The sequence below is a fragment of the Gardnerella vaginalis genome, from assembly GCF_001546485.1.
Lineage (GTDB): Bacteria > Actinomycetota > Actinomycetes > Actinomycetales > Bifidobacteriaceae > Bifidobacterium > Bifidobacterium vaginale_D.
The window spans coordinates 111,440-163,161 of sequence record NZ_KQ956850.1; the positions used below are offsets into that span (position 1 = coordinate 111,440).

The window sequence follows — 51,722 nt, forward strand, 5'->3', positions numbered from 1 at the left end:
TCTAAACTTGGTACTGAAGCTGAGTTTAAGAACATGATTACTACTTGCAAGGCAAAAGGTGTGGGAATTATTGCAGATGCTGTAATTAATCACACAACAGGAGCTGATAATAAGGATAAAATCGGTGTTGGTGGAAGCAAATATGATGCGACTGCGCAGACTTTTGAAGACGCTGGATACACTAAGGATGATTTCCATCAGAGCACAGAAAACATTAAAGACTACACTAAAGCTGAGGATGTGTGGAATAACAGGCTTGTAGGCTTACTTGATTTGGATACTTCTAAGCCTCATGTTCAGCAAGTTTTAGGCAAGTATTTTGCAGATTTGTTGAAACTCGGTGTTGCAGGTTTCCGTGTGGATGCTGTAAAGCATATTTCGCCAGCGGATATGAAAGCAATTAAAGCTGAAGCTGCGAAGCAAGCAAACACTACTCCTGACAAGATCTGGTGGATGCAGGAAACTATTGGCAACCCTTCAGAAGCTCAAGAAATTCAGCCGGCTGCACATTTAGGCGAAGGTGAAGTCAACGAGTTTGGCTACTCTTATCAACTTAAGCAGAACTTCAAAGGTTCGCTGATGAAGGCAAGCAAGTCGCTGAACAAAATTCAAGACGGCATGATTGCAAGCGATAAAGCTGCTATTTTCGTTACAAACTGGGATACTGAGCGTGGTAACAGTGTACTTACGTATAAAGATGGTCGTCGTTATGCTTTAGCAAACGCGTTCATGCTTGCATGGCCATACGGTACGCCAAACGTGTATTCTGGATACAAGTTTGATACTCATGATGAGGGTGCGCCTGGTGCGACTGATACTTCTGTACCGGACGCAACTTGTGGCAAGGATTCAAAGTGGCAGTGCGCTCAACGTTGGACATCAATCCGCGGCATGGTTGGATTCTACAATGCTGTTCAAGGTGCGAAAGTTACCGATTGGCAGGATGATGGCGACAACAACATTGCATTTAGTCGCGAAAAGAAGGGCTTCTTAGCGATCAACAATTCACTTGATGCAAAAGAAGTTTCTTATAAGACTGATTTGCCTGATGGCGAGTATTGCAATGTGTATGCTGCGGGAGACTGCTCTAAGACTGTTAAAGTTGAAAAAGGCGAAGTTAAAACCAAGATTGGCGCTCGCGAAGCAGTAGCATTGCATGTTAATGCCACAAAAGCTGCACATCCGGCTGGTACTGCTACAGACCCATCTGATCCTCAATATGGTGAAGAGAAGCCTGATGCTTCAATGCCAGGAGACTCTACTACAACTGTTTACTTTAAGCCAGACGAAAAGTTTAAGACTAAGAAAGTATACGTTCACTATGGCGTAGGCTCAAGCTGGACAAAAGTTCCTGGCGAAGAGATGCAGAAGGCTTGCGACGGTTGGTATAAGAAGACAATTAAGACCAATGGCAAAGATTATGAAGCAGTGTTTAACGATGGTAAAGATTACTGGTATCACGAAGGAGATAAGGATAACTTTAAGATTCCAGCAAATACTGATTCATATGTAGTACAAGATCACAAGGGTGGTGTTGGCGCTAATCCTTGCCCAGTAAAATATGAGCCAAAGACTACTGTTCGCATCCACTACGCACAAAAAGCGGGTGATACTCGCGATATTGGCATTTGGTTGTGGGGCAAAGACAAGGATGGTAAAGATTTACCTGGAGCTTGGTATAAGTTTACTGGCACGGATAAATTCGGCAAAGTTTTTGAAACTACAGTTGACGGTGCTTTTGAAAACAAGTCACTTTCCTTTATTACTACTACAAAAGATTGGAATAAAGACGGTGGCGATCGTGTTATTGAAAACTGTGCAAGTGGTCTTGCTGAAGCTTGGGTAACAGGCGGAACGGGTACTACGCAGTTTACTGCTCCAGACAATCTTAAGAAGAAGCCAAAAGAATTAAAGGTAACAGTTCACTACCATAGGAATAAAGGTGATTACCAAGGCTGGAATATGTGGACTTGGGATGACGGAACCGGTGGTACTGCTCGTTACTTTACTTCGCATGACGATTATGGAAAAGTTGCAACCTTTACTGCTAAGAATGATGCTGGTATAGAAAATCCAGGATTTATAGTAAGGCATTCAACTCCTACTAATGAATGGGATGCTAAAGATTATGCGCAGAATCGTATAATTCCTAATAACATTATCAAGCTCGATAAGACTGATCCTACTAAAGGAACTGCGGAAATCTGGCTTTTGCAAGGAGATTCTAACGTATATGTAAATGCCACTATGCCACAGCTTGCAGCTCACGTGATGTCTGCTGATATTGCTGGCTTAAAGAAGTTAGCTGTAAAAGTGTCTGGTGACGTGTCTTCCTTGAAAAAATCTGATGTAACACTTTTGGATAAGAGTGAGAAGTCTCAAAAGGAAATTGAAATTGTTTCGGTTGAGACAAAAGGATCAGATGTTACCATTGTAACTAAGGATGACCTTAATATTAAACACAAGTATGAGTTGAGTATTAAGGGATTAGCTAAAGATATTAAGCTTTCTGCTTCCTCAAAAACTGGTGCTAGCGTAATTCGTACCGATGAATTTGATAAGAAATACGCGTACAATGGCGATGATTTAGGTGCTGTGTATTCTGCTTCTTCAACTACTTTCAAGCTTTGGGCTCCAACAGCAACTGAAGTAAAGCTGATTACTTATAAGTCGACTGCTGAAAAAGCTGAAAAAGACAAAGAAACAGCTATGAAAGCAGAAGATCATGGTGTATGGTCTGCAAAGCTTGATGGCGACAAAGCTAATACAGCTTACGCATATGAAGTTCATTTTGCTGATGGCACAGTGAATGTTTCTGCTGATCCTTATGCTAAAGCTGCAGTAGTAAACGGCGAACGTTCTGTTGTATTAGCAGATAAAGACGCTGGTAATGCTGGAAAGCGTATGCCAAAGTTTGCGCACCCAACTGACGCAACAATTGCAGAAATGGATGTTCGTGATTTCTCAATCAATCCAAACTCTGGTATTAGTGCTGCTCATCGCGGTAAGTATCTTGGTGTAGTGGAAGCAGGTACGAAGACTACAGATAAGCATAATGTTTCTGGCTTTGATTATTTGAAGTCGCTTGGTGTCACTCACGTACAAATCATGCCTATGTATGATTTTGCTTCAGTGAATGAAACTGGTAACTTGGGTTATGGTCAGAAAGGTGCTCAAAACTGGGGTTATGATCCGCAAAACTACAATGTTCCTGAGGGATCTTACTCTACGGATCCTGCCAATCCAACAGCAAGAGTTAAGGAAGCTAAGCAAATGATTGCTGGCCTTCATAAGGCTGGTTTACGTGTGATTATGGACGTGGTTTACAACCATGTTTATAGTGTACAAAATCAAGCGTTTAACAAGACTGTTCCTGGATACTACTTCCGCTATAAGGATGGTGCTCTGAATGGTAACTCTGGATGCGGAAACGATACTGCTTCTGAGCGTCAAATGATGCGCAAGTATATTTTGGATTCTGTGAAGTATTGGGCTACGCATTACAACCTTGACGGCTTCCGATTTGATTTGATGGGCTTAATTGACCTGAAGACTATGCAGGAAGTGCGTGCCGAGCTTAATAAGATTGATCCATCAATTATTGTGCTTGGTGAAGGCTGGGATATGAATACTATGCTTCCTAAGAGCGATAGTACTATTCAACCTAATGGTTCTAAGATTCCAGGTGTAGCGTTCTTTAACGATTCATTCCGTGATGCTATGAAGGGTTCTGTATTTGATGCTAAGGGTACTGGCTTTGTCAATGGCAATACGAGTAAAGATACTAAGGCTTTGCTTGAGCATAATTTGCTCGGTTGCCAATTTGGCACAGGTGGTAAGACTGCAGATGGTAAGAATACAATCAAGTGCTGGAATGGTAATGCTGAAATGCACTTTGCTGATGCGGGTCAAGTAGTTCAGTATGTGGAAGCTCATGATAACTTGTCATTGTATGATAAGTTAAAGGTGTCTGCTCCTAAAGATACTGAAGCAATGCGCATGAAGCGAGTAAAGCTTGCAAACTCCATGATTTTGCTTGCTCACGGTGTGCCATTTATTCAGCTTGGTCAGGAATTCTTGCGAACTAAGAATGGTAACGAGAATAGTTACAATGCTGGAGATAAAGACAACGCTCTTGATTGGAATCGTGCAACAGAAAAGTCTGATTCTGTAAACTATTTCAAGGGATTGTTGAAGCTCCGTAAGAGCATTGCTTCTCTTCATGATTTTGATTATGCAACAATTAATAAGAACATGAAGATGATTGCTGGCACTCCTGATGGTGTAATTGCTTATACGCTTAAAGATGCAGATAAGCAATACGTTGTAGTATTCAATGCTAATAATGCTGAAACTCAAGTAAAGATTCCGGCTGGAAAGTATGCTGCATTGGTTGCTCATGGTGAAGTGAATAGTAAGCCACAGGCTGTGACTGTTGCTGCTGATGGAATATACAAGGTTGCTGCTCTTTCTACAGCTGTGTTGCTTAATGCAGAAAAGAAGCCGCAGCCATCTCCAGCTCCATCTCCATCTCCGGCACCGTCCCCATCTCCGGCACCGTCCCCATCTCCTCAGTCTGGTTCTACTTCAAGCTCAGATCATCAATCCCATGCTGTGAATTCTTCAAATTCAAAGAATGGGTCTGCAAGTACGAATACAGCAACAACGCAAGAGCAGTCTTCTCGTGAAAAGTCAATTTCAGATCAGAAGTTAACTTCAAACCGACGATCCAAGACAACTCTTGCAAAGCAGGCTCGCACGTTAAGTGCAACTGGCAGTAGCATAGCGCAAGTTGTTGTTATGTGTGGCGTACTTGTAGCTGCGGCTGTCTTATGCTTGATGCGTAATAAACATGTTAAGCATATTGCTTAATACGTGTGTTACATATTTGAGTAAGTTCTCGAATAGTAAGTTACGCTAGAAAGCATATACAATAAAACGAGGGCAATAGCATCGATGATGTTATTGCCCTCAACTTTGTGTTGGAAGCAAGGTATAGAATGAACGCGTTGAGGTATGCATAGCATAGCATAGGTATTTTGCAGAGTAATAATGAGCGAAAGAAGAAATGATGTATTGTACCAACTGTGGATCTCCCGTTAAAAATAACGCACGATTTTGTTCGCAATGTGGAACTGCAGTTGATCATTCGACAGTAGACGGCGCAGCAGCTAACACTACTGTAGTTGACAGTGCGTCAACAAACAATGTGCCAACTGATAGTCCAAAAATTCCAAATATTGGTATAACAACAGCTGCTGCTTATGCACCTGCAGCAACTTCCGTGCGTCAGCATATGGATGCATCTATTTCCCCAAATACTGCTGCTGCGGCAGCAGTCACTGCCACTACCGCTGCTTACGCAACTAATTCGTGGACAGATAACAATAACAATCGCAGAAATCTTATTATAGCTATTATTGTCGTTGTTTCTTTTATTCTTTCATGCATTTTGGGATGCCTAATTTGGGACTATATTCACCCAAGTCAAATACCTTATTCAAGATTGCGTACAGAACTCACGAAATCGCACAAATATTCAGATTATACGTTGAAAATTGTCAATTCTGATGTGTCACAATATCCACACGTGAAGTTGTATTTTTCGTTAACCGATAGCAGTGGTAAAGCATTGGAAATTGATTCCCCAACTGCTGCTATACGTGAGAAAATTGGTGGCGGCGAGGAAGTGGAACGACTTATCCATAAGGTTGAACGCATTAAAGATAATCAAGGAGTTAATTACGAGATACTGCTTGATAAATCTGGTTCTATGGAAGATTCTATTGATACTATGAAGCGCACTATGAGTGATTTTGTGCGTAGCCTTAACTATAAAGTCGGTGATAAAGGTGAGTTAATATCTTTCGATAGTTATCTCATGTATATGGCAACGTATACAAGTGATAAAGATCGTTTACTGAACGGCATTAATAACATGACGCCTTATGGTATGACAGCTTTATATGATGCGTTATACACTGGCGTTACTAATGCTTCAAATCATCCTGGTTTTAACTGTGTTATTGCTTTTACAGACGGACAAGATAACGAAAGTACGCATACTGCTGATGATGTTATTAGTTTAGCAAAACAAAAAGGCATTCCAGTATACTTAATTGGTACGAGTGAAGCAGATTCCAGTGTATTGCAAAATATTGCGAATGAAACAAATGGTTACTTTTGGGATATGAATTCAATCTCTGATATGCAAGAAGTAATGAATCGCATTAAAGTCAATGAGGATAACGTATATTGCCTTGAATACGATTCTGACTCATCCACAAGTCCATATGTTGACCGTGTAGTTTCCGCATTGCTGGCAGATTCTAAAAACTATCAATCAGGCGGTATTGGAGATGGTTTGGCGTTTAAGCCAGTAAAGAAGAAGACATATAAGAAGGGTAGCTCTCGTTTTGTTTTGCATAAAGGTGATGTGACGTGGACTGAAGCAAATAGCGCCTGTATGCAAGATGGTGGTTATTTAGTCACTCTTACTAATAAACGTAAAGAGAACAAAGTAATCAATATGGCTAAAAAAGAAGGAGTTAAGTATGTGTGGATTGGCGGCTATACATCTCAACGCGAAAATGGTGATGTGTTTGCACACTGGGTTACTGGCGAAAAAGTAGGTTACCAAAACTGGTTACCTGGTGAGCCAAGTCGTAATGATAAAGATGGTGAACCTGAGTTCTATCTCATGTTGTGGAGATTAAACGATGAATGGTCATGGAATGATCAGCGTGATAATCTCTTCACTACTCCTACATTGCGTAAAACATTCAGCGGTAAAACCGGCTATGTGTGTGAAGTAAATAAATAAGTAAAATACTGAAGGCAACGGTCTCTTAATATTTTAGAGGAAGATGTGATGCGAAAGCAACGAACACGTAAGTTACAAAGCAAACCTCACGCAGTTAATGGACGTATACTAACTTATTGCAACGCGTCACACAGTCAACGTGTCATAAAGTTAATAGCCCGTAATCGTTTTACTACACTTGCTGTAAGAGTTGCTGTCGTGTTACTTGTTGTGATGATATGTGTGGCTTTATTTGTTATGCGCTCGCAATTCTTCAATGATTCAGCAACGCATAACATTTCGCATGCTCATCAATCTGTACAAAAAGTTGAAAAACCGGAATTTGTAGTTCGCAAGCATAAAAATCATGCTTGGCAAGGATTTGATCCTAACAGTGCTGCAGTGAAAAATGTGCTGTCAAAAATGTCTCTTGAAGATAAAGTTGCACAAATGTTCATGGTAAAGCCTGAAGAATTGGTAGGATCCTATAATGCTGTGACTATTTCTGGTTCACCAATGCAGCAAGCTTTTACTACATTACCTGTTGGTGGCGTAATGTTGAGCAGGGAGAATATTCAAAATCCTGAACAAACTCAGCGTATGATTTCAGGTTTGCAAGCAATGAGTCAATCTCGTGTAGCATTGCCAGCATTAGTTTCTGTTGATGAGGAAGGCGGAACTGTTGCACGTGTAAGTTCTAATCCTGCTATGGGTGTGAAAGCTTCGCCTAATATGAGTGATATTGGAGCTACGCATAAACCGCTCAAAGCTTATAAAATTGGCAAATATATTGGAAACTATCTTTTCCAGTTAGGTTTTAATGTTGATTTTGCTCCTGTTGCTGATGTGCTTACGAATCCGAATAACACGTTGATGCAAAAACGTGCGTTTGGTTCTCGCGCATTGACAGTAGCCAGCATGGCTAGTGCTTTTGCAGATGGTTTACAAAATTCTCACGTGTTTGCTACATATAAGCATTTTCCTGGACATGGTTCGACTTTTGCTGATTCACATCAAGGACTGACTGTTTCAAATCAAACTCCTTTAGCATTGAGAAAAGTAGATTTGGTTCCATTTAGAGATGCTATAGCTCATGGTGTGGAATTTATTATGGTCAGTCATGTTTCGTACCCAAAAATTACGGGAGATGATACTCCTGCCAGTATGTCAGAAAAGATAGTTACTGGCATAGCGCGTAACAAACTTGGTTACAAAGGTATTCTTATTTCCGATTCATTAGGGATGGGCGCTGTATCCCTGCGTTATACTCCTGGCAATGCTGCAATTACCGGTATTAAGGCTGGTCTTGATATATTACTTGGCTCGCCAAACTCACGCCAAGCGTATTATGCAGTTGTGAATGCTGTTCGTCAAGGTATTATTACGTCAAATCGCATTGATGAATCTGTAAAACGAATTATTGCTGTGAAATTGCAAATTGCGCATCAACAAAATTCGCATAGAAAATAGAATTATTCTTCTCATTTCATGCGTGTCGCATAATTTTTACAATTTTTTTTTGATGCATAATTTCGTGCGTATTTTGTATTAACAGCATCATTTTTCTATATGCAACAAGGGTTTTGAGCATTATGTAAGCGAATTGCTTCTGCTTGTAATCCTGTACGAATGAACGTAATTGACGAGTATGCGTTTGCATTTGTACATTTTCAGTGTTAACATCGTTGGCAACACAAACGAATATCGAATGATTCGGTTGAGGTTTGTGCGTACACTACAGTAAGCGTCTATGAGTTAAGGAGGCAAGTATCATGCGTGGTATGAACATGAACGTTGTATCTCGTAATGCTTTTGGCGCTGCACGTATGTGGTGGTGGCAGTCTTCTCTTTGGCGTGAGTTTACTCTGAAGTTTTATTAGAAGCTGCACATGAAAAGCTTGTAGAAGACCTCCGGGGTAAGCCCGGAGGTCTTTTTGTATATAAGCTTTTAACTTTCAACAAATCAATATACAAATCAAAACAAAATCATTCGATAATTTTATGCCAAATGGTATGAAACTCAAACAAGGAGAGAAATGATGACTCAAGAGATGAACGAAAAGATTGCAGAAACTGCTACCAACGTCACAAGCGCAACTCATAATGCTGCAACAATGATGATGCGAGATGTAAAAGTTAAGCACCATGCATTAGATATAACATCTTTAGTATTGGTTGCTGTGCTGTTTGCAGCTGGATGCATTCTTGATTTTACTGTTGCAAAATCGCTTTCTATCGGCAATATTCAGCCTGAGTTTGTTATTGCTTCCTTCTGCTTATCAATTTTGCTGTTGCGTCCAAAGATTTATCAAGGTGCCATTATTGGTGCTCTTGCAGCAACGTTAATTCAATTTAATACTTCCATCCCATTCTTGGAGTACGCATGTGATATTCCAGCAGCAATTATTATGACTGCGCTTTTGCTTGGCTATGTACGCGTGTTTCCTAAGGATGCAGCTCGTAAAGTAAGTGTGTTTCCTCTTATTGCCACCTTTATTACTACGGTAATTTCGGGGTGCATTTTTGCTCTCATTGCTGCATTCTTTATTCTTCATTCCCCGAACATGGTAATGGTAATGTTGCCAATTATTCTTGGCACTGCAGCATTTAATGCTGTTGTTGTTGAAGTGTTGTACACGCCAATCAGATTAGTATTACATAAGTAAAATGCGCGGTGGCACATGTGCGTATCTATGTGCTGCAATATAAGGTATGTATAACGTAAAAGTATAAAGGTATAACAGCAAGTTGGCATCAATCAAGAATATGGTTGGTGTCAACTTGTGTGTTATGAATACTTGGAGAAGTACCTGTGAGGGTTGCATAGTAGTTACGATTGCGTTTGCTCAGTGTGTTACAGTTAGGAATGTTATGCCTCAACACGAAGAATATATTGCAGATAATCATTTAGTTGATTCTGCCGACCCAAGTAAAGAGTCTATGGAAAAAAGTAATAGCTCCCGTAAAGAAACACCTTTGCTCGCATTAAGTAACGTATCTTTTCAGTATACGACTCATAAGAGTGAAAATGCTGATAGTGAAGAAAATGACACTTTTGCTCTTCGAGATGTAAACCTTAGTATTTATTCTGGTGAATTTGTTGGTATTATCGGTCCTTCAGGTGCTGGTAAAACTACGCTTGCTTCGCTTTTTTCTGGTGCTATTCCTCACCATTATGCTGGTAATCTTTGTGGAACAGTAAGTATTGCTGGTCATGATACTACTTCACTTGAGCTCACTAACATTGCTTGCTTAATTGGTTCGGTTATCCAAGATATTGATGCGCAGATGGTTGCTGCAAATGTAGAGGACGAGCTGCTTTTTGGTTTAGAAAACTTTGGTATTTCGCATGATGATATTCCAGATCGCATTGCGAATGCGCTTGAAACTGTTGGCATTACTGATTTGCGTAATCGTGATTTAGATACGTTGTCAGGTGGTCAGAAACAGAAGGTTGCGATTGCTGCGATTCTGGCATTACAACCCAAAGTTATGGTTTTAGATGAACCAACTTGTGCATTAGATCCAGTATCTTCGCGCATGATTTTTGACATTCTCAGTGAATTAAATAAGAACTTTGGTATTACTATTGTAGTCATTGAGCAGAAGGTAGCTTTATTAAGCGAATATTGCAAGCGTCTCATGGTGCTTTCAAAAGGTGAGCTTGCGCTCGATGCTCCTGTTTCCGTTGCACTTAAAGATATTGATTTGTTAAGTGAAGTTGGTATCAATTATCCTCGAACTACGCATTTAGTGAAACAGTTGCAAGATGAAGAAATTTGTAAACCTTCGCCACTTACAGTCGGAGTTAATGAAACTGTAGATACTATTGTTGCAACATTACGCACTGATGATTCTGCGCTTTCTCATCAGCGCGATGCAAATATTGCAGAATGTACTCAAAAATCTATTGCAAAATCAAATAATCATAATGATGTTACTGATAAGCCATGTCTTTCGCTTACTCATGTAAGTTTTGCTTATAAAAGTAATGTACAAGCATTGTGCGATGTTTCTTTTTCTGTGCATTCTGGCGAGTTAGTGGCATTGGTTGGTAGAAATGGTGCTGGTAAAACAACGATTACAAAGATTATTAATGGATTATTAAGACCTACGGAAGGCACTATTACCATTGATGGCACTGATACTAAGCATCTTCGTATTAGTCAAATAGCTAAGTATGTATCTACGTTATTCCAAAATCCTGATCGTCAGTTATGTAAAGAGACTGTTCTTGAAGAAGTAGCATTAAGTTGCATGTTAATTGGTGAAGATAATCATCAAGCTCAGGCACATGCGATGGAAATTATTGAGGAATTAGAGCTTGAGCCTCAAGCTAGTCCATTTATGCTTTCTCGCGGGCAACGTCAAATGGTTGCTTTGGCTGCAACAGTGGTAACGAATCCTAAAATTTTGGTTCTTGACGAACCGACTTGTGGTCTTGATTATCATGAATGCATGCGAATTATGCAAGTCGTAGAACGATTACGCAATCAAGGTTGCTGCATAATTATGGTTTGTCACGATATGGAAGTAGTGCTTGATTATGCTACTCGACTTATCGTTATCAATGATGGAAAGATTGTTATTGATGGTTCAGCATATGACGTGTTTGAAAAACCAGTAGTGTGTGAAGCAGCTGCATTGTGTCCTCCGTTACTGTGCGCAGTTTCACAAGGTTTAGTAAAACATGGTTTTCAGCAGTGTAAAGGCTTGTATGTGCGAGCTGAAATAGTATCAGCATTATCATGCGAGATAAATTACAAGAAACAGCAATTGTAAGAATTAAAGGTAGTTGTATTTATGAAAACGAGATTATTGACTTACCAACCAGGAAAGACGCTGTTTCATCGGGCGGATCCTATTGCCAAACTGATACTTGCAGCAAGCACTGTAATAAGTGTGTTTATTGCTCAGCAATATACCGCGTTAATCGCACTTGTAGTACTTATATTGTTTGCAATGGCTTGTGCTCGTATTCTTAGAACACTGTTTCCTCTTATGAAAGCTATGTTTGTAATTACTTGTGTGATGTTTCTTTTGCAAACAGTTATTGCTCAAAAAGGTCATTATTTGTTCTTGTGGTTTACTCACAATGGTATAGATGTTGGAGCAAAGGCTGCTTTGCGGTTATTCTGCTTTGCGTTACCTTTGGTAAGTGTGCTTACTGTTACAAAATTAAATGATTTAGCAAATGCTGTAGTTCAACATTTGCGCGTACCATATTGCTATGCATTCACTATTACAACAGCAGTACGTTTTGTGCCAATTTTTGCTTACGAAATGTCACAAATTACAGAAGCGCAAATGGCTCGCGGTGTGGAGTATGATACTAAAAATCCATTTAAGAAATTGCGATTGATGATGCCGCTTATTGTACCTCTTTTGGTTACTTCTGTGCGGAAAGCAGATAGTTGTGCTCTTGCTGCTGAGGAACGCGGTTTTTATTTACGGACACGCAATTCATCATACTACAAGTACCCATTTGGTTGGCGTGGGCTCTTGCTTATAACTATTGCTGTGTTTATTATTGCTTTGCCAATATGTACTTCAATGTTATTGCCACAGCTTATATAAGAGCGTATATGAGTGTGCGTAATTTGCGAGGTGAGTGATGCAAAGCGCAAAAATTTGGATTAAGGGTGCTAGAATTTACACATTGCCAATAGGTTTAGTCCCAGTTGTTATGGCATTTGCTATTGCTTGTAGAATGATTCGTTTCTCATATTTTGAGAAAACTGGCATGCATTTGTGGCAATGTATTCTTCAATTTTTCTTATGTGCTGCAGTTGCTGCATGTATGCAAATATCAGTTAATTATGCTAATGATTATTGTGATGGGCTGAATGGTTTAGATGAAAATCGTAGTCTGCGCGCTTCAAATAATAGCAATGATTCCAAGCCGTTGTGCGACGTATCTTGGCGGCTTGCAGATGCTGACATTAAGCCTAAAGCAGTACTAAAAGCTGTAATAATCTCTGCAATAACTGCATGCATTTTTGGTTTGATCATTGTTGTGCGCACAGGAATATGGTGGTTTATTCTGCTGGGAATCTTATGCGTTGCTGCGGCATGGTTTTATGCTGGAGGAAAACATCCCTATGGTTATAAAGGTTGGGGGGAAGTAAGCGCGTTCGTGTTCTTTGGACCTGTGCCTTTTGTTGGTTCATTATGCGCAATCACATACGGTATGGGTATGCCAGCTAACAGTATCTTAATGAGTGAGCCTTTGAGAATTTTAGCTTGCGTACTTATGTCGTGTATTCCAGGAGCTTATTCAGGATGCTTAATGATGGTGAATAATCTTCGAGATATTGCAAGTGATAAAAAGCATGGAAAAATAACTGCAATGATGAGAATTGGTGAGCGTAGCGGTAGGCGTTTATGCGTTGCGATGAGTATTATAGCGACACTGCTATTGCTGGCATATTCAGTTTCAATTATTGCTTTTCCTGCAGCGGTTCCCTCAATGTGGCATTTTTATAAGATTGAAGTTTTTAGTGACTTGTATGGAATGCGTTGCGGAAGCATGGGGCATCTATTATTTGCTGGTATACAATGGCTTGTGCTGCTTGCTGTTGTTATCAAAGCGTATAAATTCGCTAAAAGCGTGCTTCATGGTGATTATAAGAACGCTTTTCCTCTATGTGTTTGCCAAGCCATACTTGGTGCTGTAGCTGTATTATTGTCGACAATTATATAAAATAGGCAAAATGGCGCGAATTGTGCATATTCGTACGCGAGTCTTATGAAGTTTATGCTATCATAGAGAGTCACAAACATGGTGCTCGTGCGGTTTTGAAAGACATGCTGGATTCATGCTATGAGGCGTGATATTTATTGGTGTTTGAACGTGCTGTAGCGTGCACGCCGTGTTGATTATGCATGGCGATGTTGCCCTGTGAGTATGTGGCAAAGAAATGAGGTTGTTAATATGCCAGTTGTAGAAAATAACGAAGGGGCAGAGCAAACAATGCCTGAGGTACTTACTGATGATGAACTTCGTGAAGCAGCTAATGAAGAAGCCGCTCAACGTGAGATGCAAGATAAAAAAGTTCATCACGCGCGCACCGTTGTTGTCGCTGAAGATGAGTCAGTCAACCGCATGGACTTGGTAGCAATGTTGGAAGATAACGGTTATCAGGTTGTCGGTCAAGCTGCTAATGGTCAGGAAGCTGTTGAGTTAACTCGTGAGCATCATCCAGATGTAGTGTGCATGGATGTGAAAATGCCGGTAGTTGATGGTATCACAGCTGCTGCAACGATTTGTGACGAAAATATTGCTCCTGTAGTCATGCTTACAGCTTTTTCTCAAGCAGATTTAGTCAAACAGGCAACGGGTGCAGGTGCAATGGCATACGTAACAAAACCATATGAAGAGTCTAAACTGCTTCCTGCTTTAGAAGTTGCTATGGGACGTTTTAGCGAAATTAATGATTTACTAGATAGTGTTGAGCGTACTGAAAATAAGTTGCGCGACACTGAAGATCAGCTCAAGAAAACAGAAGAAAAACTAAAGAAAGCTGAGGATACTTTAGAAGAACGTAAGCTTGTTGATCGTGCTAAAGGCTTACTTATGGATAAGGCTGGTTTCTCAGAGCAAGGTGCTTTCCGTTGGATTCAAAAAACTTCTATGGATCAGCGTATTCCTAAAAAGCGTCTTGCTTTGGCTATTATTGCCAAATATGGTGATGATAAACCAGCAGCTAACGCTGAAAATTAATACAGTTGAGAAATTACTATAATTAAACTCGATTACATTTGGATGCTCGCAAGTTGAATAATAAGTATGCTAGTGGGCAGTAGTTACGGAACGTGGGTGAGTAGTCAACAGTGAACGCCAACATCGTTGAAGAACATTCTTCGCAACTTGAGAATGAGAAAGGAACGTTGTTGGTCGTTGATGGCCATTCTCTTGCGTTCCGTGCTTTTTTTGCAATTTCTGCAGATAATTTTTCTACATCCTCTGGGCAAGCAACGAATTCTGTTTGGGGCTTTATCACTATGCTTTCGCAAGTGGTAAAAAAAGAGCATCCTGATCGTTTAGCTATTGCTTTTGATGTTAAAGGCGGTACTTTTAGAAATACTATGTTGCCGCAATATAAGGGTACGCGTGATGCTGCTCCTCAAGAGTTGCTTTCGCAGCTTCCACTTATTCAGCAAATGCTTCGTGCTCTTGGCGTTACGTATATTGAGAAGCCTGGTTATGAGGGAGATGATGTTATCGGCACTTTAGCAACTATGGGTGCTAATGCTGGGTACCGCACTTTGGTGCTTTCAGGTGATCGTGACGCATTTCAACTTATCGATGAGCATATTACAGTGTTGTATCCAGGGCAGCATTTTAAAGATTTAAAAGCAATGGATGCAGCAGCAGTTTTTGAAAAGTATCGTGTTACACCACAACAGTATCCTGATTTAGCTGCATTGAGAGGGGAAACAGCTGATAACATCCCGGGTGTCCCAGGCGTCGGTGACGGGTATGCTGCTAAGTGGATTAATCAATTTGGTAGTTTAGAAGATATTATTGCTCATGCTGACGAAATTACTGGTAAAAAAGGTGAGGCGTTACGTGAACATATTGATCAAGTTCGTTTGAATCGAAAAGTTAATGCTTTAGTTCGTGATTTAGATCTTGGCGTAAACATTGACGATTTAAGCTTTGGTGAAGTTAATGCTCAGCAACTAGGTGTCTTGCTATCTCAACTTGAATTTGGTGAATTAAAAAAGCGTAAAATTCTTAAAACGTTTAGTCGTGGAACGCGGCAGTCTATTGAAAATGCTATGCGTATTATGCTTTCTGCTGCTCATGAGAATGCTGAAAATTATGATGCTGTACAACAAAATAACCAATTGAGTAATGATGCTGAAGATTTTCAAGCAACTCTAGAAAGTATACACATGCATCATGTGCGAACAGTAGAAGATTGGCTTGAATGGAGACGTTGCGTAAGTTCTTATTTACTAGAAACAACGCAACATGATGTAAAAGATTCTAAGAAAGCATCAAGCAATGTTGACTCTGAGAATTATATAAATAATTCACGTCAATGTGCTGATTGCATAGAAAAAAATAATGAGTTAGTGTTATATGCGCATGAGTCTGGGCATCAATCTAAACATCATTTTGGTTTGCAAGCTGATTGCGTAATAATGCTTGTTAATAATCATGCTGCATTAGTATATGCGGTAGATTTACTGTCTGAAGAATCAATCTTACAGAATTTATTGCGTGAGTTTTTGCAGCAATATGCTTCTAACATAGTTTTGCATGATTATAAGAAACATTTGGGTTTATTAGAGTCTCTGAAATTGCTTGATGCAAAGAGTGAACGTAATGTCATGCCGCTACTTGATACGCGTTTAGCATCCTACTTGTTAGAGCCTGATTTTCGCGCAGAAACACTTGAAATGATGGCAGAACACTATTTAGATATTCCAAGTAGTGAAGAAAATGCGAGTAATGAAGAAGCTAAGCAAGGTGAGCTTGAACTCCTGCTCGACGATCTTGTAACTTCTTCTGAAAAGCAAGTGGCTGTAGAAGAAACGCAACGCAATGAAACAAGAATGTTAAGGAACGTGGCGATTACGCGTCTTTTAGCTCAACAATTTGCTCCAATTTTGGATGCGAGAAAGCAAACAGGCTTAATGGTTGATTTGGAAATGCCTATTTCTCGCGTTTTGCGTGCATTAGAAGATGTTGGCGCTGCGGTTGATATGCAACGTTTAAATGGTATGCTATGCCAATTCTCTTCAGACGCTGAGTTTGCACAAAATATGGCTTGGCAAGTGGCAGGTAAGCATATTAATTTGCAAAGCCCTAAGCAGCTGCAGGAAATAATTTTTGAACATTTTGGTCTTAAGCCAACGCGTCGCACGAAAAATGGCTCATATACTACTAATGCTGAAGCTTTACAAGCAATGTATGCCAAATTGGATCCTGAAGAACCTGCAAGTCAGTTTTTAGGTGCATTGTTGAAGCATCGTGAAACAAATAAGTTAAAACAGATTGTACAAAGTTTGATTGATGCAGCTCATTATGATGATCAGCGTATCCATACTACTTTTGAACAAACAATCGCAGCAACAGGTCGTTTAAGTTCCGCAGATCCAAATTTGCAAAACATTCCTAACCGCAATGCTGCAGGTCGTGAAATTCGTGCCGCTTTTATTCCAGGAGCAGGCTTTGAATCTTTAATGAGCTGCGATTATTCGCAAGTTGAACTGCGTATTATGGCTCATGCTTCGCATGATAAGACACTTATTAAAGCATTTTGTTCGGGTGCTGATTTTCATAAATATGTAGCTAGTTTGGTGTATCAAATTCCTGTAGAGCAAGTCAGTAATGATCAGCGATCACACGTAAAAGCAATGAGCTACGGTTTAGCATATGGTTTAAGTACTTATGGTTTAGCTAAGCAGCTTTCGATTTCTCCGGCTGCAGCTGAAGTGTTAAAACGAAAATATTTTGATACGTTTGGTAACGTGCACGATTATTTGGAGTCTTTGGTTTTTGAAGCTAAAAAGCTTGGCTATACGGAAACTATGTTTGGTCGGCGTCGATATTTTCCACAACTTGCTTCAAATAATCGTGTTGCGCGTGAAGCTGCAGAGCGTGGTGCTTTAAACGCTCCAATTCAAGGAACTGCAGCAGATATTATGAAACTTGCTATGCTTCGTGTTGATCATGGGTTGCGTGAAGCTCGATTGACGAGTCGTGTAATTTTACAAATTCATGATGAATTGATTTTAGAAATTGCGCATGGTGAACAGGAAGAAGTGGAAAATATAGTACGTCAAGCCATGGAGCATGCTGTTCATTTAGATGTTCCACTTAATGTGTCAACTGGTGTTGGCGCTGATTGGCAACTGGCTGCCCATTAATCTACGAGCAAGGAATCATATGACAAGATTATATGAAGCAGTACAAGCTTTAGAAAAGCTGTATCCTCTTGAATATGCTGAAGATTGGGATGCTCCAGGTCTTATTGTGGGTGATTTATTAGCACCTGTTCGACGTATTGTGTGTGTTTGTGATCCTAAGCTAAGTACAGTGACTCATGCAATAGACATGGGTGCTGATTTATTGGTTACGCATCACCCATTGTTCTTCAAGGCAGTGCATGATGTATCCGGTAGAGGAGTGCGTGGTGAAATTGTGCAGCGTTTGATGACTCATCACTGTGGTTTGTGGGTTGGACATACTAATGCTGATGTTGCGTGGCGCGGTGTTGCCCATGCTGCTGCGGATGCTTTTGGTTTGCGTAATCTTCGTCCTCTAGTTTCAACTGGTCAAAGTGATAGTGCTCAGCATCCTGTTGGATTGGGTCGTGTTGGAGCATTAGATGTATCAATGTCTTTACGTGATTTTTCACAACGTGTATTCGATGTTCTTCCTCGAACACAACTTGGAATACAAGTCGCTGGTAATCTGGACGCTTTAGTGAAAACTGTAGCAGTTTTACCTGGATCTGGAGATAGCTTATTTGATGCTGTTCGAGAGTCTCAAGCGGATGTATATGTTACAAGTGATTTACGTCATCATCCCGCTACAGACGCTTTTGAGCAAGCATTATATGAATCGCAATTGCGCAGCAAGATTAATCCTGATTGTGAGAAAAAAGTTTATCCAATGCTTATTAACACTCCTCACAGTGCTATTGAATCATTATGGTTTAACTATGCTATAAGTGATATTGCACATGCAGTTGCTCAAATTTCTGGTGAATGTCCTGAAGTTACTTGGCTACCTGATTCCTGTGATCCATGGAATTATGTGATTAATTAAATTGTCAAAGAAACTATAAATTTTAAGCTTTTTTCAAATATCAGCAACATAGCGTGAAAACTGAGCAAATATATGAGATACTTATAAGTATGCATATAAGACCAGGTTCCATGTATCCGCTTGGTGCCAATTATGATGGTGCCGGCGTGAATTTTGCGCTGTTTTCCGAAGTTGCAAGGCGCGTTGAATTATGCTTGTTTGATGAAAACGATCATGAAACACGTATTGACATGACTGAACAGAACTCATACGTTTGGCATAACTATGTGTCAGGAATTCAGCCTGGTCAGCGTTATGGTTACCGTGTTCATGGCCCTTATGATCCATCTCATGGCTTGTGGTGTAACCCACACAAATTGTTGCTAGACCCGTATGCAAAAGCAATAGAAGGCAATATTGACGGTGATGAAAGCTTATTCTCGTATTGGTTTGCTAATCCGGATGATATTTCTGCAATGAATACTTTAGATTCTGCAGCTCACACAATGAAAGCTGCTGTTATTAACCCATATTTTGATTGGGGTAATGATCAGCATCCTATGATTCCATACCATGATTCTGTTATCTACGAAGCTCATGTTCGTGGCATGACTAATCTCGACAAACGTGTTCCTGCAGATATTCGCGGTACTTACGCTGGTCTTGCGCATCCAAGCGTTATCTCCTATTTAAGAAAGCTTGGTGTTACAGCAATTGAGCTTATGCCAATTCATCAGTTTGTGAACGATTCATTCTTGCAAAATAAGGGATTGAGTAATTATTGGGGCTACAATACCATCGGTTTCTTCGCTCCACAAAATTCTTACTCAAGTTCTGGTCAGCGTGGTGAGCAAGTTAATGAGTTTAAGTCAATGGTGAAGGCGTACCATGCAGCTGGTATGGAAGTTATTCTTGATGTAGTTTATAACCACACGGCCGAAGGTAACGATAGGGGACCAACGTTAAGTTTCCGTGGTATTGACAATCGTGCCTACTATCGTCTTGTAGACAATGATCAGCGTCATTATTTTGACACTACTGGCACTGGTAATTCACTTCTTATGCGCTCGCCAAAGGCTTTGCGTTTAATTACTGATAGTTTGCGTTATTGGGTGACTGAAATGCACGTTGATGGCTTCCGCTTTGACTTAGCTGCAACGCTTGCTCGTCAATTCCAAGAAGTAGATAAGCTCTCTGCATTCTTTGACATTATTGAGCAAGACCCTATTATCTCTAGCGTAAAGCTTATTGCTGAACCTTGGGATATCGGTGTTGGTGGCTATCAAGTAGGTGGATTCCCTCCAAGCTGGTCTGAATGGAATGGGCGTTATCGTGATTGTGTACGTGATTTTTGGCGTTCACAGCCGTCGACTTTGCCTGAATTTGCAAGTAGGCTTATGGGAAGTTCTGATTTGTATGAGCAGAATGGTCGTAAGCCTGTTGCATCTGTGAATTTCATTACAGCTCATGACGGCTTTACTATGAATGATTTAGTAAGCTATAACGAAAAACATAATGAAGCAAATAAAGAAGGAAATAACGACGGTGCAAATGACAACCGTTCTTGGAATTGTGGCGTAGAAGGTCCTACCAGTATTCACGATGTGAATGAACTGCGAGAGAGGCAAATACGTAACCTGTTCTCAACATTGCTTATGAGTCAGGGTATTCCTATGATTTGCGCAGGCGACGAAGTAATGCGTACGCAGCATGGCAATAATAATGCTTACTGTCAAGATAATCCTATTTCTTGGATGAGCTGGGATTATAACGAAACTCAACGTGATATGTTTGATTTCGTTTCTAAACTTATTCATTTGCGTCTTCATCACCCTGTTTTGCATCGTCGTCGCTTCTTTACTGGACGTTCAAACAATGATGATGTTTGTGATATTCCACAAGTAGAATGGCTTGATCATAACGGAACTGTTATGGACATGGAAGACTGGTCAAATACTCACGCGCTTTCTGTGATGATTTATTTGAATGGTTCTGACATTCCAGAAACAGACTGGTATGGAACAAGAATGATCGATAATGACTTTATTCTTATATTTAACGCTCATTATGAACCAATTACTTTTACATTGCCAGACAAGCGTTATGGTGAAAAGTGGAAGCTGATTGTAGACACCTATAATCCAAAAGGTCCTGAGCTTTTATATGAGGCTGGATTTAATATTGTGGCTCAATCTCGCAGCTTCTTGCTACTTATGAGCGAGCATAAGCCAGAACATTAAATAAGAGTCGAATAAAAATAATTTAATCGCAAATAATTTTATAATTTTATACGATTAAAGCAGCGTAGGAATTTAGTTTCCTGCGCTGCTATTTGCTATAATAGCTTGATTAATTTTTGATTGCATACGATCTGTTTGCATAGCTGCAACCTGTCTTGAAAAAACAATAATCCATCCTAGAAATAGCAGGCAAGATAATGCTTCAACATTAGTAAGAGTATTGTGACCGTGCATCCACTGATTTCCAGCCCAAGCTGTAAGAACAACAGCTAAATCAGAAGCTACATAGAATGTGCGAGAAAGGCGAGGAGCTAACCAAGGCAAACATATAAGCATGGTGCAAATTAATCCAGTTACGCCTCTAGCACACAAGTCATGAAGAAAAGGATGAGGAGTATAACGGAAAGTTCCTATGCCAATAAAAGCAATACCGCCTAAAATAAGCAAAGTAGCCATAATGGTTGTGCGAGTTTTGAAATGATGCGTGCGCTCCTCATTGTTATGTTGTAATATTTCACGCTGAGTTGCAACAAATTCTGTAACAGCAAAGTAGCTCGTTATAATAATGCAAATTCCAGATAGTACAAGCGTTGCGTTAAACATGCTGGCTGCGAATGTGGTGCGATCACCGAGCTGAGAAAAATTATTGTTATACCAATAGGGGTCGTCGGTAGTAAGACCTGCAGTAGCGGCGCCTGAAATAACGAAAAGTGGAAGTAAGGAAGCTACTGTTTTAGCCTCAAGAAGTTCAGCTTGAATGAGTGTTGCGTAACCAACAATTCCGGATAATGCCGAGCATAATACTGGCAAATAATTGTTCATTGCGGCTCTGCCGATAATGCTGTTAATAATAGAAAGTAATGCAAAAGACATAAGAAACATTGTTGCGCCATAAATGGTAGAAAGCGCAGTAAGTTCAAATGTATGTTTTGCTATACGAATGAGATGGTGTCCAGTAAATTTTTTATTAGTGCGCAGGTAACCAATAATAAAAGCGCCAATACTGCACAACGCCACAATTCCTGAGGATGTAAGAAAAAGTCTTTGACTAATTTGCCAAAATGCTGGCATAACCAACATGTATGTAGACATAATAACCATTCCGAATGCTGCGCATATAAGAAATGCTATTAACCCCATTGCCTCAGTTCGCTGGAAACGTCCCATAATATTAATTCCTTTATGAATAGAATACTTTCTATTGTAACTGGTGGTGCTCAAGTCAATCATGTTTTGAAAATTGGACACGCTAGGTGTGTCGTAAATTTGCTTTTGTCGGCAAAGTGCGCTATTGTATTTGATTGTGCTTGGAGCTACTAAGTAGTTTGAAAGCCTCGGGGTGTAGCGCAGTTTGGTAGCGCGCCTGCTTTGGGAGCAGGATGTCGCAGGTTCGAATCCTGTCACCCCGACTTTTGAAACCCGGATTGTTTTCCGGGTTTTATTTTTTTAGCTCGCTTGTGAGACGTTCTGTTGCTCGTTTTCAACGCACTTTTTAATAAAATTGTACAATTGTATTTAAATATTTACTATACAAAAAAGCAGTCTATGTGTACTCTTATAAGCGTAAGTTTGTGCTGCAGCATTGCATTACATTCTTATACTGTGATTATAAATATTTTGACTCGGGAGCCGTTTGGCTGAGAGGAAGCGAAAGCTTCGACCGATTGAACGTGTGCTAAGTAATATTAGCAACGGATGTCGCTCTTTTCCCGTGCCCAAATCTTTCAATATTGAAGAAAGGCACTTTACTATGACTAATGTTTCAATTGAACATTCTAATCGCTGGCGTATTCTAGATATCGTAATTGCTGCTATTATTGCTGTTGCATCTGGCGTATTATTCTGGGCTTGGGATATTGTGTGTGCAGCTCCTACTAATCTTTTTGCAAGCCTGTTGCCTGGTGCTGAAGGTTTATCTAATGGTTTTTGGCTTTTTGCTGGACCTTTAGCTGCAATAATCGTACGTAAGCCTGGTGCTGCATTATTTGCTGAAACGCTTGGTGCGTTTGTAGAACTTATGTTAGGAAATCAGTGGGGCGTTGGCGGATCCTTGATTGTTGGTATCATTCAAGGCATTGGTGCAGAACTTGCCTTCATCTTGTTTATGTACAAGTCATGGAATTTGCTTTCCACTGTAATATCTGGCTCATTGGCAGGCGTAGCTTGCTTTATCTACAATTGGACTAGTGGCGGCCAAGGCTGGAATACTCAGTATATTGTTGCAAATCTCATTACTTCTATTATCTCTGGTTTCATTGTTGCAGGCGTTGTCGTGTGGCTTGTTCAAAAGGCGTTAGCTGCAACGGGTGTGCTTGATCGTTTTGAGTCAGGCCGCCCTCAGGCATTAGTGTGAGTTATATCTGGAATATTTATTGCAATTTATAAACTATCGTGTTTCATGTCAAAATGACAAAAACACGATAGTTTACTCATATGATGCTCTTATTATTGTATTTATTTCATATTTTGATTTTTTTAAATTATGCTATGCAATGAAAGTTTGTTGGTATGCAATTTGTGGATAAAACTGAGTGGACTCCAGCGAGTGTAGTTGCTCAAAACTGGGGTTGGAGGCACGCAACACGCAAAGATTTTGTGTTAAGGAATGTGAATATTGATATTAAGCCTGGTGAGCATGTGCTGCTTTTAGGCGCTTCTGGCGCTGGGAAAAGCACATTTATGGCAGGTTTAGCAGGTGTATTAGGCGATGAAACAGAAGGCATGGAAGAAGGTAGTCTTCTCATCGGTGGTGTTCATGCTAGGGATGCTCGCGGGCAAGTTGGACTTGTTATGCAAGATCCAGATTCTCAAATTATTCTTGAGAGAATAGGTGATGATGTAGCTTTTGGAAGTGAGAATCTTGGAATTGCTACTGAAGAGACTTGGAATCGTGTGCAGCTTTCATTAAAAGCTGTTGGATTAGACGATATTACTCAAGGAAGTCAGGGTCTTAGACGTTCAACACAATCTTTATCGGGAGGTCAAAGGCAACGTCTTGCTTTAGCAGGAGTGCTTGCAATGCACCCTGGATTACTACTTTTAGATGAGCCTACAGCTAATCTCGATCCTGAAGGTGTTCAGCAAGTGCATGATGCAGTAGCGAATATTCTTAAAAAAACAGGTTCTACGATGATTGTAGTTGAACATCATATTGATGTTTGGCTGGATTTGATTGATAGAGTTATTGTTGTTGGGAAAAATGAAGATAATAATAGTGCAAATGCGGGTTGTGTTATCGCAGATGGTAAACCTGAGGAGGTTTTTGCAAAATATGGTGATATGCTTGCAGAAAGTGGTGCTTGGGTTCCAGGAAGAACAGTGAAATCTTTTGCTCCTCAACATTGTGATAGCGTAATGAAGGATATGGAAAAATCTGTTGCACTTTATACCAATGATTGCTCTTTTGGAAGAACTCTACCACTAGCTGAACATGTTAATGTAGCTTTTCGTTTTGGCGAAGTAGCAGCTTTAATGGGGCCTAATGGTGCTGGTAAAACTACGTTAGCGTTAACACTTGCAGGCTTATTAAAACCGATTGACGGCTGCGTATGCATGATGAACAAGTACGTGCCGAAGCGACGAAAGAATAATCTTTTTACGTGGAAAAGTCAAGAATTATTAGGTCGAGTTGGCATGGTGTTTCAAGAGCCAGAACACCAATTTATAACATCATCTGTGAGAGACGAAGTTGCTGTAGGACCTAAAAAGCAAGGAAAAAGCGAAAAGGAATCTTACGATATTGCCGATAACATGCTTGAACGTATGAATTTAAAGCGTTTTGCTCTTGCTAATCCTTATACCTTATCTGGAGGAGAAAAACGTAGACTTTCTGTAGCTACGCTTTTAGCTGCTGCTCCACGTGTTGTCATTATGGATGAGCCTACTTTTGGACAAGATTTTAAAACTTGGACAGCGATGGTGGAACTTATTGCACAAATACGAGATAGTGGCTCAGCAGTGATCGTGGTTACTCATGATGATGAGCTTGTAAAGTCTTTAGATGCCAGAGTAATACGAGTTGAGTATGAAAAAGTCACAGACTCTGCTCATAACTACAATGAAAGGAATGAGTAGAAGTGAATAAAACTAGTAGTGCAGAGGTATCATATAGCAGTATGCAAATTGAGAACTTTGAAAATTTATTAAAAGTTTCACACATTGATGTAACTCCATCTTCTCAACGTTTAGAAAGTGAGCGTCTAGTTTCACCGTCTTGGTTGATTCGTAAGCTCAATCCAATAAGCCGTTTTATTGGAGCGTTATTACTTTGCTTGCCTATGTTTGTTACATTAGATATTGTTTCTGCTTCTATTGCATTCGGTTTAGATATGCTGTTATTGGCAATTGCTGGAGTAACTCCTTGGTATGTTTTACGCCATACGTGGCCAGTTTGGATTGCTGCTTCTGGTAGTTTTATATCGGTGCTTTTATATGGTAAAAGTTCTGGAAGTGAGATATTTCAGTTTGGTTGGATGCATATAAGTCAAGGTTCGTTATATTTGGCAATCTGTACATTTGTTCGCGTTGCTGCTGTAGCGGTTCCAGGTGTGATATTGGCCATTGGATTAGATCCAACTGATTTAGCAGACGGTTTAGTGCAGATTCTGCATTTTTCTCCACGTTTTGTGTACGGAGCATTAGCTGGGTTGAGAATGTTTAGTCTATTACAGAATGATTGGCGTGCTTTTGGTTTAGCTCGTAGGTCTCGTGGTATATCGGATGGTAAAGCGTTACAACGCATGCTTTCGCAGTCTTTTGGTTTGCTTGTGTTATCTATTCGCAGGGGCACTAAACTTGCTACCGCTATGGAAGCTAGAGCTTTTGGAAGTAGTATTAAACGTGTTCCAGCAAGAAAATCGAAGTTAACAGCATACGATTGGATATTTTATGTAATTTGCATTGCTGTTCCTACTATTGCTTTATATGCTTCAATACGAACAGGATATTGGCATAATGCGTTCATTCATATGTAAATTTACTGTAATGAATGGTAATAAAATATCATGTAAAGCGTCTTGAAAATTATGATGCGTACATATTCATAGATAATATTCATAATATGAGTGGAATAATGAATTCTTATAGTTGTGCTGACCCTTGGCAAGCTCCGTTATGCAATACGCCTCTGAATGCAACAGTGAATATTCCAGGAAGTAAATCATTATCTAATCGGTATTTGATTCTTGCAGCACTGTCGAAAAAACCTGTTGTGTTGCAAGGCTTGTTACGTTCTAGGGATACGGAACTAATGATAGAGGCGCTCAAGGTTTTTGGTGTTACCTGCGTATCTCTTCATAATGACGGCACAGTAGTTCGAGTTGAACCAAATGAAGATGGTGTATTTTATGTGACCTCTGATGCAGTTATAAATTGCGGTTTAGCTGGAACTGTAATGCGTTTTGTGGCCGCTTTGACCTTGTTTGCAGATAAGCCAGTACTTTTTGATGGAGATGAGCAAGCGTATGCTCGTCCGATGAAGCCAATTCTTGATGCCTTAGAGCAGCTTGGTGCAAAAGTTACGTACCATGGTGAGGTTGGATTTTTGCCGTATACGATTACTCCGCCTCATTTAGTAGAACTTAAAAATCGCAATGTAGAAAATATTATTCGCATTGATTCTTCTGCTTCTTCACAATTCATTTCAGCATTATTGCTCATTGCTTCACGAATACCTGGAGGATTAAATCTTAATCATGTTGGCAAAACTTTACCGAGTATGCCACATATTTTAATGACAATTGATGATGTGCAAAAAGCTGGTGGCATTGTACAAATGCACAAGCCTAGTAGTTGGACTGTTAGGGAATCGCAATTGGTTTTACCAAATGCTGTAGTTGTTGAGCCGGATTTGTCGAATGCAGCGCCATTTTTAGGTGCAGCTTTGATTTCTGGTGGCACAGTTAGGATTCCAAACTGGCCTAAGAGCACAACGCAGCCTGGTGGATTATTGCCAGGAATACTTGAGCAGATGGGTGCTGTTGTTACTTTTAAAGAAAATACTGCAAATAGTGGTTCTGGTACGCTTTCTGTTAGTGCGAATGGTAGTATTCGTGCAATTCCTTCGCTTGATTTAAGTAAAGCAGGTGAGATTGCCCCGAGTATTGCTGCTATTCTCGCGTTTGCAGATGGAATAAGTGAATTGCATGGTATAGCTCATTTAAGGGGTCATGAAACTAATCGTTTGGAAGCGTTAGTTGCTCAATTGCAGCGCGTTGGTATTGGTGCGCAAGAACTTGAGGATGGTATTCGTATTGAACCTCATAGGAATATGCATGGGGAAGTGATGGAAAGTTATGCGGATCACCGCATGGCGACGTTTGCTGCAATGCTTGGATTGCGTATAGAAAATATACGCGTCAAAAACATTGCTACAACTCGCAAAACGATTCCTGATTTTCCAGGTATGTGGGTTAATATGATTTCTCAATGATTTCAATGATTATAAGAAATTCCCGGACAGGTAACCTGCCCGGGAATTTCTTATTTAGATTTGTTTAGCAGCACGGAATAAAATATTTAGTGCTCAAACTTGTTGCCGTAGGTATCCTCTCCAGCTTCAGCAATAGCTGCAGCCTTGCGTGCAATTGCCAACTCTTCATTCGTTGGAATCACAGCAATAATCACAGAGCTGTCTGGAGTGGAAATAATGCGTGGTTCCTTAGAACGAACCAAATTCTTTTCCTTATCGAGCTTAACGCCGAATGGCTCAAGTTTTTCGCATACACGAGCGCGCACGATTTCGTCGTTTTCGCCAACGCCTGCTGTGAAGGTGATTACGTCAACGCCACCCATTTGAGCAGTGTAGTTGCCAATGTAGCTAACAATACGATGTACGTATACGCCGAGAGCAAGCTCAGCGTTCTTGTCACCTTCAGCAATAAGCTTATGAATATCACGCAAATCGCCGTGACCAGTCATACCCATCATGCCAGAACGCTTGTTGAAGAGTGTATCAAGTTCATCCACATTCATATGAGCGTTACGGATCAAGTGGAATACTACCGCTGGGTCAATGTCGCCAGTACGACCGCCCATCATCAAGCCTTCGAGTGGAGTTAAGCCCATGGAAGTTTCAACAGGCTTACCAGAAATCTGAGCAGAAGCAGAAGCGCCATTACCAATGTGCAAAACAATCTGCTTCAAACCTTCTGCAGGCTTACCGACAACTTGTGGAACTACGGAACCAATGTATTCGTGAGAAGTACCATGAGCGCCATAGCGACGAATATGGTAGCGGTCTGCGATTTCCTTATTCAAAGCATAAGTTGCTGCGACCTGTGGCAAATCATGGAAGAACGAAGAATCGAATACCATAATTTGTGGAACGTCTGGCAAAAGTTCGGTCATGACTTCAGCGCCAACAGCTTCTGGACCATTGTGAAGTGGAGCCAAAACTGCCAAATCTTTCACCTTATTAATTGTTTTCGCGTTGACTAGTGCAGGCTTAGGGAAAGTCAAGCCACCCTGCACAACGCGGTGACCAACGGCCACAATGCCGGATTCAGAAAGCTTTGGACCATATTCCTCAAAGAATCCGAGTACACGCTTCAAACCTTGCTCGTGATCGTGAACTGGCTCATCAAACTCATGCTTTTCGCCATTGAATACGTGCTTGTAGTGACCATCAACTGGTTCACCAATCTTCTCAACGATGCCAGAAGCGATACCTTCACCGCTTTCCAAGTCAACGAGCTGATACTTAATCGAACTGGAACCAGAATTGATAACAAGAACGGTCTTTGCCATGTGGGCATCCTCCATAAAGTACTGATAAGGCCTATAAATTGCCGTATCTCAGTCTACCTTTAAGTTCCTACAATACGGAGAGTTATTTCGTATTGTAGGAACTACTAACAATATGAAGGATGCTTAAACGCTTATTTTGCAATAATTTTCTTAATTTTTTGCATGTTGTAATGTTACTCCTATTGAGCTTCTAATGCAGTTAAAGCAACAGTATTAATAATGTCTTGTACTAATGCACCGCGAGACAAATCATTAACAGGCTTATTAAGCCCTTGGAGAATAGGGCCAACTGCTAATGCTCCGCTGGAACGTTGAACAGCTTTATATGCAATATTTCCAGCGCATAGGTCAGGAAACACAAATACGTTTACATGACCAGCTATTGAGTTGTTTTTTGCCTTTGCTGCAGCGACTGTAGGTGACCATGCTGCATCAAATTGAATAGAACCAACAATTGCTAAATTAGGGGCTTTTTCTTTTACAATGCGAGTTGCTTCTTCTACCATATCGACATCTGGCCCCTTGCCTGATCCAAGTGTAGAGTAGGAGAGCATTCCAACTTTTGGCTCAATACCGAAAGCTTTTGCAGTGTCTGCAGATTGAATAGCAATGTCAGCTAATTGTTCAGCGTTTGGATTTGGATTAATAGCACAATCTGCAAACACGGCTACATGGTCTTTGAAACACATGAGGAAAGCGCCAGAAACCAATTTAGAACCGGGCTTCGTTTTAATTACTTGTAATGCTGGGCGTACAGTATTTGCTGTTGAATTTATAGAACCAGAAACAAGACCATCAGCCTGTCCAAGTACAACAAGCATGGTGCCAAAATAGCTGGCGTCCGCAAGTTGCTCGCGTGCCTGTTTTTCTGTCATGCCTTTTTTGGCTCTTAATTCGCATAATTTGCTAACCATATGGTTAAGCATTGCCTCATCGTGCATAGATTGGAAATTAGCTTTGGTAAGAGAGTTAAGATTTAATTCTTCTGCTCGTGCAAGAATAGTGTCACGTTCTCCAACAATAATAATATTTACAATGTCTCGTTCAAGCAGATAGTCTGCTGCTTTCAAAATACGATCTTCTTCGCCTTCTGGAAGTACGATGGTTTTTTTATTTGCTTTTGCTTTTCCTAGCAGGCTGTATTGGAAAGCGTAGGGAGTTACCGGTTTTTTATGAGGCTGACGAAGAGCGTTTAATATGTCATCTTCACGAACATATTTTTCAAATATTTCTGAAGTATATTCTTCGCTTTCTCCTGAAAATGGAGGTAACACCCATAATGGAGTTTGACTTACTCTTGATTCTTGCTCAATCGAATTTGCATAATTTCTAGATGTATAATCGCGTACTAATTGAGCTCCAAGCATTTCATCACAATTCGTAACAAATACTCCTAGAACTTGCGTGCAAGCTTTCATAATGCATGCGTTTGCAGCATCAATAGTTTGTAATATTTGTTGCGAATTTCTATCTTCTGCGGAAACAACAAGTAGTACAGGCGAAGCTAAATCTGCGGCAATAGTTGCGTCAAAAGTAAATAAGTCTGGGTCATAAATTGGTGTTGCGTCGCTTGCAATTATAACTGAAGCCTGAGCGTTAGTGGTTGCTAATACTTCATGGTATCTTGCAACAATATCTCCTCGGGCTGTTTCTTTATGCGATAAAATTGTTGTAGGAGTTTTTGATATAACTTGTTCTACTGTGGTTGGCGTGTTAGTAATGTGCAGAAGATCGTTAGTAAAATCGTCATTGAGTTGCGCTGAAGGTCGAAAAATAGTAGTGCGGTAATGATTAACTAATGCTTTTGTTACGCCAAGAGCTACAACATTGCGCCCAGCCATATCCTCATTGCCAATAATCGTTACATTGATGTGTGACACGATTGCTCTCCTTTGATACTTTTCGTGTTCCGTTATGCGGTTCATATTATATGCGCAAACAGTGTTGACTCTACGATATGAACAAACTTGTTCCATTGTACGGCTTTTTAGTGGTATACACGCACGCAAGAGGAATTTATAGTGGATTAATTTTGTTACTTAGCATACAAAAAGGGAGCCAACCTTTCGATTGACTCCCGAAATTTAGCTAACCAGTTTTAGCTTTAAGAGCTTAAAACTACTCGTTATCGCCAGCGGTTGCAGCGGTAGCGGTGACAGCGCCTGGCTTGTCGGTCTTAACGCCTGGCCATACCCAATCGGTGTAGTCTGGGTGATCAAGACCCTTGTCGACTGCATACTGGAAGGCTTCGAGGCGGAAGTCCTCGAGCTTCTTGATTTCGTCGGCATACTTAGCGGCATCAACCATGCGCAAAGCTTCAGCGGTAAGCTCGTAACGATCCATGTCGTTCACGCGAACCATGTCGTATGGCGTGGTGGTGGAGCCCTGCTCCTTGTAGCCATGGACGTTGAAGTTGTCGTGGTTTGGACGATCGTAAATCAAGCCGCGAACGTCATGTGCATAGGAGTGGTAAGCGAAGAGGACTGGCTTGTCAGCAGTGAAGAGATCAGTGAACTCTTCGTCAGTCAAAGCTTCGTTGTTTTCCTTAGCGGACTGCAACTTGAGCAAGTCAACAACGTTAACAACCTTGAACTTAACGCCAAGCTTGTTCAACTTGTCGGCAGCAGCCATCAATTCCTGCTGTGGAACATCGCCAACACCAGCGAGAACAACCTGAACTTCGTCATTGTTCTTAGCGTTGGAAGCCCACTTCCACTCAGCAGCACCCTTCTCGAGCTCTTCGCGAGCTTCGTCAAGAGTCAACCAAGTAGCAGCTGGCTGCTTACCAGCGAAGATAGCGTTAATCATGTTGGTGGACTTGTAAGCCTTTTCAGCAACAGCAAGCAACATGTTGGAATCTACTGGGAAGTAGATGCCGATTACGTGATCGTTGTTGAAGGTCTTGTTCAAGAGCACGGAGGTTACGCCTGGATCCTGGTGCGAGAAGCCGTTGTGATCCTGACGCCATACGTGAGAGGAAACCAACAAGTTCACAGAGGAGATTGGCTTACGCCATGGGATCTCACGAACGGTAGCCTCAAGCCACTTTGCGTGCTGGTTCAACATGGAGTCGATAACGTGTACGAAGGACTCGTAGGAGCTCCAGATGCCGTGACGACCGGTGAGCAAGTAACCCTCAATGAAGCCTTCCATCTGATGCTCGGAAAGCTGCTCGGTGACCTGGCCGGTAACAGCCATGTGCTCATCGACTAAGCCAGAAAGGTAGCCAGCATCCCACTGCTTGTTGGTTACTTCATAAGCAGCCTGCAAACGGTTGGAAGCAGTCTCATCTGGTCCGAAGATACGGAAGGAATCTGGGTTGTTCTTGATGATGTCACGAGTGTAGACACCAAGACGACGGGTAGCTTCGAGCTGACCCCAGCCGTGACCGAATTCCTTAACTTCCTTGACTTCGTAATCCTCAAGCTTTGGAAGCTTCAAGTCTTCACGAATACGACCGCCGTTGGCGTTTGGATTCTCACCAATACGGAGTTCGCCCTTTGGCATGAAGGAAAGAACGTCTTCCTTCACAGCGCCCTTTTCATCGAAGAGCTCTTCAGGCTTGTAGGACTTCATCCAGTTCTTCAAAACCTCGAAGTGAGCTTCGGTGTCGCGAGCAGATGCCAGTGGCACCTGGTGTGCACGCCAAGAACCTTCGGTCTTCTTGCCGTCGATGAACTTCGGGCAGGTCCAACCCTTTGGAGTGCGGAAGATAATCATTGGGTAGTAAGGGCGAGTTACATCGTTAGTCTGAGCCTCAGCCTTAATATCGCAAATCTCATCGAAGATAGTTTCGAACATGTCGGCGAAGCGACGGTGGATGGACATGTGATCCTCATCGTCGAAGCCAGCAACGAACTCGTATGGCTCGTAGCCCATGCCGTGGAAGAACTCATGAAGCTCTTCGTCAGAAATACGGGAAAGGATAGTTGGGTTAGCAATCTTATAGCCATTCAAGTGCAAGATTGGAAGAACGATACCGTCGGTACGTGGGTTCACAAGCTTGTTGGACTGCCAACCGGTGGCCAAAGGACCAGTTTCAGCTTCACCATCGCCGACGATTGCTGGAACGAACAAGCTTGGGTTGTTCATAACAGCGCCGTAAGCGTGGGAAAGTGCATAACCAAGCTCGCCACCTTCGTGGATGGAACCTGGTGTCTCAGGAGCGAAGTGAGAAGGAATGCCGCCTGGATAAGAGAACTGACGGAAGAACTTCTGCAAACCAGCTTCGTCCTTTGTAATCTTTGGATAGTACTCAGTGTAAGTACCGTCGAGGTAGGACTGAGCAGTACCAGCTGGGCCGCCGTGGCCTGGACCCATGATAATCACGGTGTTCTGCTGGTGATCAGCGATGAAGCGGTTGATGTGGCCGATAAGGAAGTTCAGGCCTGGGGTGGTGCCCCAGTGGCCCACCAGACGATGCTTAACATCTTCGCGAGTGAACGGCTCCTTCATTAGAGGGTTGCTACGAAGATAAATTTGGCCAATTGCAAGATAGTTGGCAACGCGCCAGTACTTGTCTACGCCTTCGATAGCCGCCTCGGAAACTGGAGCGTTAAGCTTCTTCCAAGGTGTGCCAATAACAGGACTCGTCATGTGTACTCCTGTACTCAAGCACTTTTCAGTGCAACTTGATCATTACCATTTGGTTATAGAGTCTGGAAAACAAATGTATTACAGCTCTTTTTCCATCCGTTTCATTATAGTGCCAGCGTCTGACTTTTGTTCGTTTGGTTACTTCTTCGTGCATTTATGTTGAAAAAATGTGTGATTATGTGCGTAAAAAATGAGCCATTTGTATAGATTATGTTATATTTATTGTTCATTTTTGCTTCGCTGCTTTATTTTTGTGCAAAAAATATATCAACATTCTGTACTGCAATAAAAATATCAATGTAACTTTTATGCCCAATTTCGGCGTTTTGTAGCTATGTAACGTCTCAAAGCTTCACTATTATGAGTTGAATCGTATTAGAACCTATATATAAGGAGAATCATGGCAAAAGGACCAGTGCTTGTCGTTGATTTTGGCGCTCAATACGCTCAGCTTATTGCTCGTCGAGTGCGAGAAGCTAACGTGTATTCAGAACTTGTTCCTCACTCTATGCCAGTTGATGAAATGCTTGCTAAGGATCCTCAAGCCATCATTCTTTCAGGAGGACCAGCTTCTGTATATGAACCAGGTGCTCCTGATATTGATCCAAAGATTTTTGAAGCAGGTGTACCAGTTCTCGGTATTTGCTACGGATTCCAAGTAATGGCTCATGAACTCGGTGGGGATGTAGATAAAGCTGCCCTTGGTGAGTATGGTAAGACTGCTGCCACTATTGACGATGCCGAGGGCTTACTTGCTAATTCTCCTGTTGAGCAAAATACTTGGATGAGCCATGGTGTTGCTGTTAAGCGCGCTCCAGAGGGTTTTACAGTTCTGGCTCATACCGAAGGTGCTCCAGTTGCTGCAATGCAAGACGAAAGTCGCAAACTTTATGGTGTGCAATGGCATCCTGAAGTGAAGCACACTCCGTTAGGACAGGAACTTATTTCTACTTTCTTGCACGAATGTGCAGGTCTTGGAAATAATTGGAATCCTTCAAATATTATTGAAGATCAAGTTGCGAAGATTCGCGCCGAAGTTGGGGATGCGCAAGTTATTTGTGGTCTTTCTGGTGGTGTCGATTCCGCTGTTGCTGCAGCGTTGGTACATAAGGCAATTGGAGATCAGCTTACTTGCGTATTTGTTGATCATGGTCTTCTTCGTAAAGGCGAAGTTGAGCAGGTTAAGCATGATTTTGTTGAAGCTACTGGCATTAAGCTAATCGCAGTTGATGCTGAAAATGATTTTCTTGATGCGCTGAAAGGTGTAAGCGAACCAGAGCGTAAGCGCAAGATTATTGGTGAAAAGTTCATTCGCACTTTTGAAAAAGCTCAGCGTCAGGTTATTGAAGAAGCTGGTAAAACTGGAGCAGAAGTTAAATTCCTAGTACAGGGCACTCTCTACCCGGATGTCGTGGAATCTGGCGGCGGTGACGGTGCTGCAAATATTAAGTCGCATCACAATGTTGGTGGTTTGCCAAAGGATTTGAAGTTTAAGCTTATTGAACCTTTGCGCACGCTGTTTAAGGATGAAGTTCGCGCTATTGGTACTGAGCTTGGTCTTCCAGACGAAATTGTGTGGCGTCAGCCTTTCCCAGGTCCTGGCTTAGGTATTCGCATTGTTGGCGAAATTACTCGTGAACGTTTAGCTGTGCTTCGCGAAGCAGACGCCATTGCGCGCGAAGAGCTTTCTAAAGCTGGATTGGATCGTGACATTTGGCAATGCCCAGTTGTATTGCTTGCTGACGTTCATTCTGTTGGTGTTCAGGGTGATGAGCGTACGTATGGTTCGCCGATTGTACTTCGTCCAGTAAGCTCTGAGGATGCTATGACTGCTGATTGGTCTCGCGTTCCTTACGATGTGTTGGCAAAGATTTCTACTCGAATCACAAACGAATGCCGTCAAATTAATCGCGTTGTGCTCGACGTAACTTCTAAGCCACCTGCCACGATTGAGTGGGAGTGACAGTTTTTGATGAGAATTATCGACTAAAATATAAGCATATGTTTATACAGTAAAACATATGCTTATTTTCATTAAAAACTGTAATAATTACTGTTTTTTATAAAGCACTTCGTGAAAATGGAGTGCTTTTTTCTGTATATCGGTGTGTCGAATTTTCTAAAAACAGGTAAATTTTCGAATTTTATCGATATTTAATGAATATTTTAGTAATAAATAAGGTTATTTTAATTATTTATAATGCTTAAAAGATATAATGAATCTGACATGAAACAACAGTATGAGCTGTAACAGTAGTTGTTGGCTGGGTGTAAAAACTACTGCTCGTAGTAGCTCTTACTACTTTGCTTCATTGCGGAACCGTGAATTTTGTAAGTGTAGTTTTACTGTGCTACGAAACTAATCGTGTATCTCGAATAGTTTCGCCTACGGTATCGTTTGCGAAGTTTGTAAGATATTTTGCCGCCAATAATTGCGTAATCCGCTCAAACTATATCGATTAATATGGTAAGGAGAGTTACGTGGACGGCATTCTGTCTGTACTGCTCGATATTTTCAGACAGCCATCTGTTATAGTTGCGCTTATTTCTTTTATTGGGCTTGCAGTGCAAAGAAAGAGATTCTCGGATATTTTGCAAGGATCAATCCGTACTCTTGTCGGTTTTCTTGTTTTAGCAGCTGGTTCTGGAGTTATTACTGAAGCTTTGAACCCATTTGGCAAAATGTTCCAATACGCATTTCATGTGCAAGGCGTAGTTCCGAATAATGAAGCAATTATTGGAACTGTTTTATTGAAGTATGGCTCTGAATCTGCGCTTATTTTCTTCTTTGGAATGATTGTTAATATTATTCTTTCTATTACTTCTCGTTTTAAATTTATATATTTAACGGGTCACGTAGCTTTCTATATGGCAAGTATGCTTGCAGTTATATTTAATGTTGCAGGATTTAGCATGTGGGAAGTTCTTTTATGGGGCGCAATTGCTCAAGGATTGTTTACAACAATTTCTCCAGCACTGGTGCAGCCGTTTATGAAAAAAGCTTCAGGCAAAGATGATGTTGCTTTAGGCCATCCTGCTGGTACTGGTGTTGCTTTAGGTGCGTTAATTGCAAAAATTACTGCTTCAAAAAAGCGTCCTTCTAAGTCAACTGAGGATATTAAATTCCCAGCAGCATTGGGATTCTTGCGTGATACAACAGTTCTTATCACGCTTTCTATGACTGTTATTTATATAGTAGTGGCACTTTTTGCTGGATCTTCGTATGTCGAAACACATTTATCTAATGGTCAAAACTCCATTGTTTTCGTTATGTTGAAGGCTGCAACTTTTGCTGCAGGTGTTTATATTATTCTTGCAGGCGTGCAGATTGTTCTTGACGAAATTGTTCCAGCTTTTAAGGGAATATCGGAAAAGCTTGTTAAAAATGCTCGTCCTGCTTTAGATGCACCAATGACTTTTGGCTTTGCTCCTAATGCTGTTCTTATTGGTTTCTTAGCTAGTTTCTTTGGCGGTTTGCTTGGAATGACGCTTATGGCGATTTTGGGAACGACAATTATTATTCCTGGAATTGTTGCGCATTTCATGGCTGGTGGTGCTGCAGGAGTATTCGGTAATGGTCAAGGTGGAATACGTGGTTGCTTGACTGCATCATTTATTAATGGTCTTTTTATTACTTTCCTTCCGTTGTTCCTTTTGCCAGTGCTTGGCGATTTGGGAAGCGCAAATTCTACATATTCTGATGCGGATTATGGCGTATTTGGCGTAATACTTGGTTACGTAAATATTGTTGGCGGCCGTACTGTTCTAATTTCTGTAGTACTTATTGCGCTAATATTGTTCTACTCTGTCTCAATATTTATGAATAAACGCGATTCTAATAATTTTGAAAAAGTTGAAGAAATAAAATAAGTAAGGAAAATAAAAACACAACTAAATAATTGTGTAGACATATAAAAATTAAAAATTTTTTACTCATTTCTTATTTATTTGTACATTTTATTGTATGACTGGTAGGATAACAGAGTTATTAGTTTTGCATGAGCCGTTGTTACTACGCTGTGTTTTACACAAACTAGTATCAACGGCTTTTCATGTTATCGTTTAGCTAGGGGAGAGTGATAATGGTCGAAGGTGTTCCTAAATACATTGCTGTGCGAGATAATCTTCGCGCTCGCATTGATTCTATGGAAGCAAACGAACAATTGCCTCCCGAAATTGAATTGTGCAAGCAGTACAACGTTAGTCGCATTACGTTGAGGCATGCTGTAGACACACTTATTGCAGAAGGCTTGTTAGTGCGTGAGCAGGGTAGAGGAACATTCCGTGCGCCTGAAATTATTAATAGTCGTAATAAAGTGTTTATTTCGGATCGTGCGCAAGGTTTTTACGAGCAAAGGTATTCAAGCGACTCTGTTATTACAATAAAAGTTTTAGAAAATGATGTTGTTCATGATGAAGATGCTGCTGCGCAATTAGGCTTAAAGCCAACGGATGAGCTTATTTGCCTAAAGCGTTTACGATATGTAGACGGTGTGCTTTCACGCTACAGCGTTCTGTATTTACCTGCTTCGCGTTTTCCAAAGGTGTTGACTCATGATTTTTCAGAGGAATCTTTATCTGATTTCTTGAATAAAGCATATGCTGTTGAGCTTGTTGAAAGCGAAGTGTCAGTTTATGTTGAAAAACTGTGTGGCAGACTTGCTATAATACTTAATCTTGAAGATGGCACTCCTGCAATTGCAGCTAAATCAACAGTAAAAGATAAGTTTGGTGCGATTATTGCTTTTGGTGCTGCTATATATACGCCAAATTCTGGTGAGATTACTTTCCATTTGCACGGTAACGATTAATGAATAATTATTAATATTTAGCAAGTAATAATAATTAATTTACAATCTGCGCAAGTTGTGCATGATTTGTAGTACTTATTTGTAATATAGCGTAGCTTCTTGCTGCGCTATTTTTTCTTACGCTATATTTTGCGGGTTTGCGTTTTGTTTTCTTGCAAATTTGGTTTTACAAAACAAAAAAGTCTTGCTGATTTCTCAGCAAGACTTGTTCGTGTCCGGAGCGGGACTTGAACCCGCACGCCTGTACAAATAGGCACTAGCACCTCAAGCTAGCGCGTCTACCATTCCGCCACCCGGACAGGTGCTTTAGGCAACAGATAAGACTATAACACCTTTTCGCGCTCTTTGCTTCGGCGTGTTGAAAAAATTATCGTTTTTTGGCGATATTTATGTGCTAATGGTTCGTTTCTTCATATTACGTTGTTGTGAACTTTAAAATTTCCTTTGCTATCCGGTTGAAAATCAACGATATGTACTGTTTTTTGCTCTATATTGCCTTCAATATCAGCAAAAGAATGTTGTGGTAATTGTGTAGTGTCATGATTTGGATAATCTTGTCTGAAGAACGATCCCCGTGATTCATGGCGAGATAATGAAGCTTGTAATACAACTTGTGCTAGTGTCACCATATGTTGAATTTCCCATATTGCGATAAGTTCTTGATTAAAAACTAAGTTTTTGCTGTGAGGATGTAGTACATGCATACGGGGAATAATTGAAGTTTGTATACTGCGTAGTGCATTAACAATCGATTGTTTATTACAGGATATTGCGACTGCATCTTCCATAATTTGCCCTAACAATGTAAATAAGGCATATGGATTATCATCGTCTTTGAGTGGTGTTGCAGTATGACTGTTGCTAGTATCAGTCGTACCATTATTCACCTGTGCTAACATGTTCGGTTCTATAAATTGATGTATTTCACTCTTGCGTTGTTGATACAAATGCTCTAGCACAGCATTGTTATTCGTGTTTGTGGTATTACCGCTATTGTGATTATTAATATCCATCAAAGCTTTAATCATGCTGATCCCTGCACGTTTTCCGAAAAGACAGGCATCAAGTAATGAATTTCCTCCTAAGCGATTGGCTCCGTGTACGCCGACGCATGAGCATTCTCCAGCAGCATATAATCCATGAACAATATGTTGAGTGTTATGATGCCACTGGTACACTTCTCCGTTGAGTGTGATAGGTATGCCCCCCATAGTGTAATGAGCAGTGGGTCGAATAGGAATAAAATCATGAGTTGGGTCAAGATGAGCATATTGTTCAATGGTTTCTACAACTTGTGGCAAAACTTCGTGCATATGCCTGTTACTGATATGTGTCATATCAAGCCATACGCAATCATGCAATGAATCTTGTTGTTGTGTATTCGTTGGATCGGGTACACCTCGATTTTCACGAATTTCTTGCGCTATTGCACGCGATACAATATCTCGAGGTGCTAAGTCTGCATGCATTGCATCATAATTTTTCATAAATGCAACACCCTGTGCATTTCTTAATACACCGCCTTCAGAGCGTGCAGCCTCCGACAGCAATATGCCTGTGTGTGCAAGACCTGTCGGATGGAATTGTATAAACTCACAATCTTCAAGTTGTAATCCTGCTTTTAACGCTAACGTCATGCCATCGCCTGTTAAATCCCATGAATTGGATGTAGTAGCGAAAAGTCTTCCTGCTCCACCTGTAGCAATGAGAACTGTGCGAGTGCACATTTTGCGTAATTTGCCTGTAGTGAGATCAAAAGCGAGTATGCCTTCAATTGTTTGATCAGCATGATTGATGGCAATATCTGTTATATAACAATCTTCAGCAAACGTAATGTGTTCAGCAACGCATTGTTGCCACAAACTGTATAAAATTTGATGCCCTATGCGATCTGCAGCAAAAGCTGCTCGTGGAACCGGTTGTTTGCCAAAATGCGCAGTATGCCCGCCAAAACGACGCTGGTTAATATGCCCATCTTGTGTGCGAGAAAACGCGACACCATTATGTTCAAGTTCAATAATCGTTTGTGGTGCTTCTTTTGCAAGAAGTTTAGCCGCATCTTGGTCGCTTAGCCAATCTCCTCCGTGAACAGTGTCATAGTAATGCCACTGCCAAGTGTCATTTTCAATATTACCTAAACTTGCAGCGATACCACCTTCTGCAGAACCTGTATGTGATCGCAATGCAGGTATTTTAGAAATTACTAAAAGTGATGGTGTCTTGCCATGCTTCTTCATTTCCAAATATTCAGTAGAATGGACTAATCCTAGTGCTGCTGAAAGCCCTGCAGCTCCTGCGCCGATAATAATTGCATCATAATATTCATTTCTTGTTGTTGAATTTTGAAGAATGTTTTTTTCTGGCGATGGGGCGTTTAATGATGGAGGAGTGTTCTTTTGTGTAGACTCGTTAATTTCTGATTGCATACTTTTATTTTCTCATAACTATTATTTTGTGCTACGAGTGTTATATGACTTTTTGCTGTGCGAGCACTATATTTTCACCTTGATAAGCAATCGTTCCTCCTAATTCTAACAGTGCAATAGATCCAGATACCTCTGCAATAGATGGAATAATTTTGGGTTCTTTAGTTGCATATGATGATGCGATAATGGTGTAAATGTTGTCGATATTTGTAGGTTTACGTTTGCGTTTACAAGTGGAAATTGCTTCAAGAATCTGCTGTTGCAATGCATCACAATCGGAAGGCATGATGAAAGTTGATACTATTTGTTGTTGTGTATGAGTGGTGCTATTTTTCTGCAGTTGATTCATATTGTTATTAGACGTATTATTCGTTTGATATTGAGATGATGTATAAGCTACATAATGGTGAGATTGTGGGAATAATATATTAATGTCTTGTTGTGAGCACACCATTATTGCTTGAGAATCATGAATAAGTTTATTGCACCCAGCGTGATGAGGATGCGTAATGTCACCAGGAATTGCGTACAATTCACGGTTTAAATCTGTTGCCCAACTAGCGGTATTTAAAGCTCCGGATTGTAATCGTGCTTGAGCTACTAAAATTTTTGAAGATAATGCTGCAATAATACGGTTGCGTAGTAGAAAACGATGTCCTACGGGGGTAGTGTCAGGGCATAGTTCACTAATACAAGCGCCGTTATTGGCGATAATTTGTTGAAAGAGCTGCGTGTTGCTTTGTGGTCCCATATGATTTAATCCCCCTGCAAAAACTGCAATAGTTTTGCCGATAGGTTTATTTGTTGCTGCGCATTGAAAAGCTGCAAGTGCACCCCAATGTGCTGCTGCATCAATGCCGTACGCGCCTCCAGAGACAACAGTATGACCTTTTGCAGCACAATCGTATGCAAACTGATAAGCGAGTTCTCTACCATAATCAGTGCAAGATCGAGAGCCAACAATAGCGAGAGGGTTATGACATTGAGTAAGAGCTTGTGGGTCTCCCATACCCCATAAGCATAGTGGTGGTGCAAAATGGCTATGTAATGCTATATCTTGCAATTGTTTTGGCCAGTATTTACTGTTGGGTGCAATAATCCATTGTTTTCCGCCAGAAGTGAACCATTGGCATAGTGATTCATTATTCCACGTTGGTAAATGCAATAAGCGAACGCACCATTTTGAAATAGAATTATGTAATACTCCTAAAGATTTAGACACATTATCGTTGTGATATCCCCATGCTGTTAGTCCCTTGTTAAAATAATTTTCTAAAATTGAAAGATCTTTATGTTTCTTTATGAAACTTACCATTGTAGATACTAATTCTTGATTTTTGTTACGCTTTCTAGAGTTAAAAGTTTTAGAATTAGTATCGTTTTCTTGAGCTGCTACTTCACTAATAATTGGAAGTTGCATTTGCTGTGCTGAGTCTGTTAATTGTTGTTCTGTATAATTTTTTACCATTGTTCTCAATACTGCAACAATTTCTTTAGCACTTTGAGACCCTAATAGTAGTGTGTACATAATTGCATCTGCGCCTTCAAGACAGAATGTAAGTATTGCACGAGATATTGTTTCTTCATCTGGTGCAAGATTGCTCAATGTGTTAATAGTGTTAATAGTGTTGTTTGTGTTGTTTATATTGTTTATATTCATATTCTTGTCCTTAAACTAATAGCTTGAGCAATATCTGTCATATTGGGAGAAGTGTGTCCATAAAGATCGGCGAGTGTCCAGGCAAGGCGTAATGCGCGATCAGCTCCGCGCAAGCTTAATTGATGCTTTTCTAATGCTTGATTAATAAGTCCTACTGCTTGCTGCGATGTGTATTTGCGCAGCCATGTTCCTGAAGCTTGTGCATTGCAATCCCACCCTTGTTTTGCAAAACGATCGCGCGCAATTTGACGTGCCACTATTACGTTATGTCGCATCATGTTACTTGTAAGAGATGTGCCTGAACTTGTATTCTGAGCGTTATTTTGCCGCAGATTCGGCATAATAATGCGCTCTACAGGGGGCACATCCATTTGAATATCGATTCTGTCAAGAATAGGACCAGATAATCTAGAAAAATATCGCGTTCGTTCACGCTCTTTACAAGTGCAGCGTTCGCCGTTTCCATACGCGTATCCGCATGGACAAGGATTTGCAGCAATAACAAGTTGGAATTTAGCAGGATATAAAGTAGTTCCCTTTGAGCGTGAAATGGCAATATATCCAGATTCCAATGGTTCTCTTAATGTTTGTAGTACTCTTGGAGAAAATTCTGGTGCTTCATCCATGAAGAGTACTCCGCAATGTGCGCGAGTAATAATTCCTGGCTTTGCAACTCCTGTGCCTCCTCCAATAAGTGAGGCAGCAGAAGCAGTATGGTGTGGTGCTTCAAACGGTGGTATGTCACTAATTCCATAGTAAGGAAGTGTGCCACAAAGTGAACGGATTGATGCAACTTCAAGCTGCTCTTGTTCATTTAGAGGACACATAATACTTGGTAAGCGAGAAGCAAGCATAGTTTTTCCAGAGCCAGGAGGGCCAATCATCATCACATGATGTCCTCCAGCAGCAGCAACCTGTAGAGCCCACTTAGTGTGCTCTTGCCCAATAACTTCAGCCATGTCGCCAATCTCATATTTTGAATCAACTTGTAGAGGAGACACGTTTTCTTCACGCATTGATAGCGTTGTGCAATTTTCGTTCTTATCGTTACTGTTGTTGTGTTCGCGAATTTGCATATGCTGGTAAGCGGGATCTTCTTCAATAAGTTTGAGTGATTCTTCCCGCAATGTGCCATGTAGCTGTGTTATCAGGTCAAGAATATGGTGGATGCCGATAGTTTCGATTCCTTCTACGAGCTGTGCTTCTGCCAGATTTTCTTGAGGTATAATTATGCGTTTGAACTTCATCTTTTTCGCGTATAGCGCAATAGGCAGCATTCCTTGAATTGGTAATACTGTGCCATCAAGGTTTAGTTCACCTAAAATAACTGTGTTTTCCAACTCCGGGAGTGGAATGTATTTTTCTGCACTTAAAATACTCGCTGCAATAGCAAGATCATAAGATGCTCCACTTTTAGGCATTGAAGCAGGGGATAAGTTTACTGTTACCCTTCCTTCTGGCCATTTGCAATGCAGTGCAAAATGTGCTGATTTAACGCGCTCTCTAGCCTCACTTAATGAAGTGTCTGGTAGTCCGACAATAGAAAAGTTTGGCATATTCCCGGATATAAATGCTTGCAGTTGAATAGTAAAAGCTTTAAGACCAATAAGTCCGATTGATGTTGCATTTCCAATATGCATTAGAATGCTCCTTGAACATGTGTGAATTGAATTGATGAATTATCTTCAATTTCTTCCAAAGCTTGCAATTCATATGCAGAATCTGGGTAAGTGTATTTGTTAATAACAAGAATTGATACAGCGTCAAATTGAATACGGTAGTGAGGTATGTCACTTCCGAATTCTTCTAGCCACTTCATTCCTGTTGTGCGTAATTTGCTACGTTTTTCTTGAGTAATTGCTTCAAGTGGAGTGCCGCAACGTATACTTCTTCGAGTTTTTACTTCCACAAATGCCAATTTTTGTTCTGGAGTAATCATCACTAAATCTAGCTCTCCATTGCGGCAATGCCAGTTTCGGTCAATAACGTGCCACCCTTTTTGCATAAGTCGCAAAGCGGCGTATGTCTCTCCAAGTCTTCCCAACTCTTTACTTTCAAGAGAATCATCTTGAAGTTCGTCAGACACTTGTTCAAGTTTTTCTTGCAAAAATACTTGAGCAGTTTCAGCGTTGTCAATCTCGTCAAACGAGATAATTTCATCGTCAATAATATGTTTTTGTGTAATCATGCTGCTATTTTCTGTGCTTATTGAGCAGTAATCCAGATTTTTTGAGCATTGTGGATAAAAGCTATATACGGCGTGTTGTATTAGAAATTCACTATATTTTCTGTATTTTTCTAAAACAAATTTCGCTATTTTTTGCAAACTGTTAATTCGTTATAGCTAATTTTGATAACCGCAGGTATGTACGAATGAACCATAGTGGCATATTGTCGTTATCACTTAAATAAATATGTAAACAGAAAACGGAAAAGTAAGCGGATGCGCAAAGTAAGCTGAAGCAAACTAATCTACTGTTTAAAAAGTCGCTAAACTGGAGGGGTATTATGAGCGCTACTGAAGAATTGCAAGGAAAGTATCATTTTGAAACATTGCAATTGCATGTTGGCCAAGAGCAGGCGGATCCGGCAACTGATTCTCGTGCAGTTCCTATTTATCAAACAACAAGCTACGTGTTCCATGATTTTGATCATGCTGCAGCTCGTTTTGATTTGCGTGATGCTGGAAACATTTATGGTCGTTTAACGAATTCTACTCAAGATGTTTTTGAGCGCAGGATTGCTGCTCTTGAAGGTGGAACTGCAGCTTTGGCTGTTGCTTCCGGTGCTGCGGCTGTTGACTATGCAGTTCGCAATATTACGCAGCAGGGCGATCATATTGTTTCTTCAAAGAATGTGTATGGTGGCACTTATAACCTGCTTCGTCATACGCTTCCTCGAGATGGTGTAACAACTACTTTTGTCGATCCTAAGAATCCTCAAAACTTCGAGGATGCAATTCAGCCAAATACGAAGCTAGTTTATTTTGAAACTTTTGGTAATCCTAACGCAGACTTGCCTGATTTTGAAGCTATTGCCGAAATTGCGCATCGTCATAATCTTCCTGTTTTTGTTGACAACACTTTTGCAACTGCGTACCTTTTCCGTCCGCTTGAGCATGGCGCAGATATTGTAGTTGAGTCTGCTACGAAGTTTATTGGCGGCCATGGCACAACTCTTGGTGGCATTATTGTTGAAGGTGGCAATTTTGATTGGGCTAAAGTTCCTGGAAAATTCCCAACTCTTACAGAAGCTGATCCAAGTTACCACGGTTTGAACTTCTATGAAGCTTTAGGATCTGTGGCTTTTGTGACTCGTATTCGTGCGATTATTTTGCGCGATACTGGCGCTTGCATTAGCCCGTTTGCTGCGTTCTTGCTTTTGCAAGGCACGGAAACCTTGAGTTTGCGAGTTGAACGTCACGTTGAAAACGCGTTGAAGGTTGTGAAATATTTGCAAACTGTGCCAGAAGTTGAATCTGTAAGTCATCCTTCTATTGAAGGCCGTTCTGATCACGAGCTTTATAAGCGCTACTTCCCGAACGGCGGCGGCTCTATTTTCACGTTTGATATTAAAGGTGGAAGGGATGCAGCTCGCGTATTTATTGACAATTTACAGCTTTTCTCATTGCTTGCAAATGTTGCTGACGTGAAGTCATTGGTTATTCATCCTGCATCTACTACGCACTCTCAGGAAACTCCTGAAGAATTGGAAGATCAAGGCATTCATGAGGGCACTATTCGCTTGTCTATTGGAACTGAGCATATTGACGATATTCTTGCCGATTTGCAGCGCGGATTTGATGCAGTTTGTAAAGCAGGACTTGCTTAAAAAGAGAAAGCGAAAGTAAAAGTAAAAATTATTCATTAAAAATATTCCTGAAGATCCATTACCATTTTATTCGGAGCGCATATTGTATTTGTATGCGCTCCGATTTTTTGTGTATATTCTTTAAATTTGCGCATCATACTTTAGGATGAGATGCTAATTTTTTCTCAATAATTTCCGCCTTACGTACGATGGTAACCAGCAGTCTTTTCCCGTAAATTTAAGTATTAGCAGTAGATAACTATGCGATTACTACTTTTTAAGAAAAGGAGCAGTTATGAACAGTCCGTACGAAACAAGTTCATACGAGCAAGAAAATGATTTAGATTTTAGAGCAGATTTTAACCAAAATTTGATTGGTGAGACTGCGGTTGCAGCTTTGCATGTTGTTAAAGATTTTGGTAAGGGTGCGGGCATTGTTCACGCTCTGCGAGATGTAAGCGTAAGTTTTGAACGCGGCAAGTTTACGGCGATTATGGGTCCGTCTGGCTCTGGAAAGTCAACGTTAATGCACTCTTTGGCTGGTCTTGACAGCGTTAATTCTGGAAAAGTTTTGGTAGATGGCCTAGATATTACAGGCATGAGCGATAAGCAGCTTACACTTATGCGTCGCGAAATGGTTGGGTTCATTTTCCAAAGTTTTAATCTTCTTCCAATGTTCAGCGCTGAGCAAAATATTCTTATGCCTCTTACTTTGGCAGGTAAAAAGCCAGATAAGCAATGGTTTAATACTTTGGTTCATACTCTTGGCTTGCAAGATCGCTTAAAGCATAGGCCTGCTGAGCTTTCTGGTGGTCAGCGCCAACGCGTTGCAATCGCTCGAGCTTTAATTTCTAAGCCTTCCGTAGTTTTTGCAGACGAGCCTACCGGAAATCTTGACTCTGCTTCCAGCTCAGAAGTTTTGCATTTCTTGAAGAAGTCTGTAACGGAACTTGGTCAAACTGTAATTATGGTTACGCATGACGCTGTTGCAGCCTCTTATGCGGATCGAGCAATCGTGTTTGCAGATGGCCAAATCGTTGAAGACGTACAAAATCCTACTGCAGAAGGCATGAGCAAAATGCTTATGGAACGCAGCGAGGCTGGTATTAATAATCAGCCTGCTCAATTGCAATAAAAGGTGGTGAAGTTAGAATGTGGAAAATCGCACTAAAACTTATGCGTAAAAGCGTGCGCATGCTCATCGCCTCTGGAATTGCAATTCTTATAGGCAGCATGTTTATGAGCGCTACTTTGCTTTTTGTAAATAGTGTTGACGACTTGATGGTTCGCAACGCAACGAATGAATTCAGTAGCGCAAATTATGCAATCTCATCTAAAGGTTCTAACAATTCTCCGAGTGGTGCAATTCATTATAAGGACCTTCATTTAGATGAAATATCGAAGATGCCTGGTGTTAATGGCATTCGCAGTGACGATGCGACTGCGCTTGTAAGAGTGGAAAAAGGTGATAAATCAGTTACAAGTATTGCTTGGTCTAGTGGTTTGTATGGAAATCTTCCTGTTTATAAATCAACAGAAGGTAGAGATCCGCAAAAAATAGGCGAAATTACGCTTATTAAAAGTATTGCTAAATCAATACATGCAAACGTTGGCGATACTATAACTTTGGTTAAAGTAGATGACACTGGCGGAGATAAAGAAAAATCGTACGATGTTCGTGTGGTTGGTCTTGTAAACGATGGAGAACATTCTCAAATACCAGTTTCAAATCGCGGCACGTATCTTGGTGGCGTAACGAATGATTTTTGTGCAAAACTCAACAATCTTAAGAATTTTGACAATCAAGTTGTGCAAAGCAAAGTGTACATGAGTATTGATGAATCTAAAATAAACGATTTATCTCCTAAGATTAGCGCTTTGCTTCCAGAGCAATTTTCTCTTATGTCTAGGCACGAAGTTGGTGTAAGAGCTGTTCGAAATGTGTCCAACGGCACTAATTTTGTAACCATGTTCTTACTATCGTTTGGTATTCTAGCGTTGCTTATTTCTTCGCTTGTTATAGCAAACACATTCCAAGTTTTGGTTGCTCAACGCAGACGCACTCTTGCACTTTTGCGCGTAATTGGCGCACAGTCGCACCAGCTTTATGCGGCAGTTTTGCTTGAAGCTGCAATACTTGGGGTTATTTCTGCGTGCGTTGGCGTGCTTTGTGCAATCGGATTTATGGGCGCAATTAGTAACGTGAATATTAACTCTGGACCGTTATCTAAGATTCCTTTGATTGTTTCACTTCCGGCAATTGTGTGGCCAATAGTAATTGGCGCGATTGTAACAGTTCTTGCGTCTATGAGTGCTGCTCGATCTGCTACAAAAGTAACGCCTATGGAAGCGCTGCGACCAATGGATTTGATGAAAGATAAGCGTGCAAGCATTCTTCGCGCTGTTCTTGGTGTTCTATTTATTGTTGTAGGTATTTTATTTACGGCTTTAAGTGCTACTTCTTTGGCAAGCATGATTGCTCAGCAGTCGCCTAATGCTGGTGCTGACTCTTGGATGACTTTGCTCGGGGCAGTGTTTGGGTGTGCGCTTGTTTTCATTGGAATTATTGTTACTGCAACATTCTGGATGCCGTTCGCTATGAAGGCAACTGGCGCAATCATGGCGCTTTGTGGGCCTGCTTCTAAAGTTGCCAACGCAAACGTGCAACGAAATCCTAGACGAGTTGCAGCAACTGGAACGGCTTTGCTTATTGGCGTAACGCTTGTTTCTACAGTAGTAACTGGCGCAATCTGCGGTAAAGCAACTCTTAAAGGTGTTGTTGATGACCGTTACAGTGTTGACATTATTCTTCAAGGCAAGAATGTTGATGAGTCTCTAGCTGCCGATATTTCAAAGATTAATGGAATAAAGAATACTGAGTTGCTTCCTGCAGTTCCTATGACTTTTAAGAACGCTAAGGGCAAAACTGAGTACGCTATGGCAGCTGGAGTTGATAATGCAGATCAACTTAGAAATGTAATGCACACTGACCTTGATGGCGTCAATATAAACAAAGATTCTGTGCTTTTGCCTAAGTTTAATGATGAAGGTGGAGAGCCTTTTGACCTTAGAAAAGGAAACCTTAGTCTACAGGCTTACGTAGAAAAGTACAGTTCTGATGAAACAGACAGTAATAATATTACACCATTTACTGGCATGAATACAGACTCTAGTAATAACGATAAGAGCATTACTGTAAAGCAAGTTCAGTTTAAGACGTATCGAAATATTGGTGTGTATTCAAATAATACTGCTTTTGTGAGCAAATCCTACTTCAATAACTACCTTAAGCCTACAACGCATATGCTGCTTATTTCGGTAGATTCTAGCAAAGCTAATCTTATAGATATTGTTAAAAACATTCGAAATGTTACATCTAGCTATGCGGAGGTTATGTCTGCTGGAAGCGTGTTCCAGAGAGCGCAGTGGGAGAGTGCTATCGACGCAATGATGATGGTGCTTGTTGGCTTAATAGCAGTAGCTGTTGTGATTGCCTTAATAGGTGTTGCAAACACATTAAGCTTGTCTGTTATTGAGAGAACCAAAGAATCTGCAACTTTGCGCGCAATAGGCATGACGAGAGGCCAGGTTAGAAGGTCTCTTGCGTTGGAAGCAACGTTGATTTCCCTAACAAGCACTGTTTCGGGCTTGATTGTTGGAACAGCGTTTGGATGGATTGGATCCTACATGGTGTTTAGCATACTTGGCAAAGTTCCATTTGTAGTTGATTGGGCTATTTACGCGGTCCTTGCTCTCATAGCTTTGCTTGCAGCGCTTCTTTCCAGCGTGCTTCCAGCTCGCAGAGCAGTGAAGTCTTCGCCAGTAGTTGCGCTCGCGGAGGACTAAATTTCGCAAAAACTATCTGTAAAAAGATAGTCTATAGAAGTTAAATTGCAGAAAAATAAAAATCATGCCGGTGTGTAAATTTTACGTGCCGGCATTATCTTTTTCTTAAGCGTTTTCGACACGCAGAAAAAATTTGTATTATCGTTATTATTTTTTATTAAAACATGCGCATAATTATGCGAAGCTTATAATATTATGTATAAAAATAGCATTTTTTATTAAAGATATTCAAAAATAATACGATTATTATTCATAATGACAAGTTTTATTGGAAATTTTCCGAATAAATATCGTTGAAAATGTATTTATTTCTTTGTTATGCTCAAAATGACTGCTGACATAAGTTAGACATGAAGGCCGCTACGAGCAAGGAGTAGAAAATATGGTAACGGTCAATAAAAAATCTGCCGCAGCAATTGCAGGAATCTTATTGTTAATGCAAAGCCCAATGCCAGCGTGGGCGCAAGATGCTGCTAATGAAGTACAGAATGTACCAACTCAAGCAGAGGTGACTAAAAAAGCGCCTACTGAAGAAGCAATTGAAAAAGCTGAAAAGCGTGTTCGCGAATTAGAAGCTCAAATTGAAGACTATAAGAAAAAAGTTGCAGGATTTGACGAAACTTTAAATAACATCGATAAGACTGAAAAAATAGCTGAAAACGCTACTAAAATTAAAGAAAATGAACTTTTAGAAGCTGAAAAGGCATCTAAAATGAATGCAGAAGATGCAAAAGCAAAGGCTGCGGAATTTGAAAGATCCAAAAAAGAAAAAGAGATTGAGCTTAATGGATTAAAAGAAGCATATAAAGCTGCAAAAGAACAATATGATAATGCAAAAATATATCTCAATGGTTTGCAAAGTAACGAACAAGAAAAAATCCAAGTAAAAGAGAGAGCAGAAGCTAACGTAAATAAGTATGAATCACAAATTTCAAATCTTCACAAAGAAGTAGATTCTCTTAATGAATCTATTGCAAGTGATTCTGCTAAAATTAGAGAGTATGATACAAAAATCGATGAATTACAATCTGCATTAGATAAAGCTGATCAAAATAATGGCGGTAATATTTATTCTATAGCGGAGCAGTTTAGACAAATCTCTAATAATCATACTTCACTTAGTAGAAAAGTTGAAGAAAATAGGAAACTTGTTGCTGATAAACAAAGAACTGTGAACGAATTAGATACTAATTTCAAAACAGAACAGCGAGAATTTGAACAAGCAAGTGAACAACTTCAAAAGATTAAAGACCAAATTGGGGAGTCTGAAAAGGACGTAGCCAAAAAACTTGAAGCTTTTAACAGTAAAGATTCTGAAGTAAAGCAAGCAGAGTCTGAGATAAAGAGTCTTAATAGCATTATTGAAAACTATGAGTCAGTTGGCAAAGGGGATAATCTAAGCCAAAAAATTGAATCACTAAAAAGTGCTATTGCTGGTGTTAAAGCATTAAAAAATAATCAGCCTGATGCAAGAGCCAAGAATAATGAACTAAAAAAGCAAGCTGAAAATTCTTTAAGCAACGCAGAAAAGGAACTTGAGGAAGCTAAAGTTAAAGTTACTACCCTAAAAGCTCAATTGGAACAGGAAAAAGTTCAAAAGAATCAGCAAAATGGTAGCAGCTCTGCTGGTAATAATAAGGCAAAAGAATCTGAAAAACAGACTGATCCTGTTGTCCCAGTTCCTGCAGTACCTGAAACATCTACTCCGAAAGTAGCTGCTCCAGAAAAGCCGGAAACTGAGGTTGTTCCGTCTCAACCTGAAGCCGAAGCTGCTCAGCCGGAAACTGAAACTGCACCAGTAGAACCGCCGGTTGGGAAGCCTGAAGCCGAAGTTGCGAAGCCGGCACCTGCTCCTGCTCCATCTCAGCCTGAAGCTGAAACTGTGCCAGCTGAAACTGATGTTGTGAAGCCTGAAACTGAAACTACTCCAGCGAAGCCGGAAGCTGAAACTGTTCCAGCGAAGCCGGAAGCTGAAACTGTTCCAGAGAAGCCTGAAACTGAGGTTGCACCAGCAGAAC

Annotated in this window: 30 protein-coding genes, 2 tRNA genes and 1 riboswitch; of the genes, 23 read left to right on the forward strand and 9 right to left on the reverse strand. The window is 40.6% G+C overall.

The genetic code is table 11. The features are described from left to right. The 11 genes from pulA to glgX all read left to right on the forward strand — a co-directional run. On the forward strand, positions 1–4,872 hold a 4,872-nt coding region (pulA, locus tag HMPREF3208_RS02620; protein WP_230953060.1), incomplete at its 5' end, for a type I pullulanase. A gap of 196 nt (positions 4,873–5,068) precedes the next feature. Further along, the gene (locus HMPREF3208_RS02625) at positions 5,069–6,823 is read left to right on the forward strand and encodes a VWA domain-containing protein (RefSeq protein WP_016637176.1); all 1,755 of its coding nucleotides are present in this window, start codon (positions 5,069–5,071) and stop codon (positions 6,821–6,823) included. Between the two features lie 48 nt (positions 6,824–6,871). After that, entirely contained in the window at positions 6,872–8,272 is a 1,401-nt protein-coding gene (locus HMPREF3208_RS02630) for a glycoside hydrolase family 3 protein (RefSeq protein ID WP_016637177.1), read from the forward strand. Positions 8,273–8,841: 569 nt separating this feature from the next. Further along, positions 8,842–9,468 carry a hypothetical protein gene (locus HMPREF3208_RS02635; RefSeq protein WP_032814177.1) on the forward strand — a complete coding sequence of 209 codons (627 nt, stop codon included), beginning with the start codon at positions 8,842–8,844 and terminating at the stop codon, positions 9,466–9,468. Positions 9,469–9,742: 274 nt separating this feature from the next. Continuing rightward, a complete protein-coding gene (locus HMPREF3208_RS02640) occupies positions 9,743–11,584 on the forward strand; it encodes an ABC transporter ATP-binding protein (protein WP_064347118.1) in 1,842 nt (613 codons plus the stop codon). Between the two features lie 21 nt (positions 11,585–11,605). Next, positions 11,606–12,379 carry an energy-coupling factor transporter transmembrane component T family protein gene (locus HMPREF3208_RS02645; protein WP_016637181.1) on the forward strand — a complete coding sequence of 258 codons (774 nt, stop codon included), beginning with the start codon at positions 11,606–11,608 and terminating at the stop codon, positions 12,377–12,379. Between the two features lie 37 nt (positions 12,380–12,416). Beyond that, a complete protein-coding gene (gene menA, locus HMPREF3208_RS02650) occupies positions 12,417–13,505 on the forward strand; it encodes a 1,4-dihydroxy-2-naphthoate octaprenyltransferase (RefSeq protein WP_064347090.1) in 1,089 nt (362 codons plus the stop codon). Positions 13,506–13,736: 231 nt separating this feature from the next. After that, entirely contained in the window at positions 13,737–14,525 is a 789-nt protein-coding gene (locus HMPREF3208_RS02655; RefSeq protein ID WP_032814200.1) for an ANTAR domain-containing response regulator, read from the forward strand. A 110-nt stretch (positions 14,526–14,635) separates the two neighbouring features. After that, a complete protein-coding gene (gene polA, locus HMPREF3208_RS02660; RefSeq protein WP_064347092.1) occupies positions 14,636–17,686 on the forward strand; it encodes a DNA polymerase I in 3,051 nt (1,016 codons plus the stop codon). A gap of 19 nt (positions 17,687–17,705) precedes the next feature. Next, positions 17,706–18,590, forward strand: coding sequence for a Nif3-like dinuclear metal center hexameric protein (locus HMPREF3208_RS02665; RefSeq protein ID WP_016637185.1), 885 nt, complete (start codon positions 17,706–17,708; stop codon positions 18,588–18,590). A gap of 89 nt (positions 18,591–18,679) precedes the next feature. Further along, the gene (gene glgX / locus HMPREF3208_RS02670; protein WP_064347093.1) at positions 18,680–20,809 is read left to right on the forward strand and encodes a glycogen debranching protein GlgX; all 2,130 of its coding nucleotides are present in this window, start codon (positions 18,680–18,682) and stop codon (positions 20,807–20,809) included. Positions 20,810–20,881: 72 nt separating this feature from the next. On the opposite strand, the gene HMPREF3208_RS02675 is transcribed toward glgX, so the two are convergent. Continuing rightward, positions 20,882–21,976 (reverse strand): hypothetical protein, encoded by a 1,095-nt coding sequence (locus HMPREF3208_RS02675; RefSeq protein ID WP_032814183.1) that lies wholly within the window; start codon positions 21,974–21,976, stop codon positions 20,882–20,884. A 168-nt stretch (positions 21,977–22,144) separates the two neighbouring features. Between HMPREF3208_RS02675 and HMPREF3208_RS02680 the strand changes: the two genes are divergently transcribed. The 5 genes from HMPREF3208_RS02680 to aroA all read left to right on the forward strand — a co-directional run bounded on the left by HMPREF3208_RS02680 (position 22,145) and on the right by aroA (position 27,239). Next, positions 22,145–22,218: transfer RNA gene (locus HMPREF3208_RS02680), tRNA-Pro, on the forward strand. A gap of 203 nt (positions 22,219–22,421) precedes the next feature. After that, positions 22,422–22,523, forward strand: a riboswitch (TPP riboswitch). Positions 22,524–22,559: 36 nt separating this feature from the next. Beyond that, on the forward strand, positions 22,560–23,162 hold the full coding sequence (locus tag HMPREF3208_RS02685; protein WP_016637188.1) for an ECF transporter S component: 603 nt from the start codon (positions 22,560–22,562) through the stop codon (positions 23,160–23,162). Between the two features lie 155 nt (positions 23,163–23,317). Further along, positions 23,318–24,883, forward strand: coding sequence for an ABC transporter ATP-binding protein (locus HMPREF3208_RS02690; RefSeq protein WP_064347096.1), 1,566 nt, complete (start codon positions 23,318–23,320; stop codon positions 24,881–24,883). Positions 24,884–24,885: 2 nt separating this feature from the next. After that, entirely contained in the window at positions 24,886–25,782 is an 897-nt protein-coding gene (locus HMPREF3208_RS02695) for an energy-coupling factor transporter transmembrane component T family protein (protein WP_032814186.1), read from the forward strand. 98 nt (positions 25,783–25,880) lie between these two features. Beyond that, on the forward strand, positions 25,881–27,239 hold the full coding sequence (gene aroA / locus HMPREF3208_RS02700) for a 3-phosphoshikimate 1-carboxyvinyltransferase (protein ID WP_230953061.1): 1,359 nt from the start codon (positions 25,881–25,883) through the stop codon (positions 27,237–27,239). A gap of 86 nt (positions 27,240–27,325) precedes the next feature. On the opposite strand, the gene HMPREF3208_RS02705 is transcribed toward aroA, so the two are convergent. The 3 genes from HMPREF3208_RS02705 to HMPREF3208_RS02715 form a co-directional block, all read right to left on the reverse strand. Then, positions 27,326–28,555, reverse strand: coding sequence for an acetate/propionate family kinase (locus HMPREF3208_RS02705; protein ID WP_032814189.1), 1,230 nt, complete (start codon positions 28,553–28,555; stop codon positions 27,326–27,328). A gap of 179 nt (positions 28,556–28,734) precedes the next feature. Further along, entirely contained in the window at positions 28,735–30,435 is a 1,701-nt protein-coding gene (gene pta / locus HMPREF3208_RS02710) for a phosphate acetyltransferase (RefSeq protein WP_064347097.1), read from the reverse strand. Between the two features lie 238 nt (positions 30,436–30,673). Continuing rightward, on the reverse strand, positions 30,674–33,151 hold the full coding sequence (locus HMPREF3208_RS02715; protein ID WP_016637194.1) for a phosphoketolase: 2,478 nt from the start codon (positions 33,149–33,151) through the stop codon (positions 30,674–30,676). Between the two features lie 400 nt (positions 33,152–33,551). On the opposite strand from HMPREF3208_RS02715, the gene guaA reads away from it, so the two are divergent. The 3 genes from guaA to HMPREF3208_RS02730 all read left to right on the forward strand — a co-directional run bounded on the left by guaA (position 33,552) and on the right by HMPREF3208_RS02730 (position 37,962). Further along, entirely contained in the window at positions 33,552–35,114 is a 1,563-nt protein-coding gene (gene guaA, locus HMPREF3208_RS02720; protein WP_064347099.1) for a glutamine-hydrolyzing GMP synthase, read from the forward strand. A 518-nt stretch (positions 35,115–35,632) separates the two neighbouring features. Then, positions 35,633–37,021: a PTS ascorbate transporter subunit IIC gene (locus HMPREF3208_RS02725; protein ID WP_064347101.1), complete on the forward strand. Its 1,389-nt coding sequence runs from the start codon at positions 35,633–35,635 to the stop codon at positions 37,019–37,021. Positions 37,022–37,233: 212 nt separating this feature from the next. Then, positions 37,234–37,962, forward strand: coding sequence for a GntR family transcriptional regulator (locus HMPREF3208_RS02730; protein WP_016637198.1), 729 nt, complete (start codon positions 37,234–37,236; stop codon positions 37,960–37,962). A 212-nt stretch (positions 37,963–38,174) separates the two neighbouring features. Here HMPREF3208_RS02730 and HMPREF3208_RS02735 read toward each other — a convergent pair. The 5 genes from HMPREF3208_RS02735 to HMPREF3208_RS02755 all read right to left on the reverse strand — a co-directional run bounded on the left by HMPREF3208_RS02735 (position 38,175) and on the right by HMPREF3208_RS02755 (position 44,236). Next, positions 38,175–38,261 (reverse strand) — tRNA-Leu (locus HMPREF3208_RS02735). 111 nt (positions 38,262–38,372) lie between these two features. After that, positions 38,373–40,388, reverse strand: coding sequence for an FAD-binding protein (locus HMPREF3208_RS02740; protein ID WP_016637199.1), 2,016 nt, complete (start codon positions 40,386–40,388; stop codon positions 38,373–38,375). Positions 40,389–40,428: 40 nt separating this feature from the next. Then, positions 40,429–42,048 carry a DNA-processing protein DprA gene (dprA, locus tag HMPREF3208_RS02745; RefSeq protein ID WP_016637200.1) on the reverse strand — a complete coding sequence of 540 codons (1,620 nt, stop codon included), beginning with the start codon at positions 42,046–42,048 and terminating at the stop codon, positions 40,429–40,431. Further along, positions 42,045–43,688 carry a YifB family Mg chelatase-like AAA ATPase gene (locus tag HMPREF3208_RS02750; protein ID WP_064347104.1) on the reverse strand — a complete coding sequence of 548 codons (1,644 nt, stop codon included), beginning with the start codon at positions 43,686–43,688 and terminating at the stop codon, positions 42,045–42,047. Before HMPREF3208_RS02750 ends, dprA begins: the two co-directional genes overlap by 4 nt. Beyond that, the gene (locus HMPREF3208_RS02755) at positions 43,688–44,236 is read right to left on the reverse strand and encodes a YraN family protein (protein WP_016637202.1); all 549 of its coding nucleotides are present in this window, start codon (positions 44,234–44,236) and stop codon (positions 43,688–43,690) included. The genes HMPREF3208_RS02750 and HMPREF3208_RS02755 overlap by 1 nt, the downstream gene beginning before the upstream one ends. Positions 44,237–44,556: 320 nt before the next feature. Between HMPREF3208_RS02755 and HMPREF3208_RS02760 the strand changes: the two genes are divergently transcribed. The 4 genes from HMPREF3208_RS02760 to HMPREF3208_RS02775 form a co-directional block, all read left to right on the forward strand. Beyond that, positions 44,557–45,879, forward strand: coding sequence for an O-acetylhomoserine aminocarboxypropyltransferase/cysteine synthase family protein (locus tag HMPREF3208_RS02760; RefSeq protein ID WP_064347105.1), 1,323 nt, complete (start codon positions 44,557–44,559; stop codon positions 45,877–45,879). A gap of 274 nt (positions 45,880–46,153) precedes the next feature. Next, a complete protein-coding gene (locus HMPREF3208_RS02765) occupies positions 46,154–46,993 on the forward strand; it encodes an ABC transporter ATP-binding protein (protein WP_016637204.1) in 840 nt (279 codons plus the stop codon). A 17-nt stretch (positions 46,994–47,010) separates the two neighbouring features. Next, on the forward strand, positions 47,011–49,704 hold the full coding sequence (locus HMPREF3208_RS02770; protein WP_064347107.1) for an ABC transporter permease: 2,694 nt from the start codon (positions 47,011–47,013) through the stop codon (positions 49,702–49,704). 382 nt (positions 49,705–50,086) lie between these two features. Then, a partial coding sequence (locus HMPREF3208_RS02775) for a hypothetical protein (RefSeq protein ID WP_064347109.1) occupies positions 50,087–51,722 on the forward strand: 1,636 nt, incomplete at its 3' end.

Excerpts from the sequence above, each read along its gene's own strand:
- glgX (WP_064347093.1), top strand. The coding sequence starts at position 18,680 with ATGCATATAAGACCAGGTTCCATGTATCCGCTTGGTGCCAATTATGAT.
- HMPREF3208_RS02770 (WP_064347107.1), top strand. The coding sequence starts at position 47,011 with ATGTGGAAAATCGCACTAAAACTTATGCGTAAAAGCGTGCGCATGCTC.
- HMPREF3208_RS02655 (WP_032814200.1), top strand. The coding sequence starts at position 13,737 with ATGCCAGTTGTAGAAAATAACGAAGGGGCAGAGCAAACAATGCCTGAG.
- guaA (WP_064347099.1), top strand. The coding sequence starts at position 33,552 with ATGGCAAAAGGACCAGTGCTTGTCGTTGATTTTGGCGCTCAATACGCT.
- menA (WP_064347090.1), top strand. The coding sequence starts at position 12,417 with ATGCAAAGCGCAAAAATTTGGATTAAGGGTGCTAGAATTTACACATTG.
- HMPREF3208_RS02645 (WP_016637181.1), top strand. The coding sequence starts at position 11,606 with ATGAAAACGAGATTATTGACTTACCAACCAGGAAAGACGCTGTTTCAT.
- HMPREF3208_RS02715 (WP_016637194.1), bottom strand. The coding sequence starts at position 33,151 with ATGACGAGTCCTGTTATTGGCACACCTTGGAAGAAGCTTAACGCTCCA.
- HMPREF3208_RS02705 (WP_032814189.1), bottom strand. The coding sequence starts at position 28,555 with ATGGCAAAGACCGTTCTTGTTATCAATTCTGGTTCCAGTTCGATTAAG.
- HMPREF3208_RS02635 (WP_032814177.1), top strand. The coding sequence starts at position 8,842 with ATGACTCAAGAGATGAACGAAAAGATTGCAGAAACTGCTACCAACGTC.
- HMPREF3208_RS02665 (WP_016637185.1), top strand. The coding sequence starts at position 17,706 with ATGACAAGATTATATGAAGCAGTACAAGCTTTAGAAAAGCTGTATCCT.
- HMPREF3208_RS02730 (WP_016637198.1), top strand. The coding sequence starts at position 37,234 with ATGGTCGAAGGTGTTCCTAAATACATTGCTGTGCGAGATAATCTTCGC.
- HMPREF3208_RS02755 (WP_016637202.1), bottom strand. The coding sequence starts at position 44,236 with ATGATTACACAAAAACATATTATTGACGATGAAATTATCTCGTTTGAC.
- HMPREF3208_RS02625 (WP_016637176.1), top strand. The coding sequence starts at position 5,069 with ATGATGTATTGTACCAACTGTGGATCTCCCGTTAAAAATAACGCACGA.
- HMPREF3208_RS02675 (WP_032814183.1), bottom strand. The coding sequence starts at position 21,976 with ATGGGACGTTTCCAGCGAACTGAGGCAATGGGGTTAATAGCATTTCTT.
- HMPREF3208_RS02760 (WP_064347105.1), top strand. The coding sequence starts at position 44,557 with ATGAGCGCTACTGAAGAATTGCAAGGAAAGTATCATTTTGAAACATTG.
- HMPREF3208_RS02740 (WP_016637199.1), bottom strand. The coding sequence starts at position 40,388 with ATGCAATCAGAAATTAACGAGTCTACACAAAAGAACACTCCTCCATCA.
- HMPREF3208_RS02685 (WP_016637188.1), top strand. The coding sequence starts at position 22,560 with ATGACTAATGTTTCAATTGAACATTCTAATCGCTGGCGTATTCTAGAT.
- HMPREF3208_RS02765 (WP_016637204.1), top strand. The coding sequence starts at position 46,154 with ATGAACAGTCCGTACGAAACAAGTTCATACGAGCAAGAAAATGATTTA.
- HMPREF3208_RS02750 (WP_064347104.1), bottom strand. The coding sequence starts at position 43,688 with ATGCATATTGGAAATGCAACATCAATCGGACTTATTGGTCTTAAAGCT.
- HMPREF3208_RS02630 (WP_016637177.1), top strand. The coding sequence starts at position 6,872 with ATGCGAAAGCAACGAACACGTAAGTTACAAAGCAAACCTCACGCAGTT.
- aroA (WP_230953061.1), top strand. The coding sequence starts at position 25,881 with ATGAATTCTTATAGTTGTGCTGACCCTTGGCAAGCTCCGTTATGCAAT.
- HMPREF3208_RS02690 (WP_064347096.1), top strand. The coding sequence starts at position 23,318 with ATGCAATTTGTGGATAAAACTGAGTGGACTCCAGCGAGTGTAGTTGCT.
- HMPREF3208_RS02640 (WP_064347118.1), top strand. The coding sequence starts at position 9,743 with ATGGAAAAAAGTAATAGCTCCCGTAAAGAAACACCTTTGCTCGCATTA.
- dprA (WP_016637200.1), bottom strand. The coding sequence starts at position 42,048 with ATGAATATAAACAATATAAACAACACAAACAACACTATTAACACTATT.